This is a genomic window from Streptomyces sp. 4F14 (genome assembly GCF_048159485.1).
In the GTDB taxonomy this organism is placed as follows: domain Bacteria; phylum Actinomycetota; class Actinomycetes; order Streptomycetales; family Streptomycetaceae; genus Streptomyces.
Window position 1 is genome coordinate 57,672 of the sequence record NZ_JBLRVY010000031.1, and the last position, 57,671, is coordinate 115,342.

18 protein-coding genes and 1 pseudogene (1 of these 19 only partly in view) are annotated in these 57,671 nt (G+C 71.9%); 4 read left to right on the top strand and 15 right to left on the bottom strand.

Features of this window, described 5'->3' with window-relative positions:
- From ACLZOT_RS39430 to ACLZOT_RS39490, 13 genes and pseudogenes are all read right to left on the bottom strand, one after another.
- A protein-coding gene (locus ACLZOT_RS39430; RefSeq protein ID WP_416973994.1) for a non-ribosomal peptide synthase/polyketide synthase crosses the window boundary here: on the bottom strand, nucleotides 1-6,427 show its start. 22,340 nt of this gene lie to the left of the window's left edge; 6,427 of the gene's 28,767 nt are visible here — the first part of the coding sequence; its start codon is at nucleotides 6,425-6,427; its stop codon lies beyond the left edge, outside the window.
- A gap of 73 nt (nucleotides 6,428-6,500) precedes the next feature.
- Nucleotides 6,501-17,396, bottom strand: a complete 10,896-nt coding sequence (locus ACLZOT_RS39435) for an amino acid adenylation domain-containing protein (protein ID WP_416973995.1) — start codon at nucleotides 17,394-17,396, stop codon at nucleotides 6,501-6,503.
- A gap of 38 nt (nucleotides 17,397-17,434) precedes the next feature.
- The gene (locus ACLZOT_RS39440) at nucleotides 17,435-21,994 is read right to left on the bottom strand and encodes an amino acid adenylation domain-containing protein (protein ID WP_416974028.1); all 4,560 of its coding nucleotides are present in this window, start codon (nucleotides 21,992-21,994) and stop codon (nucleotides 17,435-17,437) included.
- 5 nt (nucleotides 21,995-21,999) lie between these two features.
- Nucleotides 22,000-41,829 (bottom strand): non-ribosomal peptide synthase/polyketide synthase, encoded by a 19,830-nt coding sequence (locus ACLZOT_RS39445; RefSeq protein ID WP_416973996.1) that lies wholly within the window; start codon nucleotides 41,827-41,829, stop codon nucleotides 22,000-22,002.
- A gap of 36 nt (nucleotides 41,830-41,865) precedes the next feature.
- Nucleotides 41,866-43,935 carry an ABC transporter ATP-binding protein gene (locus ACLZOT_RS39450; RefSeq protein WP_416974029.1) on the bottom strand — a complete coding sequence of 690 codons (2,070 nt, stop codon included), beginning with the start codon at nucleotides 43,933-43,935 and terminating at the stop codon, nucleotides 41,866-41,868.
- A gap of 17 nt (nucleotides 43,936-43,952) precedes the next feature.
- Complete coding sequence (locus ACLZOT_RS39455) at nucleotides 43,953-44,180, bottom strand: MbtH family protein (RefSeq protein WP_416973997.1); 228 nt, start codon at nucleotides 44,178-44,180, stop codon at nucleotides 43,953-43,955.
- A 174-nt stretch (nucleotides 44,181-44,354) separates the two neighbouring features.
- Nucleotides 44,355-45,641, bottom strand: coding sequence for a (3,5-dihydroxyphenyl)acetyl-CoA 1,2-dioxygenase DpgC (dpgC, locus tag ACLZOT_RS39460; protein WP_416973998.1), 1,287 nt, complete (start codon nucleotides 45,639-45,641; stop codon nucleotides 44,355-44,357).
- On the bottom strand, nucleotides 45,638-46,303 hold the full coding sequence (dpgB, locus tag ACLZOT_RS39465) for an enoyl-CoA-hydratase DpgB (RefSeq protein WP_416973999.1): 666 nt from the start codon (nucleotides 46,301-46,303) through the stop codon (nucleotides 45,638-45,640). Before dpgB ends, dpgC begins: the two co-directional genes overlap by 4 nt.
- Before the next feature lie 14 nt (nucleotides 46,304-46,317).
- The gene (dpgA, locus tag ACLZOT_RS39470; RefSeq protein WP_416974000.1) at nucleotides 46,318-47,442 is read right to left on the bottom strand and encodes a 3,5-dihydroxyphenylacetyl-CoA synthase DpgA; all 1,125 of its coding nucleotides are present in this window, start codon (nucleotides 47,440-47,442) and stop codon (nucleotides 46,318-46,320) included.
- Between the two features lie 63 nt (nucleotides 47,443-47,505).
- The gene (locus ACLZOT_RS39475) at nucleotides 47,506-48,849 is read right to left on the bottom strand and encodes a PLP-dependent aminotransferase family protein (protein WP_416974030.1); all 1,344 of its coding nucleotides are present in this window, start codon (nucleotides 48,847-48,849) and stop codon (nucleotides 47,506-47,508) included.
- 57 nt (nucleotides 48,850-48,906) lie between these two features.
- A pseudogene (locus tag ACLZOT_RS39480) lies at nucleotides 48,907-49,650 on the bottom strand (alpha-hydroxy-acid oxidizing protein); the annotation flags it as partial.
- Between the two features lie 207 nt (nucleotides 49,651-49,857).
- Nucleotides 49,858-50,856 (bottom strand): ParB N-terminal domain-containing protein, encoded by a 999-nt coding sequence (locus ACLZOT_RS39485; protein WP_416974001.1) that lies wholly within the window; start codon nucleotides 50,854-50,856, stop codon nucleotides 49,858-49,860.
- Between the two features lie 640 nt (nucleotides 50,857-51,496).
- On the bottom strand, nucleotides 51,497-52,156 hold the full coding sequence (locus ACLZOT_RS39490; protein ID WP_416974002.1) for an LmbU family transcriptional regulator: 660 nt from the start codon (nucleotides 52,154-52,156) through the stop codon (nucleotides 51,497-51,499).
- Between the two features lie 188 nt (nucleotides 52,157-52,344).
- On the opposite strand from ACLZOT_RS39490, the gene ACLZOT_RS39495 reads away from it, so the two are divergent.
- From ACLZOT_RS39495 to ACLZOT_RS39510, 4 genes are all read left to right on the top strand, one after another.
- Complete coding sequence (locus tag ACLZOT_RS39495) at nucleotides 52,345-52,590, top strand: hypothetical protein (RefSeq protein WP_416974003.1); 246 nt, start codon at nucleotides 52,345-52,347, stop codon at nucleotides 52,588-52,590.
- 397 nt (nucleotides 52,591-52,987) lie between these two features.
- Complete coding sequence (locus ACLZOT_RS39500) at nucleotides 52,988-53,686, top strand: EF-hand domain-containing protein (RefSeq protein ID WP_416974004.1); 699 nt, start codon at nucleotides 52,988-52,990, stop codon at nucleotides 53,684-53,686.
- On the top strand, nucleotides 53,584-53,904 hold the full coding sequence (locus tag ACLZOT_RS39505) for a methylglyoxal synthase (RefSeq protein WP_416974031.1): 321 nt from the start codon (nucleotides 53,584-53,586) through the stop codon (nucleotides 53,902-53,904). Before ACLZOT_RS39500 ends, ACLZOT_RS39505 begins: the two co-directional genes overlap by 103 nt.
- Nucleotides 53,905-54,184: 280 nt before the next feature.
- Nucleotides 54,185-55,270: a class I SAM-dependent methyltransferase gene (locus ACLZOT_RS39510; protein ID WP_416974005.1), complete on the top strand. Its 1,086-nt coding sequence runs from the start codon at nucleotides 54,185-54,187 to the stop codon at nucleotides 55,268-55,270.
- Nucleotides 55,271-55,511: 241 nt separating this feature from the next.
- On the opposite strand, the gene ACLZOT_RS39515 is transcribed toward ACLZOT_RS39510, so the two are convergent.
- Complete coding sequence (locus ACLZOT_RS39515) at nucleotides 55,512-56,306, bottom strand: TIGR03084 family metal-binding protein (RefSeq protein ID WP_416974006.1); 795 nt, start codon at nucleotides 56,304-56,306, stop codon at nucleotides 55,512-55,514.
- A gap of 126 nt (nucleotides 56,307-56,432) precedes the next feature.
- Nucleotides 56,433-57,323, bottom strand: coding sequence for an SCO6745 family protein (locus tag ACLZOT_RS39520; RefSeq protein ID WP_416974007.1), 891 nt, complete (start codon nucleotides 57,321-57,323; stop codon nucleotides 56,433-56,435).
- Nucleotides 57,324-57,671: the final 348 nt, after the last annotated feature.

The following is a 57,671-nucleotide window of genomic DNA, read 5'->3' on the forward strand; positions in this document are numbered from 1 at the left end:
TCTCCAGCCGGGGCCGGGCCTGCTCCCCGTCGATGATCCGCTGGTGCGCGACGCCGTCCGGGTCGGGGTACACGGTGCGCAGGGTCTCGTGCCGGTCCGCGACGTCGGCCAGCGCTGCTTCCAGGGCCGTGACGTCCAGTTCGCCGGTCAGGCGCAGGGCGAGCGGCACGTTGTAGGCGGCTCCGGCACCGGCCTCCTCCAGCTGGTTGAGGAACCACATGCGCTGCTGCGCGTACGACAGCGGTACCCGCTCCGGGCGTTCACGCGTGGTGAGCGACGCCCGGGCGCCGCCCCGCAGCCGGGCGACGCCCGCCACCGTGGGCGAGTCGAACAGGTCGCGGATGCCGACCTCGACGCCCAGGACGGACCGGATACGGGCGATGAGCCGCATGGCGAGCAGCGAGTCCCCGCCGAGAGTGAAGAAGGAGTCGTCGGCGCCGACCCGGGCCAGGCCCAGGATCTCGGCGAACAGCCCGCACAGCAGTTCCTCGGTGGGGGTCGCCGGGGCGCGGCCGCCCGTCTGCGCGGCGAAGTCCGGTGCGGGCAGCGCGGTACGGTCCAGCTTGCCGTTGACGTTCAGGGGAAGCCTGTCCAGCGGGACGAACACGGGGACCATGTACTCCGGCAGCCGCTCGGCCGCGAACTCCCGCAGCGCGGACTCCTCCACCTCGCCCACGACGTAGGCGACCAGCCGCTTGACGCCCGGCTGTTCCTCCCGGGCCAGGACCACCACCTGTTCCACGTCCTCGTGGGTCGCGAGCACGGCTTCGATCTCGCCGGGTTCGATCCGGATACCCCTGATCTTGACCTGGGCGTCGACCCGGCCCACGAAGAACATCTCGCCGTCGTGCGTCCAGCGTGCGAGGTCGCCGGTGCGGTACATCCGTTCGCCGGTGAACGGGCACGCCACGAACCGCTCGGCCGTCAGGGCGGGCCGTCCGATGTAGCAGCGGGCGAGCTGCGTGCCGGCGATGTACAGCTCGCCGGTCACGCCGGGCGGGACCGGGCGCAGGAAGTCGTCCAGGACGTAGAGGCGGGTGTTCCAGACCGGTGCTCCGATCGGTACGGGTCCGTCCTGGGCCCGCCCCGGCAGGATCGGGCGGGCGGTGGCCATGACCGTCGTCTCGGTCGGCCCGTACGTGTTGTGCAGCGGGATGTCCAGCGCCCGGTGGTACTCCTCGACCACGTCCTCCGACAGCCACTCGCCGCCGGAGAGCACCGTGCGCAGGGTCCTGGCCTTGTGGCCGACGTCCTCCTGCTGGAGGAACGCGGCCAGCATCGACGGGATGAAGTGGGCCGTGGTGACGCCGGTCCGCTCGATCAGGTCCGCCAGGTACCGGGGATCGCGGTGGCCGTCCCCGCGCACCAGCACCAGGGCCGCTCCGGCGACCAGGGGTACGAAGAGCTCCCACACCGACACGTCGAAGCTGAACGCGGCCCGCTGCAGTACGCGGTCGCTCTCCCCGATGCCGTAGTCGCCCTGCGTCCACAGCAGTTGGTTCACCATGGACGTGTGGGAGATCAGCACGCCCTTGGGCCTGCCGGTCGATCCCGAGGTGAAGATGACGTACGCCGGGTGCGCGGTACGCAGTGCGCTGCGGTCCGGGGCGGTCCGCGGCGCCCCGGGGTCGGGTTCCATGCCGGGCCGCAGGATCAGCAGCAGGCCGGCGTCGGCCGCCATGAACTCCACCCGGTCGGCCGGGAGGTCGGGGTCGATCGGCAGATAGGCCGCTCCCGCCTTCAGGATCCCCAGGAGCATCGCCACCAGCTCGGGCGACCGCTCCGTGACGACCCCCACCGTGCGCTCCGGCTCCGCGCCCAGGCCGATCAGGTGGTGCGCCCACGCGTTCGCCCGGGTGTCGAGGTCCGCGTACGTCCAGGTGACGTCCTCGTACACGACCGCGACTCCGTCGGGGGTGCGCGCCGCCTGGTCCTCGAACAGCTCGGGCAGTGTACGGTCGGGCACCGGCCGGGCCGTCTCGTTCCACTCCGATATCACCAGTCGGCGTTCCTCGTCCGCCAGCACATCGAGGTCGCGCAGGCGCAGGCCGGGGTCGGCCGCGACCTGTTCCAGCACCCGTACCAGTCGTCCGGACAGCGTCAGAACCGACTCGTGGTCGAACAGGTCGGCCGCGTACGCGAACTCACCGACCATCCCGGCCGGGGCTCCGCGCTCGTCGCGGTGTTCGACCAGGGAGAGCGACAGGTCGAAGTGCGCCTCCAGCGCGTTCTCGGACAACAGCATGGGGCGTACGTCGAGGCCCGGCAGCGACAGGGGCTCGCGGGCCTGTGGGCCGTTCTGGAGCTGAAGCATCACCTGGAACAGCGGGTGCCGGGCCAGCGAACGCGCCGGGTTCAGGTCTTCGACCAGTCGCTCGAACGGCATGTCCTGGTGTGCGTACGCCGCGAGGTCGGTCTCACGGACCCGCGCCACCAGTTCGGCGAAGGTGAGGTCGCCGGCCAGGTCCGTCCGAAGGACCAGGGTGTTGAGGAAGAAGCCGACCAGGTCCTCCAGCGCGGCGTCCCCGCGTCCCGCGATCGGGGTGCCGATCGGGATGTCCGTCCCGGCGCCCACCTTCGACAGCAGCGTGGCCAGCGCCGCCTGGGCCACCATGAACACCGTGACGCCGCCGCGCCGCGCGATCTCGGTGAGGCGCGCGTGCACGTGGGCGTCGACGCGCACCGGGGCCAGACCCGCCCGGAACGACGGGTGCGTGGGCCTGGCGCGGTCCACGGGCAGGACCAGTTCCTCAGGCGCTCCGGCGAGAGTCCGGCGCCAGTGGGCGAGTTGGGCCGAGATCAGGCTGTCCTCGTCGTCCAGCGCGCCGAGCACCTCACGCTGCCACAGGGCGTAGTCGGCGTACTGGACGGGAAGCGCGGACCAGCCCGGCGCCCGGCCCTGCCTGCGCGCGGTGTACGCGACGCCGAGGTCACGGGTGATCAGCTCCATCGACCAGCCGTCCACGGCGATGTGGTGCGCCACGACCACCAGGACCGAGTCCGTCGGCGACACCGTCAACAGCCGTGCCCGCCACGGGAGTTCGACGGCCAGGTCGAAGCCGCGGCGCACCTCGTCGCCGATGGCTTCGGAGACCTCGGCCTCTCCGGTCCCGGCGACGGTGAGCCGGGGGCGGCCCGCCGCTCCGGTGAGGATCTCTTGGTGAGGCTCGCCGTTCACGTCGGGGTAGCGGGTGCGCAGGGTCTCGTGCCGGTCGGCGACGTCGCCCAACGCTGCCTCAAGGGCCGCCACGTCCAGATCGCCGGTCAGCCGGAGTGTGAGCGGCACGTTGTAGCCGGCGCCCGCGCCGGCTTCCTCCAGCCGGTTGAGGAACCACATCCGTCGCTGCGCGAACGAGAGCGGCACGATGTCGGGCCGCTCCTGCGGCACCAGGGCGGCGCGCTTGCTCGTCTGCTCGCCCTCGGCGAGCCGGGCCAGCCCTTGGACCGTGGGGGCGGTGAACAGGTCGCGGATGCTGACCTCGGCGTCGAGCACGGATCGGATGCGGGCGATGAGCCGCATGGCGAGGAGTGAGTCGCCGCCGAGGGTGAAGAACGAGTCGTCCGTCCCGACGCGGTCCAGACCGAGGACTTCGGCGAACAGGCCGCACAGCACCTCTTCGGTGGGGGTGGCGGGGGCGCGGCCGGTGGTCAGACCCGCAAGGTCCGGGGCGGGGAGGCCGGCCCGGTCGAGCTTGCCGTTCCTGGTGAGGGGGATCGCGTCGAGCGCCACGAACGCCGACGGGACCATGTACTCGGGGAGGCGCTCGGCCGCGAACTCCCGCAGCGTGGGCTCGTCCACATCGCCGACGACGTAGGCGACCAGGCGCTTCACGCCGGGCTGATCCTCGCGGGCGATCACCGCCGCCTGCCTGATGCTCCCGTGCGCGCTCAACACGGCCTCGACCTCGGCCGGTTCGATCCGGAAACCCCGGATCTTCACCTGCTCATCCGCACGCCCCGCGAACTCCAGCACACCATCCGCATTCCAGCGGGCCAGGTCTCCGGTGCGATACATCCGGCCGGGCTCGCCGAACGGGCACGCCACGAACCGCTCCGCACTCAGCCCCGGACGACCCACATACCCACGCGCCACGCCCTCGCCCGCCACATACAACTCACCCACCACACCCGGCGGTACGAGACGCAACGGACCGTCCAGCACGTAGGCCCGGGTGTTGTCCATCGGGCGACCGATCGGCACCGCCGCAGGCACCTCATCCCCTGCCCTGTACGGCAAGTGCGTCGTGAACGCCGTGTTCTCCGTCGGGCCGTACGTAGTCCGCACCACCAGATCCGGATGCGCCCTGAGCAGGGTCCGGATCGCGGTCGCGGAGACCACGTCGCCGCCCGTGGCCACCTCCCGCACTCCGGCGAAGATCTCCGGCGACTGTTCCGCCAGCACCCGGAACAACCCCGCCGTCGCATGCACATTCGTCACCCCGTGCTCCGCGATCAGCGCACCCCGCTCGGTCGCGTCGACCTCCCCGGCCGGGGCGACCACCAGCCGCGCGCCGCGCAGCAGCGGCGCCCAGATCTCGTACGTCGAGGCGTCGAAGGCATGGTTCGCCTGGAACAGGACGCACTCGACCACATCGTCCGTCCAGGCCCTGTCCAGGCAGAACGCGACCACGTTGCGATGCGTGACCGCCACACCCTTCGGCACCCCGGTCGAGCCGGACGTGTACATCACGTACGCCAGGTTCTCCGGCCCCGGCCTCACCTCCGGGTTCTCAGCCACCGGCTCGAACACATCGGCATCGGTGAGCGTCACCACGACCCCCGCCTCAGCCGCTATCGCCTCCCGCCGCCCCTCCGGAAGCCCCGCATCCAACGGCACATACGCCGCACCCGCCTTCAACACCCCCAACAACACCGGGATCAACTCAGCCGACCGCTCCAACCGCACCCCCACCAAGTCCTCACACCCAACCCCCCGCCCCATCAACACCCGCGCCACACCATTCGCCCGCGCATTCAGCTCCCCATACGTCCACGACGCACCCCGCCCCACCACCGCCAGCGCATCCGGCGAACGCACCACCTGAGCCTCGAACAACTCCACCAACGACCCACCCGACACCGCGCAAGCAGTGTCGTTCCACTCCCCCACCACCAACCGACGCTCCACCTCCGACAACACCTCGACATCCCCGACCCGCACCCCCGGATCCACAGCCACCTGCCTCAACACCCGCACCAGCCGCCCCGCAAGAGCCCGCGCCGACGCCTCGTCGAACAAGTCCGGGCGGTAGTCGAGCCGGAGGGACATGTCGGCGTCCGGGAGGACGGCCAGGATCAGCGGGTAGTGCGCGGTATCCGTGCTCTCGACGCCTACGACGTCCAGGCCGCCGGGGCTGGGCGGTCCGGCGGCTTCGCGCAGGAAGTTCTCGAAGACCAGGAGCGTGTCGAACGTCGCCCCCGGCCCGGCGGCGCGCTGGACCTCGGCCAGTCCGAGATGCTGGTGGTCCATGAGCCCGGTCTGCCGGGCCTGCGTGTCGGCGAGGGTGTCGAGGAAGGAGCGCGCCGGGTCCAGTGTGACGCGGACGGGCAGGGTGTTGATGAAGAGCCCCAGCATGCGTTCCACACCCGGAATGCCCGCGGGGCGCCCGGAGACGGTGGCGCCGAAGACCACATCGCGCCGACCGGTCAGCAGGCCGACCAGCCAGCCCCACGCGCCCTGCACCACGGTGTTCACGGTGAGTCCGTGCACCCGGGCGACCCCGCGTAGCGCCTCGGCCTGTTCCCGGCCGAGGGGTTCGACCACGTGCTGGGGCGGTACGGGTTCCGTGCCCCGGTCCACGGGCGCCACCAGGCTCGGTTCCGTGACCCCGGCCAGGGCGTCGGCCCAGGCCGCTCGCGCGGTGTCCCGGTCCTGCCGCTCCAGCCAGGCCAGGTAGTCGCGGTACGGCGTCACCGGCGGCAGCCCGCCGGCGTCGCCGCCCGCCGCGTACACCTCCGACAGCTCCTGGAACAGGATCGGCAGCGACCACCCGTCCAGCACCAGGTGATGCATCGTGATCACCAACTGGAATCGCGGCCCGCCCATCCGGATGAGCACCAGGCGCAGCAGCGGCGGCACCGCCACGTCGAAGCCTCGGTCCCGTTCGGCCTCGGCCAGCCGTTCGGCCTCGGCCGTGGGGTCGGGGTGGTCGGACAGGTCGACCTCGCTCCACGGCAGGATCACGCCCGCCAGGATGGCCTGGACGAGCCGGCTCGCTCCCGCGGGCTGCCGGAAGCTCGCCCGCAGGCTCGCGTGCCGGTCCAGGAGGGCCTGCCAGGAGGCGCGCAGTACCTCTGTGTCGAGCGGTTCCGCGAGTTCGAGGACACGTTGTTCCACATATACGTCCCGGGCCCGCTCATCGAAGTTGGCGTGGAACAGCAGCCCTTCCTGCAGCGGCGCCAGCGGCCAGATGTCTTCAATGCGCACCCCGGTCATAGCGTCCCCCTCGCCTCGGCTCTCAGACCCGCCTGCAACGGACGGTATATCTACGTGCGGTATTTCATCGAGCCTGTCCAAATGACCAGGGATCCGCCTGGCCCGATTCACCGAGGAATTGCCCTGCGATCTCGTCGATCTGGTCCTGCTCCAGTGAGACGAGCGCGAAGTCGGACGGCGTGTGGCCGGGGCCGGCCGCATCGGTGACGTGCGCGGCGATTCCGGTGAGCATGGCCGCCCAGCCGTCGGCCAGCTCGGCCAGCTCGGGCTCGGTGAACAGCCCGGAAGGGCAGGTCAGGGTGAGATCCAGCGCTGATCCGGCCACTTGGTCGCGGACCAGGGCGCCCGCGTCCAGCTCGTGCATGGCGGCCATGCCGGCCTCGGCGGCACCGCCCAGCGCCGCTTCACCGACAGGCTGCCAGAGAGTTACGGAATCAGGCTTTCCGGATTCGCCAGGGGGCGCGTCGATGACCATTCGGCCCACATAGTTGAAGCCGATGCGGGCCGTCGGTAATTCGGCCAGAACCGGGGCGGTGGCCGGATTCAGATAACGCAGGAGACCAAATCCGAGACCGTCACCAGGAACTGCCCTCAATTGTTCCCTGACACGCTTTATGAGCAGACCTACCGCTGCCTTGCCCGAGCGTACTCCAAAGAAATCCGCGGCGCCCGTGTCCAACCGTGCAGGGTGCGAACCGGTGAACCAGCCCACGGTCCCGGTGACGTCCAGGTCCGCGGTCAGCGGTTCCCGGCCGTGGTCCTCGATGTCGACCAGCAGCCCGCCGCCCGTGCCCGCGCCGCGCCGGCGCCGCCACTCGGCCACGGCCGCTACCAGGCCCGCCAACAGCACCTCGTCGGTCCCCGTCTGGAAGTCCGCGGGTATCCGGTCCAGCAGCGCCGCGGTGACCGACTCGGACAGCGTGCGCGCGGTGCGGCGGGTTCCGGCGGCGACGGTGTCCCGGCGCGGATCCAGCGGACGGCTGCCCAGCACCGGGTCCGGACCGGCGAGCAGCCGCTGCCACTCGGGCAGTTCGTCCACCCTGCGCCGGCCGACAGCCTGCGCGGCCAACTGCCGTGCCCAGCGGCGGAAGGAGGCGCCCGTCCGCGCCAACTCCGTGTCAGGGGCCTCGTACGCGGCGACCAGGTCCCGGAGCAGAATCCGCCAGGAGACGCCGTCCATGACGAGGTGATGTGCCACCAGCAGCAGCCGTCCCGGGGCATCAGGTCCCGCGTCGAACCAGACGGCCCGCAGCATCGAACCCGCCGCCGCGTCGATCTCCGCCACGGCGTCCCAGGACCGTGCGTCCACCAACCGGTCGAACTCTTCCGCGTCCAGCCCGGCAGCGTCGATCCGCGGTACGGAGATCCGTTCGGTCGCGGACGGCACCTCCAGCGTCCACGCACCGTCGTCGGGGGTGACGAGAGTGGCGCGGAGCATGTCGTGCCGGCCCATGACGGTGCGCAGCGCCTCTTCCAGCCGCTCCGGGGTGAGATCCGCCGGGGTACTCACCACCGTCGACTGGCAGAAGGCCCCGCTCAACGCCGCCGCACCCGACCGCTCCTTCACCTCAAGCATCCCCGGGGTCAGCGGAACCGGCCCTGTCGCCACGTCCTCGGACTGCTCCGCCGCCTCGCCTGCCAGTCCCGCGACGCGGGCGAGGGCGGCGGGGGTGCGGTGCTCGAACACCTGCCGCGCCGAGATCACGACACCCGCGCGGCGGGCCCGGGACACGACCAGGATCGACATCACGGAGTCGCCGCCGAGGGTGAAGAAGGAGTCGTCGGCGCCGACCCGGTCCAGACCGAGGATCTCGGCGAACAGGCCGCAGAGGAGTTCCTCGGTGAGGGTGGCGGGGGCGCGGCCGGTCGTCCGTACCGCAAGGTCCGGGGCGGGGAGGGCGGCGCGGTCGAGCTTGCCGTTCCTGGTGAGAGGGATCGTGTCTACGGTCACGAACGCCGACGGCACCATGTAGTCCGGCAGCCTGTCCGCGACGTACCGGCGAAGCTCCGCCTCGTCCACATCGCCGACGACATAGGCGACCAGCCGCTTCACGCCGGGCTGATCCTCACGGGCGATCACCGCCGCCTGACTCACACTCCCGTGCGCACTCAACACGGCCTCGACCTCGGCCGGTTCGATCCGGAAGCCCCGGATCTTCACCTGCTCATCCGCACGCCCCGCGAACTCCAGCACACCATCCGTGCTCCAGCGGGCCAGGTCCCCCGTGCGGTACATCTGGCCCTCGCCGAACGGACAGGCCACGAACCGCTCCGCCGTCAACCCCGGACGACCCGCATACCCACGCGCCACACCCTCACCCGCGAGGTACAACTCACCCACCACACCCGGCGGTACGAGACGCAACGCACCGTCCAGCACGTAGGCGCGGGTGTTGTCCATCGGGCGACCGATCGGCACCGCCGCAGGTATCTCGTCCCCGGCGGTGAACGGGACCTGCGTCGCGAACGCAGTCGTCTCCGTCGGCCCGTACGTGGTGCGCACCACCAGATCCGGATGGCACGCGAGCAGGTTCCGGATCGCGGACGAGGAGACCACATCACCGCCCGTGGACACTTCCCGCACCCCGGCAAAGATCTCCGGCGACTGCTCCGCCAACACCCGGAACAACCCCGCCGTCGCATGCACATTCGTCACCCCATGCGCGGCGATCAACGCACCCCGCTCGGCCGCGTCCAGATCCCCAGCCGGGGCCACCACCAGCCGGCCACCACGCAACAACGGCACCCAGATCTCGTACGTCGAAGCATCGAACGCGTGGTTCGCCTGGAACAGCACGCACTCGACCATGTCGTCCGTCCAGGCGCCGTCCAGGCAGAACGCCACCACGTTGCGGTGCGTGACCGCCACACCCTTCGGCACCCCGGACGAACCCGACGTGTACATCACGTACGCCAACGCCTCCGGCGACACCCTGACACCCGGGTTGTCGTCCACCGGCTCGAACACATCGGCATCGGTGAGAACCACCGACACTCCCGCCTCTGCCACGATCGACGCCAACCGCTCCTGCGGATGCGCGGTATCCAACGGCACATACGCCGCCCCCGCCTTCAACACACCGAGCAACACTGGAACAAGCCCAGCCGACCGCTCCAACCGCACCCCCACCAAGTTCTCGCGCCCAACCCCCCGCCCCATCAACACCCGCGCCACACCATTGGCCCGCGCATTCAACTCCCCATACGTCAACCGCGTCTCCCCAGACACCACCGCCACCGCATCCGGCGACCGCACCACCTGAGCCTCGAACAACTCCACCAACGACCCACCCGACACCACACGCCCCGTGTCGTTCCACTCCCCCACCACCAACCGACGCTCCACCTCCGACAACACCTCGACATCCCCCACCCGCACCCCCGGATCCCCAGCCACCCGCTCCAACACCCGAACAAACCGATCCGCCAACCCCCTAGCCGTCGCCTCGTCGAACAGATCGTCCGCGTACTGGATCACACCGGCAATACCGGCAGCCGCTCCATCCTCATGCCGGTGCTCCAGGTGAACCGACAGATCGAACTTGGCGACCGCCGTCGCACCCCCGGCCATCGGGGCCACGTCCACGCCGGGCAGTGTCCACGGCTCCCCCTGCCCCTCCGCGTCGTCGACCGCAAGCATCACCTGGAAGAGGGGGTGCCGGGACAACGAGCGCGCCGGGTTCAGTTCCTCCACGAGCCGCTCGAACGGCACATCCTGGTGCGCATAGGCAGACAGGTCCGTCTCCCGCACCCGCCCCAGCAACTCCACGAACGACGGATCACCACTCACATCCGTACGCAGCACCAACGTATTGACGAAGAACCCGACCATGCTCTCGACCTCGGCGTCACCACGCCCCGCCACCGCCGTACCGAGCGGGATGTCGGTGCCCGCGCCCACCTTCGACAGCAACACCGCCAGCGCCGCCTGCACCACCATGAACATCGTCACGCCATGCCGCCGCGCCACCTCCGACAGACGCGCATGCACCTCCGCGTCCACCTCGACCGAAACCGCGCTGCCCCGGAACGACGACGTCGACGGCCGGGGGCGGTCGGCCGGCAGGGGCAGTTCCTCGGGGATGCCCGCCAACGCCGTACGCCAGTAGCCGAGTTGCTCGCTGATCACGCTGTCGGCGTCCTGGAGGTCGCCCAGCGCTTCGCGCTGCCACAGCGCGTAGTCCGCGTACTGGACCGGCAGGGGCTCCCACGCGGGGGCCGTGCCGGCGCTCCGCGCGGCGTACGCCTCCCCGAGATCGTGGGCGAGTACGCCCATGGACACGCCGTCGACCGCGATGTGGTGCGCGACGATCACCAGCACCGATTCCACCGGCGACACCGTCAACAGCCGTACCCGCCACGGCAGTTCCACCGTGAGGTCGAACCCGCGCCCGGTCTCGTCCGCGACGAGCTGCGGCACGGCCGTTTTCGCGGCCGACTCGGTGCGCAGCGGCGGACGGTCCCCGGTGATCTCCTGGCGCGGTGCGCCGTCGGACTCGGGGAAGACGGTGCGCAGGCTCTCGTGACGTTCGGCGAGGTCGCCCAGCGCCGCATCGAGGGCCGCCACGTCCAGATCGCCGGACAGCCGGAGTGCGGATGACACGTTGTAGGCGGCGGACTGGTCCGGCTCCTCAAGCTGGTTGAGGAGCCACATCCGCTGCTGCGCGTACGACAGCGGAAGCGCGTCCTGGCGCGGGCGGGCGACCAGGGCGGTCCGCGTGGTGCCGTGACCCTCCTCGGCCAGGTGGGCCAGGGCCTCGACCGTGGGTGCGGCGAAGAGTTCGCGGATGCCGACCTCGGTGTCCAGTGCCGCGCGGACCCGGGCCAGCAGCCGCATGGCGAGGAGTGAGTCGCCGCCGAGGTCGAAGAACGAGTCGCCGGCCCCGACGCGGGCCAGTCCGAGGACGTCGCCGAAGAGCCCGCACAGAACCTCCTCGGTGGGCGTGCGTGGCGCCCGGCCGCGGGCGAGTCCCGCGAAGTCCGGGGCCGGGAGGGCGGCTCGGTCCAGCTTGCCGTTCACGGTGACCGGGAGGGCGTCCAGCTGGACGACGGCCGCCGGGACCATGTGCTCCGGCAGCCGCGCCGCCGCGAACGCCCGCAGGTCCGCGCCCTCCACCGGATCCGCGCCGGAGCGGGGGACCACGTACGCCACGAGTCGCTGTGTCCCGGATTCCTCGCGGGCGATGACCGCGGCCTGGCCCACCTGGTCGTGGGCCGTGAGCGTGGCCTCGATCTCGCCGGGTTCGACGCGGAATCCGCGCAGTTGAATCTGGTGGTCGGCGCGGCCGAGGTGTTCCAGCGTCCCGTCGGCGCGGTACCGGGCCAGGTCGCCCGAGCGGTACATGCGGCCGCCGGTGAAGGGGCAGGCCACGAAGCGCTCGGCGGTCAGTCCCGGCCGGTCCAGGTAGCCCCGCGCCAGGCCGCGGCCGGACACGTATAGTTCGCCGGTCACGCCGGGCGGTACGGGCCGCAGCCAGTCGTCCAGGACGTGGACGCCGAGGTCGGGGATGGGGCCGCCGATGACGCTGCCGGGCCGGGAGGCGCACAGCTCGGCGTCCAGGGGCTGGTGGGTGACGTGCACGGTGGTCTCGGTGATCCCGTACATGTTCACCAGTACGGGCTGGGGGTGGCGGAGGTACCAGTCGCTCAGCGTTCCCGGTTCGAGGGGCTCGCCGCCGAAGATCACGTACCGCAGTGCCAGGTCGTCGCGGGGGTGTCCGGCGTCGGCCGCCATGAGCTGCGCGAAGGCCGAGGGGGTCTGGTTGAGGACCGTGACGCTTTCGGCGGCGAGCAGTTCCAGGAACCGGTCCGGCGTACGGGAGGTCTCGTGGGGTACGACGACGAGGCGACCGCCGTGCAGCAGCGCGCCCCAGATCTCCCACACCGAGAAGTCGAACGCGTAGGAGTGGAACAGGGTCCAGGTGTCGTCGGGCCCGAACGCGAACCACTGCCGGGTCTCGGTCAGCAGCCGGACCACGTTGGCGTGCGGGATCGTCACGCCCTTCGGGCGGCCGGTCGAGCCGGAGGTGTAGATCACGTAGGCGGGGTGGGCGGGGCGCAGCGGCGTGCGGCGGTCCGTGTCGGTCGGGGCGGTGGCGGGCCGGGCGGCCAGGGCGGCGGCGGTCGCCGGGGTGTCCCAGACCAGGGTGGCGATGCCCGCCGGCTCCGCGGGTGTGGTCGTGGTGGTGCACACGACCAGGGACGGCCGCGCGTCGGTCAGCGTGTACGCGATGCGCTCCGCCGGGTAGGCCGGGTCGACGGGAACGTAGGCGGCGCCCGCCTTGACGATCCCGAGCAGCGCCGTGACCAGGTCGAGGGAGCGCTCCATGAGGACTGCGACGCGGCTCTCCGGGCCGATGCCCCGGGCGATCAGCTCGTGGGCGAGGCGGTTCGCGCGGGTGTCCAGTGCGGTGTAGGTGAGGGTGGTGCCGTCGCAGGTCACCGCGGTCGCCGACGGGTCGCGTGCCACCCACTGCTCGAACAGCTCCGGCAGGGTGGTCTCGGGGACGGTCTGTCCAGCGGGCCGGCGTATGACCCGGAGCCGTTCGGCATCGTCCAGGATGTCGATCCGGCCGACCGTCGCGGCCGGGTCCGCCGCGACCTGCTCCAGCACGCGGACCAGCCGCGCCGCCAGCGCGTGGACGGTCGGCTCGTCGAACAGGTCGGCCGCGTACTGGATGTCGCCGACGAGCCCGGCGGGAGCGCCTTGGGCATCCCGGCGTTCCCCGAGCGTGACCGACAAGTCGAAGCGGGCTGCCGTGCCCTCGTCCGGCGGTACGGCGGTGACCCGCACCCCGGGAAGCTGCCAGGGCTCGTCGCCGCGCGGGATGTTCTGGAAGTTCAGCACCACCTGGACCAGCGGGTGCCGGGCCAGGGAGCGCGGCGGGTTCAGCTCGTCCACGAGGAGTTCGAACGGCAGGTCCTGGTGGGCGTACGCGGCCAGGTCGGTGTCCCGGACGCGGGCCAGCAGTTCGGTGAAGGACGGGTCGCCGCTCACATCGGTGCGCAGCACCAGCGTGTTGAGGAAGCAGCCGACCAGGTCTTCCGTCGCCGGGTCGCCGCGCCCCGCCACCACCGTCCCGACCGGGACGTCGCTGCCCGCGCCCAGCCGCGCCAGCAGCAGCGCCAGCGCCGCCTGCGCGACCATGAACACGGTGGCGCCGCCCCGCTGCGCCAGCGCCGCCAGCCGGGCGTGGGTCCTGGCGTCCACGTCGACCGGCACCGCGCCGCCCCGGAACGACGCCACGGCCGGCCGCGGTCGGTCGGCCGGCAGCGGCAGTTCGTCGGGGAGTCCGGTCAGGGTCTGCCGCCAGTGGCCGAGCTGGCCGGACAGCAGGCTGCCGGAGTCGTCGAGGCCGCCGAGAACCTCGCGTTCCCACAGGGCGTAGTCGGCGTACTGGACGGGCAGCGGAGCCCAGTTCGGCGCGCTGCCGTGCACGCGCGCCGCGTAGGCCGTCCTCAGGTCGCTGAGCAGCAGGCCCATGGACCAGCCGTCGACGGCGATGTGGTGCGCCACGACCACCAACACCGACTCCGTCGACGACACCGTCAACAGCCGTACCCGCCACGGCAGTTCCCTGGACAGGTCGAAGCCTCGCCCCAACTCCTCGCCGAGGACCGGGCGCAGCGCCTCCTCACGGATCTCGTCGGTACGCAACCGCGGGCGTCCCTCCGCACCGCCCAGCACCTCCTGGCGCGGCACCCCCTCGTCGTGCGGGTAGCGGGTACGCAGGCTCTCGTGCCGGTCGGCGACGTCGCCCAACGCCGCCTCAAGGGCCGCGATGTCCAGATCACCGGACAGCCGCAGGGCGAGCGGCACGTTGTAGCCGGCGCCTGCACCGGCCTCCTCCAGCCGGTTGAGGAACCACATCCGCTGCTGCGCGTACGACAGCGGCAGGGTCTGTGGACGTTTACCGGGGAGCAAGGCGGCGCGACTGCCGGTCTGCCCGGCCCGCACCAACCTGCCCAGCTCCGCCACGGTCCGTGCGGTGAACAGGTCGCGGATGCCGACCTCGGTGTCGAGCACGGATCGGATGCGGGCGATGAGGCGCATGGCAAGGAGTGAGTCGCCGCCGAGGGTGAAGAAGGAGTCGTCGGCGCCGACGCGGTCCAGGCCGAGGACTTCGGCGAACAGGCCGCACAGCACCTCTTCGGTGGGGGTGGCAGGGGCACGGCCGGTCGTGCGGACTGCCAGGTCCGGGGCGGGGAGCGCGGCACGGTCGAGCTTGCCGTTCCGGGTCAGCGGGATCGCGTCCACGGTCACGAACGCGGCCGGAACCATGTAGTCCGGCAGCCGCTCGGCCGCCCACTCCCGCAGAGCGGACTCGTCGCCACCCACGACATAGGCCACCAGCCGCTTCACGCCGGGCTGATCCTCACGGGCGATCACCGCCGCCTGCCTCACACTCCCGTGCGCACTCAACACGGCCTCGACCTCGGCCGGTTCGATCCGGAAACCCCGGATCTTCACCTGCTCATCCGCACGCCCCGCGAACTCCAGCACACCGTCCGCGCTCCAGCGGGCCAGGTCCCCCGTGCGGTACATCCGGCCATCGGTGAACGGACTCGCCACGAACCGCTCCGCCGTCAACCCCGGACGACCCGCATACCCACGCGCCACACCCTCACCCGCGACATACAACTCACCCACCACACCCGGCGGTACGAGACGCAGCGCGCCGTCCAGGACATAGGTGCGGGTGTTGTCCATCGGGCGGCCGATCGGCACCGCCGCAGGCACCTCATCCCCCGCGCTGAACGGAACCTGCGTGACGAACGCAGTCGTCTCCGTCGGCCCATAGGTACTGCGCACCACCAGACCCGGATGGGCCGCGAGCAAGGTCCGGATCGCCGACGCGGACACCACGTCACCGCCCGTGGACACCTCCCGCACCCCGGCAAAAATCTCCGGCGCCTGCTCCGCCAACACCCGGAACAACCCCGCCGTCGCATGCACATTCGTCACCCCATGCCGAGCAATCAACACACCCCGCTCAGCCGCATCCACCTCCCCCGCCGAAGCAACCACCAGCCGCCCGCCCCGCAACAACGGCACCCAGATCTCGTACGTCGAGGCATCGAAGGCATGGTTCGCCTGGAACAGCACACACTCGACCACATCCTCGGCCCAGGCCCTGTCCAGGCAGAACGCCACCACGTTCCGGTGCGTGACCGCCACACCCTTCGGCACCCCCGACGAACCCGACGTGTACATCACATACGCCAACGCCCCCGGCAACACCCTCACACCCGGATTCCCAACCACCGGCTCGAACACATCGGCATCGGTGAGAACCACCGACACCCCCGCCGCGATCGACACCAACCGCCCCTCCGGAAGCGCGACATCCAACGGCACATACGCCGCACCCGCCTTCAACACCCCCAACAACACCGGGATCAGCCCAGCCGACCGCTCCAACCGCACCCCCACCAAGTCCTCGCACCCAACCCCCCGCCTCATAAGCCCGTACGCAACACCATTCGCCCGCGCATTCAGCTCCCCGTACGTCCACGACACCCCCTGCCCCACCACCGCCACCGCATCCGGCGACCGCACCACCTGCGCCTCGAACAACTCCACCAACGACCCACCCGACACCACACGCCCCGTGTCGTTCCACTCCCCCACCAACCGCCGTTCCACCTCGCTCAGGAGGTCCACCGCCCCCGTCCGCTTCCGCGGGTCGGCAGCGAACTGGTCCAGGACACTCACCAGTCGGTCCAACAGCCCCCGCGCCGCCCCCTCGTCGAACAGACCGGGCCGATAGTCCAACCGCAGCTCCATGTCGTCCCCCGGCGAGACGACCAGGGTGAGCGGATAGTGCGACGCGTCATCGCCGCCCACCTGGGTGATGTCGAGGCCGCCCGGGATGCGTTGCTCCGACGGGTCGCCGGGGAAGTTCTCGTAGACGATCAGCGTGTCGAAGGTGGCGCCCGGTCCGGCGGCGCGTTGGACCTCTGCCAGGCCGAGGTGCTGGTGGGCGAGGAGTCGGGACTGCCGGGACTGCACCTCGGCGAGGGTGTCGGTGAGCGGGCGCGCGGGATCCAGCGTGACCCGGACCGGAAGGGTGTTGATGAACAGCCCGAGCATGCGCTCGACGCCGGGCAGTTCCGCCGGGCGTCCGGCGACGGTGGCGCCGAACACGACGTCGGTGCGGCCGGTGAGGGTGCCGAGCAGTTGTCCCCAGGCGCCCTGTACGAGGGTGTTGAGGGTCAGCCCGAGAGTGCGCGCGGTGTCGCGAAGCCGGCCTGCCAGTGCCGGGCCGGTGCGGGTGCTGAGGTGGTGGGGGAGAACGGGTGCGGGGGTGTCCTGGCCGTCGGGGACGAGCAGCGTCGGTTCCGTGACCCCGGTGAGCGCGTCGGCCCACGCGGTGCGTGCCGTGTCCCGGTCCTGGCGGTTGAGCCACGCCAGGTAGTCGCGGTACGAGGCTGCCGGTGGCAGGCCGGACGGGTCGCCGCCCGCCGCGTACACCTGCGACAGCTCCTGGAAGAGGATCGGTAGGGACCAGCCGTCCAGCACGATGTGGTGCATCGTGACCAGCAGCCGGTACCTGGTGCCGTCCAGGCGGATCAGCAGGAGCCGCAGCAGGGGTGGGGCCGCGAGATTGAAGCCCCGGGCGCGTTCTTCGGTGGCCAGCCGGTCGGCCTCGGCCTCGGCCTCCGGCAGTGGGCGGTCCGACAGGTCCGCTTCCCGCCAGGGCAGGGCCGGGGCGCGGACGATCATCTGGACGGGGGCGCCGGCGCGGCGCCGTGGGAAGGCGGCGCGCAGGTTGGCGTGGCGGCGCAGCAGCGCCTCCCAGGAGGCGCGCAGCACTGCCGGGTCCAGGGGGCCGTCGAGGTGGACGGCGTGCTGGCCGACGTAGACGTCGCGGGCGTGCTCGTCGTACTGGGCGTGGAAGAGCAGGCCCTCCTGGAGCGGCGACAGCGGCCAGACCTCGGCGAGCGCTGATTTGTTCACCGGTGTGTCCTCCGGACGGTGTTCGGGTGGCCAGTCGTTCAGGTGGGCAGTCCTCGGTCCTCGAACGCCTCCGCTATCGCCGCGAACTCGTCCAGTTCGTCCTGGCTGATCTCGGCGAGCGGGAAGTCCGAGGGGGTGTGGCCGCCGCTGCCGGGGGCGGCCATGTGCGCGGCGAGGCCGTTGAGCATGGCGGCCCAGTCGACGATGAGGTTTTCCAGGGCTGGGGTGTCCAGGAAGCCGGCGGGGCTGACCGCCGACACGGTCAGGTGCGGGCCGTCGGGCAGGTCGTGGACGACGGCGGTGGCGTCGAGGGTGTGGGTGACGGCCGTGTCCGCCGTCGCGCCTCCGTCCAGGAGCTGTCCGTCGGGCCGCCACTCGCCAAGGCCGCTCGGGGCGCTGCCGGGGCCGGGTGCGGGGAACCGGCCCAGGTAGGTGAAGCGGATCTGCGGCCTGGGCAGTGCGGCCAGTACCGGGGCGGTGGCCGGGTTGAGGTGGCGCAGCAGGGCGTGGCCGAGGCCGTCGGCGGGGACGGCGCGCAGTTGTTCCTTGACGCGTTTCATCAGTACGTCGACCGCCGGGCCGCCGGAGCGTACGCCGGAGAGGTCGATGGCGCCGGTGTCGAGGCGTACGGGGTACGCGCTGGTGAACCAGCCGGTCGTGCGGGTCAGGTCCATGCCGGGCCGCAGTGGTTCGCGCCCGTGTCCCTCGATCTCGACCAGGAGTCCGCCGGTGGCGGTGCCATGGGCTCGCCGTCGGCCGACCACCGCTGCGGCCAGGGCGGCCAGCAGGACGGCGTCGGGCCCGGTGTGGAAGGCGGTGGCCACGCCGTCGAGCAGTGCGGTGGTGGTGTCGGGGGGCAGGGTCACGGTCATGGCGTGTATTCCGGCCGCCAGGGAGTCCTGGGCCGGGTCGGGGCGCCGGGAGCCCAGCAGTGGGTCGGGGCCGGCGAGGATGTCGCGCCAGGCCGGGAGTTCGTCGACGCGGGCCTGGCTGGTCGCCTGGGCGGCGAGTTCCCGGGCCCAGGTGCGGAAGGAGGTGCCGACGGGGGCGAGTCGGGCGTCCGGGGTCGTGCAGGCGGTGACGAGGTCGGAGAGGAGGATCCGCCAGGAGACGCCGTCGACCGTCAGGTGGTGTGCCACGAGCAGCAGTCGGCCGGGGGTCTGGGGTCCGGCGTCGAGGCGTACGGCGCGCAGCATCACGCCTGCTCGCGGGTCGAGTTCCGCGGCGGCGCGTTCGGCTTCTCGTGCGATCAGGTCGTCCCAGGTCCCGGGGCCGGTGGCGGCGACGCGGTGGATGCGGACCGCGGTGCCGGGTGGTGGTGTCTCCAGGCTCCAGGTGCCGTCGGCGGTGCGGTGCAGGCGGGTTCGCAGTGAGTCGTGGTGGTCGACGACGGTCTGGAGGGCCGTCTCCAGCCGGTCGTGGTCGAGTCCGGGCGGCACGGTCATCACCGTCGCCTGGGAGAAGCGGCCCGCGAGGTCGGTGCGTTCGGCCATGTCCAGCATCGCGGGGGTCAGGGGGACGGTGCCGAGCGGGTCGTCGTCCGGTTCCCGTGCGCCGTCCTGGTCGGTGGGTTCGGCGACGCTCGCCAGGCCAGCGGGGGTGCGGTGCTCGAACAGCTGGCGTGCCGTGATCCGTACGCCCGCGCGCCGGGCTCGCGCGACCACCAGCATCGAGGTGATGGAGTCGCCGCCGAGGGCGAAGAAGGAGTCCTCGGGGCCCACGGTGTCCAGGGTGAGGACGTCGGCGAACAGTCCGCACAGGAGTTCTTCGACCGGGGTGGCGGGGGCGCGTCCGGCGAGCGGGGCGGCGAGGTCCGGGGCGGGCAGTGCCGCCCGGTCCACCTTGCCGTTGGCGGTGACCGGTATCGCGTCCACCGGCACGATCGCCGCGGGGACCATGGAGTCCGGCAGCCGGTCGGCCACGAACGCGCGCAGTGCCGCCACGTCCACGGCCGTGTGCGGGGCGGGCACGACGTAGCCGACGAGGTGTTTGGTGCCGGGCGTGTCCTCGCGGGCGATCACGGTCGCGCGGGCGACGGCCTGGTGGGCGCCGAGGACCGCCTCGACCTCGGCGGGTTCGATGCGGAAGCCGCGGATCTTGACCTGTGCGTCGGCGCGGCCCGCGAACATCAGCAGCCCGCCCGTCCCCCAGCGTGCGAGGTCGCCGGTGCGGTACATGCGGCCGTCGGCCGGGTCGAACGGGCACGCGACGAAGCGTTCCGCCGTCAGCGCCGGGCGTCCGGTGTAGCCGCGTGCCAGGCCGGTGCCGGTGAGGTACAGCTCGCCGACGACGCCGGGTGGGACGGGGCGCAGGAAGCGGTCCAGGACGTACGCGGACGTGTTGTCCATCGGGCGGCCGAGCGGCACCGTCGCCGGGACTCCCTCGCTGGCGGTGAAGGCGAGCTGGGTGGTGAACGCGGTCGTCTCGGTCGGGCCGTACGTGGTGCGGACGACCAGGCCGGGATGGGTTTCGAGGAGGGTGCGGACGGCGGTGGCCGACACCACGTCGCCGCCGGTGGAGACCTCGCGCACGCCGGTGAACAGGTGCGGTGCTCCTTCGGCGAGCGCGCCGAACAGGCCCGCGGTGGCGTGGACGTTGGTGACGCGGTGTTCGGCGATCAGCCGGGCGCGTTCGGCCACGTCGACCGGGCCGGGCGGGGTGACGACGAGGCGGCCGCCGCGCAGCAGGGGTGTCCACAGTTCGTAGGTGGAGGCGTCGAAGGCGTGGTTGGCCTGGAACAGGACGCACGCGGTGACGTCCTCGGTCCAGGCCGCGTCGAGGCAGAACGCCACCACGTTGCCGTGGGTGGCGGCCACGCCCTTCGGGACGCCGGTGGAGCCCGAGGTGTACATCACGTACGCCAGGTTCGCGGGCGAGATCCGGATGCCGGGGTTGTGCTCGGCCGGGGCGAACCGGTCCGCGCCGGTGACGACGACCGACACCCCCGCCTCGGCGACGACGGAGCGGCGGCGCCCCTGGGGGTTGGCGGGGTCCAGCGGCACGTAGGCCGCACCGGTCTTGAGCACGCCCAGGAGGACCGGCACCAGTTCGGCCGACCGCTCCCGCAGGACGCCGACCAGGTCCTCGGGGCCGACTCCCCGGCCGATCAGCTCGTACGCCACCCCGTTGGCGTGCGCGTTCAGCTCCGCGTACGTCCACGACCGGTCCTGTCCGACGACCGCGACGGCGTCCGGGGTCCGCGCGGCCTGTGCCTCGAACCGGTCCACGATCGTGCCGGCGGGGGCGGCACGGCGGGTGTCGTTCCACCCGTACAGGACCGTCCGCCGTTCCTCGGCGGACAGTGTGTCGAGGTCCGCGATGCGGGTGTCCGGGGCGGTGGCCAGGTGTTCCAGGATGCGCACCAGGCGGCCCATGAGCGCCCACGCGGTCTGCTCGTCGAAGACGTCGGGCCCGTAGTCCAGCCGCAGTTCGAGCGCGTCCTCGACGGGGGTGACGACGAGGGTGAGCGGGTAGTGCGAGGCGTCCTCGCCGCCGCCTCCGGCGACGTCGAGACCGGCGAGGCGCAAGGGGCCCTCGGAGTCGCGTGGGTAGTTCTGGTAGACGAGGAGGGTGTCGAACACCGCTCCCTGTCCGGCGGCGCGCTGGATGTCGGCGAGGCCGATGTGGTGGTGGTCCAGCAGTGCGGACTGGGCGTCCTGGAGTCGTGTCAGGGTCGCGGCCAGGGTGTCGGCGGGTGCTGTGGCGACGCGTACGGGGACGGTGTTGATGAACAGCCCGACCATCCGTTCCACGCCCGGCAGGTCCATGGGCCGTCCGGACACGATCGCGCCGAACGCCACGTCGTCGCGCCCTGTCAGCTGCCCGACCAGCAGTCCCCATGCGGCCTGTGCGGCGGTGTTCGTCGTGACGCCGAGGTCGCGGGTCACCCGGCTCAGCCGTGCGGCGGGCTCGCCGTGGAGGCGGGTGGCGACGCGTGCGGGCAGCCGGGGTTCGCGGTCCGGTCCCGCGGGTCCGACCAGCGTCGGTTCGTCCAGGCCCGCGAGTTCCCGCCGCCATGCCTCGCGGGCGGCGTCCCGGTCGCGGCCGCTCAGCCACACCAGGTAGTCGCGGTACGAGGTGACGGGCGGCAGTACGCCCGGGTTCCCGCCGGCCGCGTAGACCTGGGACAGTTCGTCGAACAGCACCGGCAGCGACCAGCCGTCCATGACGAGGTGGTGCACCGTGATCACGAGTTGGTCGTGTCCGGTGCCGAGCCTCACCAGCAGCAGCCGCAGCAGTGGCGGCGTCTCCAGGTCGAAGCGGCGGGAGCGTTCGCCGCGGGCCAGCAGGCCCGCTTCCTCCTCGGCCTCGGCCGGGGCCAGCGCGGACAGGTCGGCCTGTTTCCAGGGCAGTTCGACGCCCCGTGCGATGACTTGGACCGGGTCGCCGGACCCGCGCCGCTGGAACCCGGCGCGCAGGCCGGCGTGCCGGTCCAGCAGGGCCTGCCAGGAGGCTCGCAGCACCTCGGGGTCCAGTGCGCCGGTCAGGTGGACGACGCCCTGGACGACGTACACGTCGCGGGCGTCCTCGTCGTATCCGGCGTGGAACAGCAAGCCTTCCTGTAGTGGCGACAGTGGCCACACGTCCTCGATCCGCATCTCGGTCACCGTGTTCCCCCTCCATCGGCGAGCTTGATCTGAAACTCCTCGATCTCGTTCTGGTCGAGCGTCACCAGCGGGAAGTCGGACGGTGTGTGGCCCGTGTCCGCGTCGGCGCGGTGCGCGGCCAGGCCGGTGAGCGTGTCCGCCCAGAGCGCGGCCAGTTCCCCGAGGTCGGCCTCGTCCAGCAGTCCGGCCGGGGACGCCAGCGTCAGCGTCAGCTCGGGCCCGTCGGGGCGGTCGAGCACCGCACCGCCGGCCTCCAGCGCGTGCGTGGCGGCCATCGCCGGATCGGCGGCGCCGCCGACGGCCGAGTCGCCGGCCGGCGCCCAGTCCTTCGTGCCGTCCCCTGCCGTGAACCGGCCCAGGTAGTTGAATCCGACCTGCGGCTCGGGCAGGTCCCGCAGGGCTGGTGCGCTGTCCGGGTGGAGGTGGCGCAGCAGGCCGTGGCCGACGCCGTCGCCCGGTACGGCGCGCAGCTGCTCCTTGACCCGCTTGACGAGTTCGCCCGCCGCCGGTCCGCCCGCGCGCACCTCTGCCAGGTCGGCGGTGCCCGCGTCGAGCCGCACCGGATGCGAGCCGGTGAACCAGCCGACCGTGCGGCTCAGGTCCATGCCCTCGGTCAGCGGCACCCGGCCGTGGCCCTCCAGGTCGACCAGGACAGCGGTGGCGTCCTGGCCCCGGCGGCGGCGCCAGGTGGCGAGCGCGGCCGTGAGCCCGGCCAGCAGGACGTCGTCGACCCCCGTGTGGAACGCGGCCGGAACCCGGGTCAGCAGCTCCTGCGCGATGTCCGCCGGAATGCGGCGCTCGGCCTCGTGCACGCCCGCGGCGACCGTGTCACGCGCCGGGTCCAGCGGGCGTCCGCCGAGCAGCGGCTCGGCGAGGGACCGGATGCGGATCCACTCGGGGAGTTCACCGGCCCGGCGCGTGGCCTCCGTGGCGAGTTCGCGGGCCCACCGCCTGAACGAGGTCCCGACGGGCTGTAGTTCGGGCTTCAGCCCGTCCGCCGCGGCGGCGCAGGCGGCGGCCAGGTCGGGCAGCAGCACGCGCCAGGAGACGCCGTCCACCGCCAGGTGGTGGACGGCCAGCAGCAGCCGTCCCGCGCGGTGCGGTCCGGCGTCGAACCACACCACCTGCACGAGGGTCGACCGGGCGTCCAGGCGTGCCATGGCCTCGTCCGACCGCCCGGCGATCACCTCGGCCCGCCGGCCGCCGTCGAGGTGCGCGATGTCGACACGGCGTACGCAGTCCTCGGCCGCGACCGTGCCACGCTCGGGCACCAGCAGGTACGGCGGCTCGTGGGCCGGGACGGCCAGCCGGGCCCGCAGTACGTCGTGGTGGTCCAGCAGCGCTTGTACGCCCGCCGTGAGCGCGTCGAGCCGCAGTTCGGCCGGGACGGTGACCAGCGTCGACTGGCAGAACCCGCCGGACAGCGCGGCCGGTCCCGACCGTTCGTACAACTCCCGCATGACGGGGGTCAGCGGGATCGGTCCGGTCGGTACGTCGGGTTGCGCGTCGGCGGCGGGCGCGTCCCCGTCCCGGTCGGCGGCGACCCGGGCGAGGGCGGCGGCGGTGCGGTGCTCGAAGATCTGCCGGGGGGTGAGCAGCAGACCGTGCCGACGGGCTCGCGCCACCACCAGCATCGAGGAGATCGAGTCGCCGCCCAGCGCGAAGAACGAGTCGTCGGCGCCGACCCGTTCAAGGCCCAGCACCTCGCCGAACAGTCCGCACAGCAGCTCTTCGCGCGGGCCGGCCGGGGCGCGGCCGGTGGCCAGGCCGGCGAAGTCCGGGGCGGGCAGCGCGGCCCGGTCCAGCTTGCCGTGCACGGTCAGCGGGATCGCGTCCAGCCGTATGACGGCGGCCGGGGTCATGTGGTCGGGCAGCCGGTCGGCGACGTACGCACGCAGTTCGGCGGTGTCGGCGGCGCCGGGGCCGGCCGGGACGACGTAGCCGACCAGGCGCCTGGTCCCGGAGTCGGTGCGGGCGATGACCGCCGCCTGTGCGACGTCCGGATGCCCGGTCAGCACCGTCTCGATCTCCCCGGGCTCGACGCGGAAACCGCGGATCTTCACCTGCTCGTCGGCGCGGCCCGCGAACACCAGGTCGCCGTCGGTGCTCCAGCACGCCAGGTCGCCGGTCCGGTACATGCGGCCCCCGGTGAACGGGCACGCCACGAACCGCTCGGCGGTCAGACCTGGCCGGCGCACGTACCCGCGCGTCACGCCCGCACCCGCCACGTACAGCTCGCCGATCGCCCCGGGGGGCACCGGGCGCAGGAAGTCGTCCAGGACGTACGCCAGCACGTTCGCGATCGGGCCGCCCAGCGGCACCGCGTCGGGCACCTCGCCGGACGGGCTGGTCCAGCAGGTGACGTCCACGGTGGCCTCGGTCGGCCCGTACTCGTTGTGGAAGGCGCGGCCGGGAGCCCACCGTCGCAGCAGGTCGGGGGTGCACTCCTCGCCCGCGGTGACGATGCAGCGGACACGGCGCAGCGCGGGGCTGTCCGCCTCCTGCGCCAGGGAGTCCAGCACCGACGGGGTGAACGTCGCGGCGGTCACCTCCAGCAGCGCCAGCTCCTCGGCCAGGTCGACGTCCCGGCGTGCCACGCACAGCGTCGCGCCGCAGGTCAGCGTCGGGAAGATGTCCGCCACCGAGGTGTCGAACGCCACCGAGGCGAACTGGAGCACCCGCTCCCCCGGCCCCCAGCCGTAGGCGGCCGAGCGCCAGCTCACGTAGTTCACCGCGCCCGCGTGCGGCACCGCCACGCCTTTGGGTACGCCGGTCGACCCGGAGGTGTAGATGACGTACGCCGGGTGCGCGGGGCGCAGCGGCCTGATCCGGTCCGTGTCCGCGGGGCCGGTGCGCGGGCGTGCCGTCAGTGTGGCCCGCGTCGCCGGGTCGTCCCACACGATGCGCTCGATGCCCGCTTCCCGTACGGCGTCGGCGGTCGTGCTCGTGCACACCACCAGCGCCGGGCGGGCGTCGGTGAGGGTGAACGCGATCCGCTCGGCCGGGTAGCCGGGGTCCACCGGGACGTAGGCCGCGCCCGCCTTCAGCACGCCCAGCAGCACCGCGTACAGCTCGGTCCCGCGTTCCATGACGACGCCGACCAGGTCCTCCGGGCCGACACCCCAGGCGATCAGCTCGTGCGCGACCTGGGCCGCCAGCTCGTCCAACTCGGTGTAGGTGAGCGTCGATTCGACGTCGGTCACGGCGGTCGCGCCGGGCGTCCGGGCGGCCTGCGCCTCGAACAGGCTCACCAGCGTCGCCCCGGGGACGGGGGCGGCGGTGGCGTTCCAGTCGTGGACGACCTGCCGCCGTTCCGTCGCGGTCAGCGGCGTCAGGGCCGCCACGGGGGTGTCGGGCCGGGTCGCGATCTGCCGCAGCAGGTCGGCGAGCCGCGCCGCCACCGCCTGGACGGTCGGGGCGTCGAAGGCGTCCGCCCGGTACTCCAGCCGTACTTCGACCCGCTCCCCGGGGGTCACGACCAAGGTGAGCGGGTAGTGCGCGGCGTCCTCCCCCTCGGCCACGCCGACGGACAGCCCGACCGGCCCCGGCGAGGACGACGGGAAGTTCTGGTAGACGACGAGGGTGTCGAACGTGGCACCCGGCCCGGCCAGCCGCTGGATCTCGGCCGGCCCGATGTGCTGGTGGGCCAGCATCGCCGACCGGCGGGACTGGAGGTCGGCCAGCAGGTCGGCGATCGGCCGGGCGGGGTCGAGGGTGACCCGTACGGGCACCGTGTTGATGAACAGGCCCACCATGCTCTCCACGCCCGGCAGTTCCGCCGGCCGGCCGGCCACCGTCGAGCCGAACACCACGTCGGTGCGGCCGGTGAGCACGCCGAGGAGCACCGCCCAAGCGCCCTGGACGACGGTGTTCATCGTCACGCCCCGGTCGCGGACCATCCGGTCCAGCGCCCGCGCGGTGCCGGCGTCCAGGTGGGTCACGACGTGCCGGGGCAGCGTCCTGACCGCCCCCGGCTCGACCGGACCGGCGAGTGTCGGCTCGTCCAGCCCGGCCAGCTCCTGCCGCCAGGCATGCCGGGCGGCGACGCCGTCCTGGCGGTCCAGCCAGGCCAGGTAGTCGCGGTAGGGGGCGGCGGGTGGCAGGCCGGACGGGTCGCCGTCCGGCGCGTACAGCTGCCACAGCTCGCCGAACAGCGTCGGCAGGGACCAGCCGTCCAGCACGATGTGGTGCATCGTGACGACCAGGCGGTGGCGGGCCTCGGCCAGCCGGATCAGCACCAGGCGCAGGAGCGGCGGGTGTGCCGGGTCGAATCCGCGGGCGCGCTCGGCTAGGGCGATCCGATCGGCCTCGGCGATCCGATCGGCCTCGGCCGCGTTCGCCTCGGGGTCACCGATCGCTTCGGGGTGACCGTCGGTGAGGTCCACCTCCTGCCAGGCGGGCGCGAGGCCGGAGACGATGACCTGGACCGGCCGGTCCTGCCCGGACGGGGTGACGAATGCGGCGCCCAGGTTGGTGTGCCGCGCCAGCAGCGCTTGCCACGACGCCCGCAGCCTGGCCGCGTCCAGCCGGCCGGTGAGTTCCAGCGAACGCTGCCAGACGTAGGCGTCGTTGCCGCCGTCGCCCGCGTATCCGGCGTGGAACAGCAGCCCTTCCTGGAGCGGGGCGAGCGGCCAGACGTCCGTCAAGGCGGGGTACGTGGCCTGGAGTTCGTCGACCTGTTCCTGGGCGAGGGTCACCAGGGGGAAGTCGGACGGGGTGTGCCCTCCCGAGGCCGGGTCGGCGGCGTGCGCGGCCAGGCCGCCGAGCATCGCGGCCCAGCGTCCGGCCAGGTTCTGGAGCACCGCCTCGTCCAGCAGTCCGGCCGGTGCGGTGAGCGACAGGGTCAGCTCGGGGCCCTCCGGCCGGTCGAGCACGACGCCGCCCGCCTCCAGCGCGTGGGCGAGCGCCATGTCCGGGTCCGAGGAGCCGCCCAGTGCCGATTCCCCGGCGGGCTGCCAAGCGCCGTCCGCCGCCGCGCCGAAGCGACCGAGGTAGTTGAACCCGACCTGGGGTACGGGCAGGTGCGCCAGGGCGTCGGCGGTGTCCGGGGCGAGCCGGCGCAGCATGCCGTGGCCGAGGCCGTCCCCCGGCGTCGAACGGAGCTGCTCCTTGACGCGCTTGAGCAGTACGCCCGCGTCCGCGGCCCCGGCCCTGACCCGGCCGGGCTCCGTACCCGAGGTGTCCAGCCGGACCGGACGAGAGCCGGTGAACCAGCCGATCGTCCGGGACAGGTCCATGTCCGGCGCCAGCGACTCCCGCCCGTGCGCCTCGACGTTCACCAGCATCCCGGCCTTCGTGTCGCGCCCGCGCTCGCGCTGCCACTCGGTGATCGCGGCGGCCAGACCGGCCAGCAGCAGTTCGTCGACCCCTGTGTGGAACGCGGCGGGTATGCGGCGCAGCAGGGCCTCGGTCACGTCGCTCGGCACGGTCAGCGACAACCGGTGCGTTCCCGCGCGGACCGTGTCCAACGCCGGGTCGAGCGGCCGGTCGCCCACCAGGGGATCCGGGCCCGAGAGAATCCGGGTCCACTCGGGCAGCTCGGCGGCGCGCGCCGGTTCGGCCGCCTGTGCCCGCAGTTCGGTGGCCCAGCGCCGGAACGAGGTACCGACCGGTTCCAGGGCACCGGGATCGTCGTAGGCCGTCGCCAGGTCGGGCAGCAGCACCCGCCACGACACCCCGTCCACCACCAGGTGATGCGCCACCAGCAACAGCGTCCCGGGCACGTCAGGACCGGCGTCGAACCACGTCACCCGCAGCATCTGTCCGGTGTACGGGTCGGGGTACCGGCCTGCCTCCTGCTCGATGAGGGCGCTGAGGTCGCTGTCCCGGCTGGATACGTCCACACGCCGGACCGGGGTGAATGCCGATCCCGGGGGCGGGACGTCCAGCTGCCATGTCCCCTCCTCTGTGCGGCAGAGGCGGGCGCGAAGCATGTCGTGGTGATTCACGACGGCCCGCACCGCCGTCACCAGGCACTCCTCGTCCAGGCCCGCGGGGACGGTCACCACCATCGACTGGGTGAACGCCTCGCCGAGCGCCGCCGGGCCCGACCGTTCCAGAACCTCACGCATCACCGGCGTCAACGGCACCGCTCCCGTGCCCACATCGCTGACAGCACGCGCGCCTCCCAGCTCCGCGACGCGGGCGAGGGCGGCGGGAGTGCGGTGCTCGAACACCTGCCGCGCCGAGATCACGACACCCGCGCGACGGGCCCGGGAGACGACCAGCATCGACATGATCGAGTCGCCGCCGAGGGTGAAGAAGGAGTCGTCGACGCCGACTTGCTCCAGACCGAGGACTTCTGCGAACAGGCCGCAGAGGAATTCCTCGGTGGGGGTGGCGGGGGCGCGGCCGGTCGTGCGGACTGCCAGGTCCGGGGCGGGGAGGGCCGCACGGTCGAGCTTGCCGTTCCTGGTCAACGGGATCGCGTCCATGGTGACGAAGGCGGACGGGACCATGTACTCGGGGAGGCGCTCGGCCGCGAACTCCCGCAGCGTGGGCTCGTCCACATCGCCGACGAGGTAGGCGACCAGGCGTTTGACGCCGGGCTGGTCCTCGCGGGCGATGACGGCCGCCTGCCTGATACTCCCGTGCGCGCTCAACACGGCCTCGACCTCGGCCGGTTCGATCCGGAAACCCCGGATCTTCACCTGCTCGTCGACCCGCCCGGCGAACTCCAGCACACCGTCCGTGCTCCAGCGGGCCAGGTCTCCGGTGCGGTACATCCGTCCTTCAGTGAACGGGCAGGCCACGAACCGCTCCGCCGTCAACCCGGCACGACCCGCATACCCACGCGCCACACCCTCACCCGCGAGGTACAACTCGCCGGTCACACCCGGCGGTACGAGACGCAGCGCGCCGTCCAGGACGTAGGTACGGGTGTTGTCCATCGGGCGACCGATCGGCACCGCCGCAGGTATCTCGTCCCCTGCGGTGAACGGCAAGTGCGTCGTGAACGCCGTGTTCTCCGTCGGCCCGTAGGTCGTGCGCACCACCAGACCCGGATGCGCCCTGAGCAGAGTCCGGATCGCCGACGCAGACACCACGTCACCGCCCGTGGACACCTCCCGCACCCCAGCGAAGATCTCCGGCGACTGCTCCGCCAACACCCGGAACAACCCCGCCGTCGCATGCACATTCGTCACCCCATGCACGGCGATCAACGCACCCCGCTCAGCCGCGTCCACCTCCCCGGCCGGAGCCACCACCAGCCGCCCGCCCCGCAACAAGGGCGCCCAGATCTCATACGTCGAGGCATCGAACGCATGGTTCGCCTGGAACAGGACGCACTCCAGCACATCCTCTGTCCAGGCGTCGTCCAGGCAGAACGCCACCACGTTCCGGTGTGTGACCGCCACACCCTTCGGCACCCCGGACGAACCAGACGTGTACATCACGTACGCGAGGTTCTCCGGCGACACCACAACACCGGGATCCTCATCCACCGGCTCGAACACATCGGCATCGGTGACCACCACCGACACCCCAGCCATCACCGAAGCCAACCGCTCCTCCGGATGCGCTGCATCCAACGGTACATACGCCGCACCCGCCTTCAAGACCCCCAACAACACCGGGATCAGCCCAACCGACCGCTCCAACCGCACCCCCACCAAGTCCTCGCGCCCGACCCCCCGCCCCATCAACGCCCGCGCCACACCATTGGCCCGCGCATTCAACTCCTCATACGTCAACCGCGTCTCCCCAGACACCACTGCCACCGCCCCCGGCGACCGCACCACCTGCGCCTCGAACAACTCCACCAACGACCCACCCGGCACCACACGCCCCGTGGCATTCCACCCCTCCAGCACCCGGTACCGCTCCTCAGCGGACAGCACGTCGACATCCCCGACCCGCACCCCGGGATCCACAGCCACCTGCTCCAACACCCGCACCAGCCGCCCCAACAGGGCCCGCGCCGACGCTTCGTCGAGCAGGCCGGGCCGGTAGTCCAGCCGGAGTTCGCGGGTCTCCGGGATCATGCCGAGAATCAGTGGGTAGTGGGCCGCGTCCTCACCGCGTATCTCGGTGATGTCCAGGCCGTCGCCGTCGTCGGCGGTGGACGGCTGGTCGGTCTCGGGGAGGTTCTCGTAGACGAGGATCGAGTCGAACACCGCGCCTGGTCCGGCGAGGCGCTGGATCTCGGCGAGGCCGAGGTGCTGGTGGGGCAGCAGTGCCGACTGCCGGGCCTGGAGGTCCGTCAGCAGCTCCACGAACGGCGACGCGGGGTCCGAAGTCACCCGTACCGGGACGGTGTTGATGAACAGGCCGAGCATGCGTTCCACGCCGGGCAGCTCGGCCGGGCGGACGGCCGTCGTCGCGCCGAACACCACGTCGCGGCGGCCTGTCAGCATGCCGACGAGGAGCCCCCATACGCCTTGTACGACGGTGTTCAGCGTCAGACCGTGCAGGCGTGTCACGTCCCGCAGACGGGACGCCAGGTTCTCGTCGAACCAGGTGGTCACATGGGCGGGAGCACTGTCGGCGGCTGCCAGTTGGGTCGGCTCGGTGAGCCCTTCCAGCGCCTCCGCCCAGGCCGCTCGTGCCGCGTCCCGGTCCTGGCGGTCCAGCCAGGCCAGGTAGTCGCGGTAGGGGGCGACCGGTGGCAGCCCGGTCGCGTCCCCGCCCGCCGCGTACACCTGCGACAGCTCCTGGAAGAGGACCGGCAGGGACCAGCCGTCCAGCACGATGTGATGCATCGTCAGCACCATCAGATGCCGGGTCTCCGACAGTTTGAGCAGCAGGATCCGCAGGAGCGGTGCCCGCGTCACATCGAGTGGACGGGCGTGGTCCGCCGCGGCCAGGCGGCGTGCCTCCGCGTCGGCCTCGTCCCCCAGGTGCGACAGGTCCGCCTCCTGCCAGGGCATCGTGACGTTCCGCGCCGTGACCTGGACCGGGCGCTCGCCCCCGAGGTCGCGGAAGCCCGAACGCAGGCCCGGGTGGCGGTCCAGCAGCGCCTGCCAGGAGGCGCGCAGCACCTCCGCGTCCACATGGCCCGCCAGTTCCAGGGAGCGTTGTTCCACGTACACGTCGCGCGCCTGCTCGTCGTAGCCCGCGTGGAACAGCAGTCCTTCTTGCAGCGGCGACAGCGGCCAGACCTCGTCCACGTCAGGGGTGTCGGCGTCGAGTTCGTCGACCTGCTCCTGGGTCAGGGTGACCAGGGGGAAGTCGGAGGGGGTGTGTCCGCCGGCGGCCGGGGTGGCCGCGTGCGCGGCGAGGCCGCCGAGCATCGCCGCCCAGTTCGCGGCCAGTGTGTCGAGCGTGCGGCGGGTGATGCGGTCGGCGGGGCCGCTCAGCAGGAGGGTCAGTTCCGGACCGTCCGGCAGGTCCCGGACGAGCCCTTCGGCGTCGAGCAGGTGCGAGGCGGTCCCGTCGACGTGCCCCACCGGCCTCAGTCCAGCGGCCGTCGGGAGCCAGGAGCCCTCCGCCGCGGTGAATCGGCCCAGGTAGTTGAACCTGATCGCCGGCGTCGGCAGGGCGGCCAGCTCCCGGGCGGTGACCTCGTTGAGGTGGCACAGCATGCCGTACCCCAGGCCGTCCCCGGGAGCCGAACGCGCCTGCTCCTTGACGCGCTTGAGCAGCGTGCCCGCCGCCGCGGCACCGGCCCGTACACCCGCCGGATCGATCCCGGGCAGTTCGAGCCGGACCGGGTGTGTGCTGGTGAACCAGCCCACCGTCCGGGACAGGTCCATGTCCGGCGTCAGGGGTTCCCGGCCGTGTCCCTCGATGTCCACCAGCGTGCCGCCCGCGGCTTCCGGCCGGTGGTCGGTCAGGGCCGCGAACAGCCCGGCCAACAGCACCTCGTCCACACCCACGTGGAAAGCGGCAGGGATGTGGCGCAGCAACGCCGCCGTGGTCCCGCCCGGCACCGTCAGGGAGACCTCGTGCGTCCCGGTGCCGTCGGCCGCCGGCTCCGCCAGCTCCGCGTCGGGGCCGGACAACAGGGCGGCCCAGTGCGGCAGTTCGTCGACTCGGGACCGGTCGGCGGCCTGTGCCCGCAGTTCGGTGGCCCAGCGCCGGAACGACGTGCCGACCGGTTCCAGGGCACCGGGATCGTCGTAGGCCGTCGCCAGGTCGGGCAGCAGCACCCGCCACGACACCCCGTCCACCACCAGGTGATGCGCCACCAGCAACAGCGTCCCGGGCACGTCAGGACCGGCGTCGAACCACGTCACCCGCAGCATGACCCCGGCGCGCGGTGCCAGCCTCTCCGCTTCCTGCTCCGCCAGTTCGTCCAGGTCGTGCGATGCCGTGGCCATGTCCACGCGGCGGACACATGCCTGGGCGATCTCCGTCTCCGCCGCTCGCGGCACGACGAGCCGCCACGGCTCCGCGTCCGTCGGCGCTTCCAGCCGGCAGCGCAGCACGGGGTGGTGGTCGAGGACGGCTCGCACCGCCGCCACCAACCGCTCCTCGTCCAGTCCGGCGGGGACGGTCACCCGCATCGCCTGGCCGAAGCCGCTCGACAGCGCCATGGGCCCCGAGCGCTCGGTCAGTTCCCGCATGACGGGCGTGAGCGGAATCGCCCCGACGGCGGTGTCCACGTCCTGGTCGGTCCGCCGGACCGGAACGGAGACCCGGGCGAGGGCGGCGGGGGTGCGGTGCTCGAACACCTGCCGCGCCGAGATCACGACACCCGCGCGACGGGCCCGGGACACGACCAGCATCGACATGATCGAGTCGCCGCCGAGGGTGAAGAAGGAGTCGTCGGCGCCGACCCGGTCCAGACCGAGGACTTCGGCGAACAGGCCGCACAGCACCTCTTCGGTGGGGGTGGCCGGGGCACGGCCGGTCGTCCGTCCCGCAAGGTCCGGGGCAGGCAGGGCGGCCCGGTCCAGCTTGCCGTTCCTGGTCAGCGGGATCGCGTCCACGGTCACGAAGGCGGCCGGAACCATGTAGTCCGGCAGCCGCTCGGCCGCCCACTCCCGCAGAGCGGACTCGTCGCCACCGACGACATAGGCGACCAGCCGCTTCACGCCGGGCTGGTCCTCACGGGCGATCACCGCCGCCTGACTCACACTCCCGTGCGCACTCAACACGGCCTCGACCTCGCCGGGTTCGATACGGAAACCCCGGATCTTCACCTGCTCGTCGACCCGCCCGGCGAACTCCAGCACACCGTCCGTGCTCCAGCGGGCCAGGTCTCCGGTGCGGTACATCCGTCCTTCAGTGAACGGGCAGGCCACGAACCGCTCCGCCGTCAACCCGGCACGACCCGCATACCCACGCGCCACACCCTCACCCGCGAGGTACAACTCACCGGTCACACCCGGCGGTACGAGACGCAGCGCGCCGTCCAGGACGTAGGTGCGGGTGTTGTCCATCGGGCGACCGATCGGCACCGTCGCAGGCACTTCGTCCCCCGCCGTGTACGGCAAGTGCGTCGTGAACGCCGTGTTCTCCGTCGGCCCGTAGGTCGTGCGCACCACCAGACCCGGATGCGACGCGAGCAGAGTCCGGATCGCCGACGCGGAGACCACGTCACCGCCCGTGGACACCTCCCGCACCCCGGCAAAGATCTCCGGCGACTGCTCCGCCAACACCCGGAACAACCCCGCCGTCGCATGCACATTCGTCACACCATGCCCAGCGATCAGAGCACCCCGCTCAGCCGCATCCACCTCCCCCGCCGGAGCGACCACCAGCCGCCCACCACGCAACAACGGCACCCACAGCTCATACGTCGAGGCATCGAACGCGTGATTCGCCTGGAACAGCACGCACTCGACCACATCCGCACGCCACGCGGCATCCGCACAGAACGCCACCACGTTGCGGTGCGTGACCGCCACACCCTTCGGCACCCCGGACGAACCCGACGTGTACATCACGTACGCCAACGCCTCCGGCGACACCCTGACACCCGGGTTGTCGTCCACCGGCTCGAACACATCGGCATCGGTGAGAACCACCGACACCCCTGCCGCGATCGACGCCAACCGCCCCTCCGGAAGCGCGGCATCCAACGGCACATACGCCGCCCCCGCCTTGAGCACACCCAGCAGCATGGGCAGCAACTCCGCCGACCGCTCCAACCGCACCCCCACCAAGTCCTCACACCCAACCCCCCGCCCCATCAACGCCCACGCCACACCATTCGCCCGCGCATTCAACTCCCCATACGTCCACGACACACCCCGCCCGACCACCGCCACCGCATCAGGCGACCGCACCACCTGCGCCTCGAACAACTCCACCAACGACCCACCCGACACCACACGCCCCGTGTCGTTCCACTCCCCCACCACCAACCGACGCTCCACCTCCGACAACACCTCGACATCCCCCACCCGCACCCCCGGATCCCCAGCCACCCGCTCCAGCACCCGAGTAAACCGATCCGCCAACCCCCTGGCCGTCACCTCGTCGAACAGGTCGGTGGAATACTCCAGCTCGCCGATGAGCCCCGCCGGCGTCCCCGCCTCATCGCGGCGTTCGGCGAGCGTGACGGACAGGTCGAACTTCGCGGGGAGCGGCAGGGAGGGAAGCTGCTCGACCTCCAGGCCTGGCAGGTCCCAGCTCGCGGCGGGAGCGTTCTCCAGGTTCAGCATGACCTGGAAGAGGGGGTGGCGGGACAGTGAGCGGGCCGGGTTCAGGTCCTCCACCAGTCGCTCGAACGGCACATCCTGGTGCGCGTACGCGGCCAAGTCCGCCTCCCGCACCCGCCCCAGCAACTCCACGAACGACGGATCACCACTCACATCCGTACGCAGCACCAACGTGTTCAGGAAGAACCCGACAAGGTCGTCCAACTCCGTGGTGCCGCGCCCCGCGACCGGCGTACCCACAGGGATGTCGGTGCCCGCGCCCATCTTCGACAACAGCACCGCCAGCGCCGCCTGCGCGACCATGAACATGGTCACCCCGTGCCGCCGCGCCACCTCCGACAGGCGTGCGTGCACCTCGGCGCCCACCTCGATCGGCACGAGACCGCCGTGGAACGACGGCGCCACGGAGCGCGGGCGGTCGGTCGGCAGGGGCAGTTCTTCCGGCAGGCCGGCCAGGGTGTCGCGCCAGTGGCGGAGCTGGGTCGCCATGACGTTGTCGGGGTCGTCCGGGTCGCCGAGTGCGTCGCGCTGCCAGAGCGTGTAGTCGGCGTACTGGACGGGCAGCGGCGTCCACTCCGGCGCGGTACCCGCGCGCCGCGCGGTATAGGCGGCGCGCAGATCCCGGGCGAGTACGTCCATGGACCAGCCGTCGACCGCGATGTGGTGCGCGACGATCATCAGCACCGACTCCACCGGTGACACCGTCAACAGCCGTACCCGCCACGGCAGTTCCCGGCGCAGGTCGAAGGCGGCGGCGACTTCGGCGGCCAAGGCGTCGTCCAGGTCTCTGTCGTCGACGCGGGTGACGGCCAGGTCCGGGCGTCCGGCCGCGCCCCGCAGGAGGTGCTGGCTCGGCAGGCCGTCGGCGTCGGGGAAGACCGTACGCAGGCTCTCGTGCCGGTCGGCGACATCCCCCAACGCCGCCTCCAGCGCGGCGACATCCACCTCGCCCGACAGCCGCAGCGCCACCGGAACGATGTAGGCGGCACCCTCTCCCGTCTCCTCCAGCCGGTTCAGGAACCACATCCGCTGCTGTGCGTACGACAGGGGCAGGACTTCCGGGCGCTCACGCGCGCTCAGCGACACCCGGGCCGCGCCCCGCAACCGGGCCACGCCCGCCACCGTGGGCGAAGCGAACAGCTCACGGATGCCGACCTCCACACCCAGGACGGACCGCACCCGGGCGATCAACCGCATCGCCAGCAGGGAGTCACCACCCAGCTCGAAGAACGAGTCCTCCACCCCGACCCGCTCCACACCCAGAACCCCGGCGAACAACCCACACAACAGCTCCTCAGCAGGAGTTGCCGGGGCCCGACCGCCCACCTGCGCGACAAACTCCGGAGCGGGGAGGGCAGCACGATCCAGCTTCCCGTTGACCGTCACCGGAATACCCTCAAGCACCACCACCGCGGCCGGGACCATGTGCCCCGGCAGACGCCCGGCCACGAACGACCGCAACTCCACCGGGTCCACACTCACGCCGCTCTCCGCAACGACGTACCCGACCAGCCGCTTCACGCCCGGCTGGTCCTCCCGCGCGATCACCACGACCTGCCGGACCGACTCGTGCCCGCTCAGCACCGCCTCGACCTCACCCGGCTCCACCCGGAACCCACGGATCTTGATCTGCGCGTCCGCACGCCCCGCGAACACCAACTCGCCGTCGGCCGTCCACCGCGCCAGGTCACCGGTCCGGTACATCCGCTCACCCGAGCCACCGAACGGGCACGCCACGAACCGCCCCGCGCTCAGCCCCGGACGACCGGAATACCCACGCGCCACACCACGGCCCGACACGTACAACTCACCCACCACACCCGGCGCCACCGGACGCAAACCCTCATCCAGCACAAACACCCGCGTGTTCCACACCGGCCTCCCGACCGGCACCACCGCACCCGACGCCGCATCAGCCGGCAGCGGCCGCGTCATCGTCGCGCACACCGTCGTCTCCGTCGGCCCGTACGCATTCACCATCCGCCGACCGGCAGCGAACCGCCCCACCAACTCCGGCCCGCACGCCTCTCCCGCCACCACCAACGTCCGCACCGACCCCGGCAACGACCCCACCACCGACAGCACCGACGGTGGCACCGTCACATGCGTCACCCCGAAATCCGACGCCAACTCCCCCAACTCACCGTCCGCCACCACCAAGGTCGCCCCCGACAGCAACGCCATGCACAACTCCGAAACCACCGCATCGAACCCCAACGCCGCAAACTGCAACACCCTCGACCCCACACCCACCCCGAACCGCTCGATCTGCGCCCCCGCCAGACTCCCCAACCCCCGATGACTGACCACCACACCCTTAGGCCGCCCCGTCGACCCCGACGTATAGATCACATACGCCGCATGCCCCAGCCGCAACGGCACCCTCCTCCCCCCATCCACCAACGCCCGCCCCACCACACCCGGATCGTCGACCACCAGCAACCCGGCGTGCTGCCCCACCACACCCGCGGTCGCCTGTGAGCACACCACCGCCGCGACCTCCGCGTCCGCCAGCACCAGAGCGATCCGCTCCGCCGGATACGCCGGATCCACCGGCACAAAGGCAGCACCCGCCTTCACCACACCCAACACCACCGCCACCCACTCCACCGAACGCTCCAACACCACCCCCACCCGATCCCCCACCCCCACACCACGTCCGGTCAGCTCCCGCGCCCACCGATTCGCCCGTACCTCCAATTCGCCGTACGTCCACACCGTGTCCGCCGACTCCACCGCCACCGCACCCGGCGTCCGCGCCACCTGTGCCTCGAACAACTCCGGCAACGTCCCCTCCGACACCACCCGCCCCGTGTCGTTCCACTCCTCCACCACCAACCGCCGTTCATCGGCCGACAGGATGTCGAGCCGCGCGAGCGGGCGGGCCGGGTCGGTGGTGATTCCGTCCAGGATCCGCAGCAACCGGCCGGTGACGGCCTCGGCCGTCTGCTCGTCGAACAGGTCGGGGCGGTACTCCACGCGCAGTTCCAGTCGGGCGTCGCCGGGGCGTACCGCGAGGCTGAGTGGGTAGTGCGCCACGCTGGTCTCGGCCGGGTCCGCGGCGGCGGGCAGGCCGCCCGGTTCGAGTACTGCCGCGGGGTAGTCCTCCGACACCACGATCGTGTCGAAGGCGGCGCCCGGACCTGCCGCCCGCTGGATCTCGGCGAGCCCCAGGTGCTGGTGGTCGATGAGCGCGGCGCGCTGCGTGTGGATGTCGGCCAGCAGGCCGGCGACGGGACGCGCCGGGTCGAGTCGGGCGCGTACGGGGACGGTGTTCATGAACAGACCGACCATGTCCTCCACGGCGGGCAGTTCCGGCGGGCGCCCCGCGACGGCGGTGCCGAAGACGACGTCCGTACGTCCGGTCAGCGAGCCGAGCAGCACCGCCCAGGCCGCCAGTACGACGGAGTTGAGGGTGAGGCCGTGGCGACGCGCGACCGCGCGTACCGCCGCCGTCAGGGCCTCGTCCGCCGTCACGGTCGCGTGCTGTGGCCGGATGGGGGCCGCGCGCAGGGCGGTGGGGGCGACCAGGGTCGGTTCCGTGGTGCCGGCCAGCGCGCGCTGCCACGCGTCCCGGGCGGCCTCGGTGTCCTGGCGGTCGAGCCAGGCGAGGTAGTCGCGGAAGGGGCGCGCGGGGGGCAGGGCGGTGGCGTCGCCTCCTGCGGCGTAGATCTGGGACAGCTCCCGGAGCAGCACCGGTACGGACCAGCCGTCCACGAGGATGTGGTGCGCGGTGAGGATCATCCGGTACCGGTCGTCGCCGAAGTCGATCAGGAGCAGCCGCGCCAGTGGGGGTGTCGCCGGGGAGAACCGGTGGCCGAGGTCGTCGGCGGTCAGTCGGTCCGCGGCGGCGGCCGCGTCGAGGGGGGCGAGCCCGGCGAGGTTCTGCTCGCGGAACGGCGCTGTCACCTGGCCGACGATCGCCTGGACCGGACGGTCCTCGCCGGGCGGCTGCCGGAACGCGGCACGCAGACCCGGGTGCCGGTCGAGGAGCGCCTGCCACGACGCGCGCAGCAGTTCCCGGTCCAGTGGGCCCGCGAGGTCGAGGGTGGTCTGCACGAGGTAGACGTCGCGGGCCTGTTCGTCGTAGCGGGCGTGGAAGAGCAGTCCTTCTTGCAGCGGGGACAGCGGCCATGCCTCGACCACGTCGGGGCCCAGTTCGGCCAGGCGTTCTGCGGGAAGGGGTGACAGTGGCAGGGCGGCTGTCTCTGCGGGGGCGGGGATGGTGCCGGTCTCGGCGAGCATCGCGGGGGTGCCGTGTTCGAGGATCTGGCCGACGGTGAGCGGCAGGCCTGCCTGCCGGGCGCGGGTCACCAGCAGCATCGCCATGATGGAGTCGCCGCCCAGCTCGGTCAGCGAGTCGTCCGCGCCGACCGCGTCGAGGCCGAGCACGTCGGCGAACAGCCCGCACAGCAGTTCCTCCGTCGCGGTCGTGGGGCGGCGGAGGGCTGTCGGGGCGGTGTGTTCGGGGGCGGGCAGCGCGGCCCGGTCGAGCTTGCCGTTCAGCGTCACGGGCAGGGTGTCCAGCGGCACCACGGTCGGCACCATGTAGTCGGGGAGGCGTGCGGCGGCATAGGTGCGCAGGGCTGTCTCGTCGACGCCCTCGTCGGCGGGGACCACGTAGGCGACGAGCCGCGGACCTCCGGTCCGGTCGGTGCGCGTGACGACGGCGACGTCCCGTACCGCGGGGTGGAGTGCCAGTACGGCCTGGATCTCGCCGGGTTCGATACGGAAGCCGCGGATCTTGACCTGGTCGTCGTTGCGGCCCTCGTGCAGGAGCAGGCCCTCGTGGGACCAGCGGGCGCGGTCGCCCGTGCGGTACATCCGTTCGCCGGGTGCGCCGAACGGGCAGGCCACGAACCGCTCGGCGGTGAGCTCGCCCCGTCCGGCATAGCCGCGCGCCAGTTGCGCGCCGGCCAGGTACAGCTCTCCCGGTACTCCCGGGGGGAGGGGGCGCAGGAACTCGTCGAGGACATGGCAGCGGGTGTTCCAGACCGGCCGGCCGATGGGCACCGGGTCGGAGGGCGACTGCGGCAGGCAGGGCCAGTGCGTGACCTCCACGGCCGCCTCGGTAGGCCCGTACAGGTTCACCAGCGGCAGTGGCAGGCTGCGGTGGAAGTCGGCCACCAGGTCCGGGGGCAGCGCCTCGCCGCTGGCCAGCACGCGCCGCAGGCTGCGGCACCGGCCGCCCTCCCGTACCTCCGGCACGAACGCCCGCAGCATCGACGGGACGAAGTGCGCCGCCGTGACGCCCTGCCGCTCGATCAGCCCGGCGAGATAGCCGGGGTCGCGGTGCCCGCCGGGGCGTGCCACCACCAGACACGCACCCGCGATCAACGTGCCGAAGAACTCCGGGACCGATACGTCGAACCCCACGGAGGTCTTCTGCATCACCCGGTCCGCACCGGTCAGCGGGTAGGTGTCCTGCATCCACAGCAGCCGGTTCGCGATCGACGCGTGCGCGATCGTCACGCCTTTGGGCCGCCCTGTCGATCCCGAGGTGTAGATCACGTACGCGGGGTTGGCCGGGCGCAGGGGCGCCACCCGGTCGGCGTCGGTCGGCGGCACCGGCGGACGCGCCGCGAGCGAGGAGCGGACGGCGGGGTCGTCCAGCACCAGGGACTCCGCGCCGGAGGCGAGCGGCTCGGTGTCGGCCGTGCACACGACGATCTCCGGGGCGGCGTCCTCCAGTACCAGCGCGACGCGCTCGGGCGGTGACCCGGGGTCGATCGGCACATAGGCGGCACCGGACTTGACGATGCCGAGCAGCGCCACGACCAGTTCCGCCGACCGTTGCAGCGCCACCCCGATCCGGCTCTCCGGGGCTGCCCCGCGCGCGATCAGCTCGTGGGCGAGCCGGTTCGCGCGCGCGTCCAGTTGCGCGTACGTCAGGGTCTCGTCCTCGTTCTCGGACACCACCGCCTGTGCGTGCGGTGTGCGGGCGACCTGAGCCTCGATCAGCTCCGGCAGGGTGCGGTCCGGCAGCGGATGGGCGGTGTCGTTCCGTTCCGCGGGAACCTGCGGGCTCTTCCCGTGGGGCGGCAGGTCGATGTCTGCGACCCGGGCGCCTGCGGCCAGGTCGGCGACGACGTGCAGGAACGCCGTCCGGTGCCCGTCGGCACAGACGTCGAGGTGGGTACCCGCCGCGCTTCCGCGGACCACGAAGGAGAGCCCGTCGGCGGGACGGGCCGCCAGGTCGCGGGTGCGGGCGGGTGTCCCCGCGAAGTCCAGTTCCCGGTCGGCGAGGAGCACGTCCACGACGGGGCCGAAGTGCGGTCGGTCGCCTGCGGGCCAGCCCAGGTCGCGGTGCAGGTCCTCGCCGCGGTAGCGCTGGTGGCCGGTGGCCTCGCGCAGCTGTGCCGCGAGCCGCGCCGTGAGGTGCGGGAGTGTCGTGCCGGGGTCCACGGACACGCGGACCGGCAGGGTGTTGGCCGTCGTGCCGGGGGTCCGTTCGGCGAGGGGCCCGGGGTGGCCGGGCAGACGGACGCCGAACACCAGGTCGCGGACGCCGGCCCGCCGGGCGAGGTAGGCCGCGGCGGCGGCCACGATCACGTGGGACAGGTTCGCCCCGGCGCTCTCGGCCAGCTCCCGCAGCCGCCGCTCCAGCGCCTCCCCGACGGGGGCCGGGCCCGGATCGTCGTCCGTGTCCGCGGCGGTCGGGGCGATCGACACGGGTTCGGGGTGGTCGGCGAAGCGGGTGGTCCAGTACTCGCGGTTGCGCGCGAAGTCGGCCGACACCCGGTAGGTCTCCTCCTCGGCCAGTAGTTCCTGGGGGGTGGCGAAGGGCGACGGGCCGCACGTCGATCCGGCGGTGAGGGCCGTGTAGTGCTCGGCGGCCCGCTGTTCGAGCAGCGGGCGGGCCTGGCGGTCCATCAGCAGGCGGTGGTGGCGCAGGTACCAGAGCCAGCGGTCGTCCGCCGTCCTGAGGAGGGCTTGGGCGAGCAGCCCTGTGGGCTGGGCGCGTTCGGCGTCCATCCAGCGTCGGGCGGCGGTCTGCGGGTCCGGTTCGGCGCGCAGGTCGACGACGGGGATCTCCGGGGCGCGTGGCAGGTCCACGAGGTGCGGGCCGTCCGTGGTGTCCTCGACCTCGACGTCGAGGCCCGCGTCCTCGGCCGCCGCGCGCACCGCCCGCACCAGACGCCACGCGTCGACCGTCCCGTGCAGTTCGGCATAGCCCGCGAGGTGGTACGCGGTGTCCGGCGCACCGCCCTGCTGGGCCAGGCGGATGTCGTACTGCGCTGCCGACAGCCGACGGTGGCTGCTGCCTTCACTCATGCGGGTGCCCTCATCTGGATCGACCGGAGACTGTCTCTACTGGACCGGCGGTGGGCCCAGCCGGTGCGGGCCGGGTCCTCGGGGCGGCGGAGGCATGCCGGGGCCGGGGGGCGGGCCCATGCCGGGTCCGGGCGGCGGGCCCAGGCGCGGCCCTCCGGGGGGCGGGCCCAGGTGCGGTCCTCCGGGGAGTGCGCCGGCGGCGGCAGGCTCCGGCATGCGTTCCAGCTCCGGTGCCGGTTCAGGTTCCGGCGCCGGGCGGGCTGCCGCGAACTGCGTGCGGCACAGTTCGGCGTACAGGCCGTCGGCGTACAGCAGTTCCTCGTGGGTCCCCTGTTCGACGATGCGGCCGCCGTCCACGACCAGGATCTGGTCGGCCTCCCTGATCGTGGACAGCCGGTGCGCGATCACCAGCGAGGTGCGGCCCGCCAGCGCGGTGCGCAGCGCCGCCTGCACCTGTGCCTCCGACTCGGAGTCCAGGTGTGCGGTGGCCTCGTCGAGGACGACGATCGGCGGGGCCTTGAGCAGCAGCCGGGCGATGGCCACGCGCTGTTTCTCCCCGCCGGACAGCCGGTAGCCCCGGTCGCCCACGACGGTGTCCAGGCCCTCCGGCAGCGAGGAGACCAGGTCCCAGATCCGTGCCGCCTCGCAGGCCGCCCGCATCTCGTCCTCGGTCGCCTCCGGCCGTGCGTACAGCAGGTTGGCGCGCAGGGTGTCGTGGAACATGTGGGCGTCCTGGGTGACCATGCCCACCGTGTCGCGCAGCGAGTCCAGCGTCACGTCGCGTACATCGACGCCGCCGATGCGCACCGCGCCGGAGTCCGCGTCGTACAGGCGGGGCACCAGGTGGGTGAGGGTGGTCTTGCCCGCGCCCGACGGTCCGACCAGCGCGGTCAGTCTGCCGCCCGGGGCGGTGAAGGAGACATCGCGCAGGACCGGTGGGTTCTCGATCCGGGCCGGTGCGGGCAGGGCGATGGACTCCAGGGAGGCCAGCGACACGTCCGCGGGGGTGGGGTAGCGGAAGCCCACCGCGTCGAAGGTGATGTCCGGGGCCGTGTCACCGCTCGCGGGCAGCGGTTGTGCCCCCGGCCGCTGCGAGATCAGGGGCTTGAGGTCCAGTACCTCGAAGACGCGGTCGAAGCTCACCAGTGCGGTCATGGCTTCGGCCTGCATGCCGGACAGTTGGTTGACGGGGGCGAACATCCGGCCCAGCAGGGCCGCCATCGCCACCAGCGTGCCGATCGGGAAGGCCCCGTCGATGGTGAGCGCACCGCCCAGCCCGTACACCACCGCGGTGGCGAGGGAGGCGATCAGCATCACGGTGATCAGCAGCATCTCGGCGTACACCGAGGTCACGACGCCGATGTCGCGTACTCGGGCCGCGCGCCGCGCGAAGAGGCGGTTCTCCTGGTCGGGGCGGCCGAAGAGCTTGCTGAGCAGCGCGCCGGCGACGTTGAACCGCTCCATCATGAGGGAGCTCATCTCGGCGTCCTGCTGCATGGATTCGCGGGTGAGCCGTTGCAGCCGCCGTCCGACCAGCCTGCCGGGCAGCATGAACAGCGGCAGCATCACCAGCGCCGCCAGGGTGATCGCCCAGGACAGGTAGAACATGGTGCCGAGCACCAGCAGCAGCGTCAGGGTGCTGGAGACGGCGGTGGACAGCAGGGAGGTGACGGCTCGCTGCGCCTGGATGACGTCGGTGTTGAGGCGGCTGACCAGTGCTCCGGTCTGCGCCCGGGTGAAGAACGCCAGGGGCTGGCGCTGGACGTGCGCGAAGACCTGGGTGCGCAGGTCGTAGATGAGGGATTCGCCGACCCGCCCGGACAGCCAGGCCGCGGCCAGTTTGCCCAGCGCCTCGACGAGTGCGAGCACGCCGGCCAGCACCGCCATGGTGACGACCACGCCGGTGTCGCGCGGGACCACGCCGTCGTCGATGATGATCTTGAGCAGCAGGGGGATCGCCACGGTGACGCCCGAGCCCAGGACGGTCACCGTCAGCAGGAGGGCGGCGAGTGCGCGGTACGGCCGGAGGTAGGGCAGGATCCTGCGGACGGTACCGGGGCGGACCCGCTGCTGGGTCACCTCCTCGCCGCCCATCCCGCGGATCATGATGGGCCCTGGGCCGCTCACGAGGTGGTCTTCTCGTACTGCCGCATCTCCTCGATGAGGCTCTTCGGGCGCATGTCGGTCCAGTTCTTCTCGATGTACTCCAGGGTCGCCTGGCGGGTGTCCTCGGCGTGGGCGATCTCCCAGCCCGCCGGGACGTCCGCGAACGCCGGCCACAGCGAGTACTGGCCCTCGTCGTTGATGAGCGCCAGGAATCGGCCGTTCTCGTCGTCGAACGGATTGGCCATGATCTCCTCCTGCGGATTAGGAATACCAGTTCCGGGAAATTCGTCATCACGATAACGAGGCCGATTTGACGCCACAAGGAATGGGTTAATGGACACCGTCCAACCGATTTTTCTGACCGGTTGGACGCCCCGGGTCTCCGGGAATTCAATGGGAGCCAGATGCCGGAGCGAGGGTTACTTCGTGTGGCCCGCGAACCGGCCGACCTTCGAGATGACGTCCGCGCCGTACAGGCGCAGCGCCTGCTGCAGCGCGAATTCCGCGATGTACCGGCGGAATTCCTCCGGCGGTTCCTCGGCGGCGTTCAGCATTCTGCGGTTGGCGACGACGGCCGGGCCCTTCAGCCGCTCCGCGCTCCGGGCCACGGCCGCGTCCAGCTCGTCCGGCTCGACCACCTCGTCGATGAGCAGCCGCGCGTCCGGTTCGGTCGCCCTGATCCGGCGGCCGGTCAGGATGATCTGCCGGGAGATCCGCGGCCCGGTGTGCCGGCCGAGCCGGAAGTTGCCGGCTCCCGGCACGATGCCCTCGCGGGCGGCCGGCAGGGACAGGTAGGCGTCCGACGCGGCCAGCACCTGGTCGCAGGCGAGCAGCAGTTGGGTGCCGCCGCCGATGGCGAAGGTGTCGACGGCCGCGATCCAGGGTTTCTCGACGGTGGGCGAGTGCCAGGCCCCGTCGTGGTCGACGAGCAGGCCCGCGACCATCTTGCGGATGTAGCCCGTCTCGCGGCGGAGCAGGAAGCCGGTGAGCGAGATGCCTCCGGAGTGCAGGCTCTTGAGGTTGATGCCCGCGCTGAACACCCGCTTCCCGCGGTACCGCGGATGGTTCATCTCCCCGCCACGCAGTACGCCGACCTGTACTGCGGGGTCGAGGAGCGCCAGGTCGACGGCGGTCTCCATGTCGTCGACCTGTTCGTTGTCCTCGGCGTTCAGGCAGTCGTCGCGGCACATGGTCAGGTGCGCGACGCCGTCTTGCCGCTCCAGCAGCACGGAGCGGGTGCGGACGACGCCGGTGCGGGTGAACTCCGGGAGCAGTCCGAGGGCGCGGGGCGTCGGCCGGAGCATCGCGTCGAGGAGCCGCGGTCCCGCCGTCGGCGACCGCAGCACGGCCCGCAGGAAGACGCCCTGGTCGATCTCCCAGCCCTCTTTGTCCGCCTGGCGGCGGCCGAGGTCGCGGGCGAGCTGCTCCGGCGAGGGGACGAGGACGGGGAACTCGGCCGCGGCCGCGTCGAGCAGTTCCTCGATCCGCAGCCCAGCGGTGCGGGCGGTGAGCCGCTCGTACACGGCGTCGGCGTGCCCGTCCAGGTACCGCACGCGCAGCGCGCGGGCGGCGTCCTTCGCGGCGGCGATCTCGGCCCGCTGCCCGGCGGTGCGCGCGCCGGGCTCCGGCAGCTGGGCGACGAGTTTCCGTACGAGGGTGTCCGCCGCCCGCACGCTCGGCCACACGTCCGGCCCGGGCACCGTCACGACGTCTCTTCCCGCGCGGCGACCCCCCGCAGCGCCCGGTCGCAGGCGGCCAGGTGCGGGCCGAGCGCGTCCTCGAAGGGCGTGGTCGCGGCGTCGAGGAGCAGTTGCCGGCGGATGGCGAGTTCCTTGCCGGACAGGCCGCCGGCCAGCCCGGCGACGGTGGCGACGGCGGCGGCCGGGTCGTGGACGAGCTCGTCGACCAGTCCGAGCCGCAGCGCCTCGGGGCCCTTGATGGGCTGTCCGAACAGCACGGCCTTGCGGATCCGCGCGGTGCCGGCGAGCTGGACGAGCCGGTAGCCGGCCATGCCCGGCCAGGTGCCCGACTCGTCCGTGCCCACGAGCAGCCGGGTGTCGTGCGTCGCCGCGCGGACGTCGGCGGCCAGGAACGCGTCGAGCGCGGTCCCGCCGCAGTCGCCCGTGGCCACCGCGACGATGGCCGTGGGGAGCCGCTCCAGGCGGCGCAGCGCGCGCTCCCACTTGCTGACCAGCATCACGTCGAGTCCGCCGGTCCAGTCCCCCTCCGGGGCCCCGGTGGCGAACACGGTGAGGATGCCGGTGTCGCCACGGCTCTCCGCGCGGTCGCAGATGTCCTGGACGGCCTTGACGGCCGCCGCCGACAGCGGCTCTCTCCCGTCGACCGTCAGCGTCAGCACCTCGCTCACGGCGCTCCCCGGCCTCACCACTGGACCAGCGCCGTCTCTAGGGTGGAACCGGGTCCCATGGTCATCAGCACGCCGTACTCCCCTGGTTCGGTGACGCCTTCGTCCAGCAGCCGTTCGTAGGAGAAGAGGAACGAGCCGCTGGACACGTTTCCGTAGTCGCGCAGCACGCCAGTGGTGTGCCGTACGTCGTAGCGGGTCAGGCCGAGGTTGACGCCGACGGCGTCGATGACCTTCTTGCCGCCCGAGTGCACCAGCCAGTGGGCGATGTCGCTGCGGCGCAGGCCGGTGCCGGTGAGCAGGCGGTCCACGACGATCTCGGCGTGGGCGCCCACCACGTACGGGATCTGGGGGTCGAGGAAGAAGCTGAACCTCTCCTGGTCCCGGTCCCAGTCGTAGCGCATGGCGTCGACCGCCTCGGGGATGATGCAGCTGGCGAACTTCAGCACGCGCGGTCCCTCGGCGGTGACCGTCCCGCCGGGGTGTTCGCCCGCGAGTACCCCGACGGCGCCGGCACCGTCGCCGAACAGGCTGTTCACGACGGCGGTACGCATCGTCGAGTCCATCGCGTAGGCGGCGGAGCATGCCTCCGTGCACAGCATGACGGCGAGTTCGCCGGGGTGTGCCGCGGCCCAGGCGGTGACGAGGTTGAGGGCGTTCAGCCCGGCGTTGCAGCCCATGCCGACGATGTCGGAGCGGCTGCAGTGCCGGTCGATGCCGAGTTCCTTGATGAGCAGCGCGCTGAGCCCGGGTGTGAGGAAGCCGGTGGAGGTCACGCAGCACAGGTGGCGCAGGTCGGACAGGTCGGCACCGGCTCGCTTCAGGCAGGCGCGCAGCGCCTCCGCGCCCATGTCGATGGCCACCGTCTTGTGCTTGTCGAGCAGGTCACCCTGCGGTTCCGGGTTCCTGGAGCCGGTCTTGTCCGGCGCGGGCAGGGTGAGGTGGCGCCGTTCGATCGCGCTGTTGAGGAAGACCGAGCGGACCCGGGGATCGGTGATCCCGAAGGCGTCGAGCACCTCTTGCTGGGAGTACGAGGTCGGCGTCACCGCCGTGCCCACTCCCACGATCCGCGGGCGGGCGAGTCCGGTCGGCGGCAGGGTGCCCGGGTCCGTGACTCCGGGCCGTTCGACGGTCGTGGTCATCGGTACGTCCACCCCCACCTGCGCGGGCCGCTGCGCACGGTCCTCAATTCGTCGTTCACTTGCTCACCTTTCGCTTTCGGAACTTTCCGCCTCGATGAAGCGGGCGAGTCGCGCGATTCCTTCCTGGATCTCCGAGGACGTCAGATAGCTGATGGACAGCCGGATTCCGTTCCGGCCGCCCCCCAGGGGATGAAAGTTCTCCATCGGCGTCCAGATGACGCCGAATTCCTGCGCGGCACGGTTCAGTGCGGCGGTGTCCGCGCGGAACGGCACCCGTACGCTCAGGAAGAATCCGCCGGTGGGCTTGTTCCACCGCACCCCGAGCGCCTCGCGTCGAGCGGCGGGCAAGCAGGTGTCCAGCCGCCCCAGCACGGCCCGCATCGCCTCGCCGTAGTAGGCGGCGGCCTCGGAGTTCAGCTCCGAGAGGCGCCCCTCGGCGGCCAGCAGCGCGCCCGCCACCGCGGCCTGGCTCAGCGACGGTGTGTTCACCGTGACCATGCTCTTGATCTTGGCGAGTTCGGCGGCGAGCAGGCCGCGCCCGCCGTCCCCGGTCTCGACCGGCTGGTCGGCGACGACGAAGCCCACGCGGGCGCCGGGAAAGACGGTCTTGGAGAACGAGCCCAGGTGGACGACCGAGCGGCCGCGGTCGAGGGACTTCAGCGTCGGCAGCCGCAGGCCCGGGCTCACCATCCGGTACGGGCTGTCCTCCAGGATCAGGACACCGTGGCGTGCGGCGATCCGGAGCAGGTCCTCGCGGGCCCGCAGGTCCAGGGTGTTCCCGGACGGGTTGGCGTGGTCGGGCAGCACATAGAGGGCGCGGGGGCGCTTGCCGCGCGCCCGCTGTTCCTGGATCGCCGCCTCCACGTCGGCGCACGCCAGCCCGTCGTCCCGCTCCTGCACCGGGTGTACGGCGATGTCCAGCAGCCGCGCCGCTCCGACGATCCCCACGTAGCAGGGGCTGGAGACCAGCAGGACGTCGTCGGGGCCGGTGATGAGCGCACGCAGGACCAGCAGCATCGCCTCCTGGGCGCCGACGGTCACCACCAGCGCCTCCGCGGGGACATCGATGCCCTCGTCCGCCCTCAGCGAGTCGGCGATGATCTCGCGGATCGTGCCCGCGGTCGGCCCGTACTGGTAGAGCGCGGTTCTGATCTGCTGCGGCGAACTCCCCTGCGCGGACAGGTGGTCGAGGTAGCGGCGGGTATGGGTGAAGACCTGCTCGGTGTCGAAGAACCCGTCGTAGGGCCGGCCCGGTGCGAAGGAGATCGCGTCGGGGTAGCGGTACGTGATCTCGTTGAGGAAGTTCATCGTGTCCAGCACGGGTTCGGAGAGAGCGCCGTGCAGGTCGGCCCGCCTCAGCACGGGTACGGCGGGCTCGGGGGGCGGCTCGGTGAGGGCCGGCTCCATGGGTACCAGCTCCGTGAAGGGCGGCTCCGTCAGGGTGCGGCCGATGCGGATCGCCTCGTGTCCGAGGTCCGCCACCGAGGCGGCACCGGTGCGCCGCATCGCCTGTCCGAACTCCCGGACGAGTGCGGCCAGGACCTCCGTCACGCCCGCCTGCCCACCGGCCTCCAGGCCGTCCAGCACCGGTTGCCCGAGGACCACCGCGTCGGCGCCGGAGGCGAGCGCCGCCACGATGTCGGCGCCCGTGCGGACACCGCCTCCGAACAGGACCGCGCAGTTACCGGCCCCCGCCTGCGCGATCTCGGGCAGCATCTCCAGGTCGCGCGTCACGATGCCGGCGGCCCCCGCCTCGACCGCCCGCCTCACGCCTGCCGCTGTGTCCACGCCCGCGACCAGCAACGGAAGCGGTGTCCGCGAGGCCAGCCGGGCGACAGTAGGCCAGTCGGCGCAGAGAGAGAGGGCGAGGCCGTCGAAGCCTGCTTCCTCCGCACGCCGGAGCAGTTCCCGCGTCGTACCGCGGTCCCGGACCGCCGCGATGTCCAGCCATACCGGCACCTTGACGGCAGCCGGCTCCGTGAACTCCCGCCCGGTGGCGCCGCTCACCACCACCGGAAGTCCGGCGGCGGCAGCCGCCCGGAGCACGGCCGGTTCGTCCTCGGGCCGCGCCCCGGCGGCGAGCGGGTCGACGAGCAGCGGGGCACTCCACATGCGCCCGAGCACCTTCACCGCGGTCTCGGGAACACGCCGGAATACGTCGAGGAATTCCCGTGGACGACCATTGTTTTCGACGTGCCGCCCCGTCATGGATTCCCCCCGTAAAGCCGCCAGAAATACAGGTTGCTTTCCAGCCTCAGCATCACACGCCCCCGCCGGTTCGACAACACCGTCCAACTGGGCGCATTCAGCGCTTGGACGTTTACCAGAATCCCCCGATCCGGTTTACGTCACGTGAATACGCCGCACCCGGACCCGTTTCGGATGATCGGCATACATGCGGGCCGACCAGTCTCCCTAGTCCTGCTGTACCGCCTGCTGCACTTCGTGATGATCTATTCGCGCGGCGATATCCCTCCAGATTCCCGAGCATTCACGGGCGAGACCGGCGACGGTCGTCCTGCAGTGCGGGGGAACGTTGTCGATGATCTCCTGCCACTCCGCGCCGGTGAGGATGTGGACGTTGAGCATCCGCAGCAGGGTGCGGCCGGTTTCGCTGAACCGCAGCGCGGGATCCGCCTTGAGCCGGTTCACCGCCGAGACCCGCGCCGCGGCAGGGCGTGCCTCACCGGTCGCCGCATCGCCGCCCGGGGCGAGGCCGCCGTCGTCGGACTGCCGCAGTTGCGGACGGGGCTTCGTACGCGGCTGCGGCAGCGGCTCCTCGCCCCGGCGGATGCGATTGCGCACATCCCTGGCGGTCTCGGGGGAGATCCCCGCGGCACGGGCGATCTGCCGCAGCGACAGGCCCGGATTCTCCCTGATGATCTTCCCGGCGAGTTCGCGTCCGACCGCGTTGTTGACGGGGCGCACCCGCCCGTCCTGACCGATCCGGCTGCCGTGCGTCACCGCGCTCCCGGCCGCCCGCCGGCGGATCTCACCGACCGTGCCGGGCGAGAGGCCGGAGACCGAGGCGATCATCCGGTCCGACCACTGCGGGTGCGACACGATGATGCGAGCGGCCGCGCTCTTCCTGTCCGCCATCGACAGAGGCAGGCCGTGGGTGATGTTCGACTCCACCGCCAGCACGAAGGCATCGGAATCGGAGCCGTCGAAATAGGTGATGGCGATCTTTTCATCGCCGCGGAGTTCGGCCGCGCGTAGTCTGTGTACGCCGTCGATCACCCGCATCGTCGACCGTTGAACCACGAGGGGCGGAAGTGGCGCCCTCACTTCCGCGAGGGCCTGTATGTGATCCAGGTCCTCACCCGAACTGCGCGGCGAAGCCGCCACGAAGAGCGAACCGATCTCGACTTCGACAACCATCCCCTGATCGAATTGCGCCTGGCCAGGCTGCATATCCCCTCCTTCGATGTACGCACAAGCACGCAATCCGCGATGAATGAACAATTCGCGGGCGCAGCCACAGAACACAAAGTCTGGACACTGGCAATCCGCCGACGGCGGAGTCAGGCCACCCTGTAAGAGAAGTTGGCCACGCGCGAGATGAGGCGCGTGCATACACCGTGGACGCAGGCATCGCCCGATGCGCACTGCGGCTGGCGTAAATCGTTGATCATGCGGACCTTGCACATGATTGAGTGCATCAAAATCCCCCGTAACGCAACGCGCGGACTGCGGCCCCTAAAGGCAGTCCGTTCGGTGACAGGGACTGTACACCGCCCATCCCGTTCGATACCTGGACAGCAACCGACATACGCCCGCCGCGCGGGTCTGCCGAGGAGCGGGGATTACACCCACTTGTCGGGTATCAGATCCGCGTCAGCGCACGCTGGAGGCGTTCGGAGATGGTGACCGCACCCTCCGGTTCACGCCGCCTCGACCACCGAGGTCGACAATTCGACATAGTCTGTACACCCCGCGTCACACGCTCGCACAGCAGTGCGTGACAGAGAAACCGAACTGTCCCGCCGGCGGGACGCCGACGGGACGCACACGGGCCTCACCAGGGGAAAGCTCCGTGAATGGAAGCGGAGACTCACGCTCCGGGAGACGGTGCGCGGGAAGCTTCCGGAGAACCCGATTCCGCCGGTTCGTCGGCGGCCTCGTCCAGTCTCTGGACCATCCAGTCCAGCAGATCAAGACCCGCCGCTTCCGCCGCCTTCTGCCACCGGACACCGCGTTCGAGCTGGACACTCAACCGTATGGGGGACTCAGGCGCCTCGCGATCGGATTCGCGATGAGCCCGCAACCGATGCCTCAGCTCGTTCCGCGACCAACCGCCACGTTCGGCACGGGAAAGCCATTCGTCCCGCTCCCCCGCAGGAATACTGGCCACCTCGGCATGATGCTGGAAACTCAGCCGCGCGCGCCGCTCGGCAGGCTCGAATTTTCCGGCCACCCACGCATAATTGCGCAGTGTCTGATAGTCGAGGCCGGTCTCCGCCAGGGCACGGCGATAGCGGTCCGGATATTCGTTCCGTCCATAGATCAGCCAGTCACCCATCCACCATGCCGACGAATCCGCCACAACAAATATCTGCCGCCCCAGGTGACGCCATTGCGCCAGCGGCAGGCCCGGGGGGAGCGACATCGCGGTACGCCGGGTGACCAGCTGTCCGTCCAGTGAGACCAGGCCGGTGTGCCGCGCCGGCAATTCCGCCGGCCCTCCGGTTCGACGTGCTTGTTCGCCTGACATCCCGCGCCCCCCCGATCCACCGCTCGTCAGTGCCCTCATCCTCCGCCGCGGCCGGTCACGGCGGGGTAACAGGACCGCCGCCGGAAGCAATTCCCGGGAGCGTGATGGTGTTACTGAGCGGTTACCCGCCTCCGGTTCTACTGGTCCGGCGGAGCAGTCCGCGCCGCCGAGCACACCGAGGAGGACGCATGGTCACCGCGATCCGACGCTGTGCCGAGTGCGACGCGGAGTTCGTCTGGACGAGCCGGACCCCGAACCGCAGATTCTGCGACTCCGGCTGCCGGGCCCGGTGGTGGCGGACACATCGCACACGTACACACGAGCCGGACGACTCCACCAGCGCGTCCGCGTCCCACCTGAACGCCATCCACGAATGCCCCAACTGCGGCCAGCACATCACCGTCATCAACCTCCTCGTCTCCGACGCCCTCTAGCCCCCATGAGCGTTGCGCATCCTCAACGAGCTGCGGACCCGCCGGAAAGCTGTATCCCGACTTGAGCCGAGCGGCCGGCCGAACTGGACCCGGTCATGCATTGGCGTCACCGTCAGCGCGAGGGCCGGCTGCTCCGCACGGTGGCACAGCACCACCACGGCATCGGCCTCGCCCGCCGTCCGAGGTGATCCCCGCTCTCCCCCGTCCAGCGCCGGGCGAACACCCCTTGTCTCCCTGAGCAGCGGCACGAGGTTCTGCGCGATGAGTGCGCGCAGTCCACAAGGCCCGCGCCGGTTTCTTCACCGCGGTGCGAGCCGCGTCGCACCCAGAGTGAGGCACCTCCCGCGGTTTCCCCAGCTCGGGCGGACACGGTCGGTACGAAAAGCGGGGAACGTTCATGACATCCGAGACCTGGCTGCCTCGTGTCACCGCCGCCTTCCACGGCTACGACATGGACGGCGACGGTCAACTGACCCGCGAGGACCTGACCGCCTACGTCCACCGCATGTGCCAGGAACTCGGGCTGGACGCCGACGCCTCACGTCGCCGCGCCCTGCACGACGCGTACGACGAGCTGTGGACCCAGTTGGCGCTCGTGTCCGACGCCGACCGCAACGGCCGTATCGGCGAACAGGAGTTCGTCGCCGCGACCTCCCGCAGGGCCTTCGACGGCAGCCGCGCCTTCCGCGCCTCGACGATGCGCGCCCTCGACGCACTGGCCGACGCTCTGGACCGGAACGGCGACGGTGTCGTCGACGCGGACGAATACGCCCGTTTCTTCGGCTCCACCGGTGCCGCCTCCGACCCGGACCTGGCCTTCGAGGCGCTGGACACCGATGGCGACGGCCGCCTGACCCGCCAGGAGTTCATGGGTGTGGCCGCGTACCTGTTCCCCCTCGCCGACCCGGCCTCCCTGCCGACCCCCTCGCGTCCGCCGCACCGGAGCGGCTGGGGGTCGCCCTCGTCGCCCACGACACCCGCAAGGCCGACCTCCTGTCCTGGGCCGCCCGCCACAGCGCCGCACTCGCCCGGCACCGCCTCTACGGAACCGGCACCACCGGCACCCTCGTCGCCCGCGGGACCGGGCTCGACGTGACCCCGCTGCGCAGCGGCCCCCTCGGCGGCGACCAGCAGATCGGCGCGCTGATCACCAGGGGTGAGATCGATCTGCTCGTCTTCTACGACCCCCTGGCAGCACACCCACACGGAGACGACGTCCGCGCCCTGATCAGGCTCGCCGTCCTCGACAACACGCCCCTGGCACTCAACGAGGCCACCGCCGACGCCGCCCTGGCCGGCCTCTCCCTGAACTGACCTGGCCCACCAGCTCCGCAGCTGCCTCTGCTCACCGGCATGCAACGCCTCCATGCCGTCAAGGCCCCTGCCGGTCATGCCGAATCTGACGCCAGGCCGGAGCGGACATCCCTTCAACGCCCGCCTTCGCCACACCACTCGCCCCCGCCCCGTCGTTGCCGCGAAGAGCCCGGCCTTCGGGCAAAGAGCTTGACCGGTATGCGTATGAGGCCCCGCAACACGGCTCGCCATGCTGAGAAGCCCCCGCGTGCGCAGCGGCCCGGCAGAAGGAGATACGGCCATGTCTCTTCACCCCCGACCGGACGGCGAGGACCCGATGGAGTTCCTCGTCAGAGTCCTGACGGACGCCACCGCATCGGTCACCGGGCTCACCGTCTCCCTCGGAGACCGGCTGGGCCTCTACCGGGCGATGGCCGCGGCGGGCCCCCTGACATCCGCCGACCTGGCCGCGCGGACGGGAACCGAGGAGAGGCACGTACGGGAGTGGCTGCACAGCCAGGTCACGGCGGGCTACGTGCGCCTCGACCGCCCGGAGGCCGGGCCCGAGGTCTACGAGCTGCCCGCCGCGCACGCCGCCGTGCTCGCGGACGACGACTCCCCGTACGCCGGGATCGGCATCTTCGGAGCGCTCCAGGCGCTGTACCGCATGGAGGACCGGCTCCTGGAGAGCTTCCGCGGCGGTACCGGAGTGGGGTGGGGTGACTATCCGCCGGAGATGTTCCAGGCCATCGGACGCTTCTTCCGTCCCGGCTATCAGGCCAACGTGGTCGAGCACTGGCTGCCCGGCCTGCACGACAACGCGAAGAGACTCACCGAGGGGGGAAGCGTGGCCGACATCGGCTGCGGTGTCGGCCACTCCACCCTGCTCATGGCCGAGGCGTACCCGGCCGCCGGGTTCCACGGCCTCGACAGCCACGACGCCTCGATCGACGTCGCCCGCGAGACGGCTCGCGCACGGGGACTCGGCGACCGCGTACGGTTCAGCGTCTCCGGCGCCGGCGATCTCGCCGGCCCGGACTCCCCGTACGACCTGATCACGTTCTTCGACTGCCTGCACGACATGGGAGACCCGCTCACCGCACTGCGTTCCGCCCGCCGGTCACTGTCGGACCGAGGCAGCGTCATGCTCGTCGAACCCCGGACATCAGCAGACCCCGAGGCGAACGCGGACCCCGTCGGGCGCCTGTTCCTCGCGGTGTCACCCGTCCTGTGCCTCCCCGCGGCCATGGCCCAGGACGGCGGACACGCACTCGGCAACCACCCAGGGGAGGAGGCACTCCGCAGCCTCGCCCACGAGGCGGGCTTCCCGAACTGGCGCCGGGTGGCCGAATCACCGGTCAACGCCGTCTACGAACTGCTGCCCTGAACCAACTCCGACGACGACGATCCGCGACAGCGGACCCGAGGAGGCGGCCAAGGCCGCTGCCGTGCGCCTCGACAACACGCTTGAAAACCACCGGCGCGAGATCCAGCGCCGTGTCCTCGGTCGGCAGGGCAGCGGCAAGCAGGGCCCGGTCCCCGATCGGCCCCGGGCCAGGATCGCTTGCCCGTCTGCGTACGCCGGCCCAGGAGCCCGGCACGACTCCGGGCGTCTTGCCCCGGGACGGTCAGTCAGCCGCTTCCCTGGGCGGGCGGCCTGTTCCGGACGGGCCCGCGAAGGCTTGGGCGATGTCGAGCCAGCGGTCGGCGTCGCGGCCCTCGGCGTGTACGGCGAGGTCGGAGCGGTGAGCGCGCCGGGTGACAAGGAGGCAGAAGTCGAGGGCCGGGCCGGTGACGCGCTGCGGGGCGTCTTCGGGGCCGTAGGTCCACGATTCGCCGGCCGGGCCGGTGACTTCCACCCGGAACGCCTCGGTGGGCGCGGCGAGCCCGTGCGTCATGAAGGCGAGGTCCCTGGTGCGGACACCGAGGCCGATGACGTGGTGGAGCCGTTCCGTAGGGGTGCGAACCGCGCCCACGGCATCGGCGATGTCCTGGCCGTGGGCCCAGGTCTCCATCAGGCGGCCGGTGGCCATGTAGCCGACGGACAGGTTCAGGCCGAACCAGGGAAAGCGGCTGCCGGGCGGCGCGTCCCGAAGCGCCCGGTCGAGCGCGGCGCGACCTTCGCGCCACCTGGGCAGCAGCTCATCGGGCGGGAGCCGGGCACTTTCTTCGGTTCCTTCGTCGGCGAAGGAACCGGGAGCCGCGAGAACCTGCTCGGCCAGCGCGCGGCCACCGTCCTCGTCCGTGACGGCGATCAGCGCCGCGTGGTCGCTCCATTGCAGATGGGCGATCTGATGGGCGATCGTCCAGCGGGGTGCGGGCGTGGCGAGGGTCCACTGTTCGGCCGTCAACTCAGCTACCAGCCGGTCGAGTTCCTCGCCCTCGTCACGCAGGTCGTCGATGACGGGCGTCGGATCGAACATGAGGGGGATTGTGGCAGCGGCCTCGGAAGGCATCAAGGATGCCTACGTGGTGCGGCCTCGCGGTGGGCGGCGCCACAGCCGCGAACCCGACCTCACCGACCCGGCGGTGCGGCCGGGCAGTCGTCGTCAGCCGGCGGCCGAGGGCGATTCGTCGACCGGTCCCGGGTCCGTCTCGTCCGGCAGGCCGATGGGGTTCGGGAAGGGAAGCAGCTTCGCCCGCAGCACGCGCCGGGCCGGTTCTTCCAGGGCGGCGAGCAGGGCGTCCGCCCGGGGAGCGGCGAGGGGGCGCAGCAGCCGCGCGGCCAGGCGGTCGGTGGCGTCCTCGATCCGGTCGCGTTCCGCGCGGCCCCGGTCGGTGGCGTTCCCCTCGGCGTCCAGCAGTCCCCGGGAGCGCAGCCGGTCCACGGCTCCCGTCCACTCGGCCTCGCTCCAGCCCCGGTCCGCCCGCATGCTCTCGTGGGTCACCCTGCCCGTGCCGGCGGTCAGGGCGAGCGCTTCCGGTGCGTCCAGGTCATGGTCGGCGAGGGTCGCGGCGTGGGCGTCACCGCGGAACTCGCGCAGGGCCGTGGCGAGTTGCCACAGCCGTTCCACCGGGTCGGCCCGGTCGCACAGTGGACGGTTGGCCGTGAACAACGGCCGGGCGAGGGCCGGGGCGTCTTCCACCATGGCCGTCAGCGGCTCGGTGAGGACGGCCGCGTGCTCCTCGATGCGGGGGACGACCCGCCGCAGTGCCCGCGCGGCGGCGCCGGCGCGCGCTTCGACGGCCTGCTGCGGGGTGACGGTCTCCCACGCCGACGGCAGGGCGCGGCCGACCATGCCCGGGGCGAACACGGCGAGGGCGGCGGTGGCCGCCCCCTGCCCGACCGCCCCCATGGGCGCGGTACGGAACGCGAAGTAGCCCATCCAGAAGCCCTTGAGCCCCAGTGACCGGCCCAGCGCGCGGCACTGCTCGTCGAAGTAGACGACGGCGTGGAGGGGTTCGGTGCGCAACCAGAGAGTGCGGGATCTCGGCTCCATGCAACGCAAGTTACCAGTGCGGGCACGCCGAGGCCCTGGGCCGTCGGCCAGGCCCGCGCATCGGCGGTCAGTTGTTTCGAGACATAGTCGAGTGATCTCGCAGGGTGGTCGCCGGCAATCCTGGTCCGGCAGGGCCGAGCTGCGGATTGGGGCCAGAGGAGCGAGGAGTACGGCCGTGCGGTGCCTCCGCCTGTCCGGGCGTCCGGCACGGTCCGGAGCCGTGCGCCCCTCGTGAGGGCGTTCGGGCAGCGGCATTCCGAGATCGCTTTCACAGCACGCGTACGGCCGGAATTCGCTGACTGCTCGGGACACCTAACTTGACGCACGAGTAATCGTTTCGGCAGTGTC

Bases quoted from the DNA above. Each gene is read 5' to 3' on its own strand.
- ACLZOT_RS39440 (WP_416974028.1), bottom strand. From the start codon at position 21,994: ATGCGGATCGAGGACGTGTGGCCACTGTCGCCACTACAGGAAGGCTTG.
- ACLZOT_RS39510 (WP_416974005.1), top strand. From the start codon at position 54,185: ATGTCTCTTCACCCCCGACCGGACGGCGAGGACCCGATGGAGTTCCTC.
- ACLZOT_RS39475 (WP_416974030.1), bottom strand. From the start codon at position 48,849: ATGGAGCCGGCCCTCACCGAGCCGCCCCCCGAGCCCGCCGTACCCGTG.
- ACLZOT_RS39500 (WP_416974004.1), top strand. From the start codon at position 52,988: ATGACATCCGAGACCTGGCTGCCTCGTGTCACCGCCGCCTTCCACGGC.
- ACLZOT_RS39445 (WP_416973996.1), bottom strand. From the start codon at position 41,829: ATGAGTGAAGGCAGCAGCCACCGTCGGCTGTCGGCAGCGCAGTACGAC.
- ACLZOT_RS39455 (WP_416973997.1), bottom strand. From the start codon at position 44,180: ATGGCCAATCCGTTCGACGACGAGAACGGCCGATTCCTGGCGCTCATC.
- ACLZOT_RS39450 (WP_416974029.1), bottom strand. From the start codon at position 43,935: ATGATCCGCGGGATGGGCGGCGAGGAGGTGACCCAGCAGCGGGTCCGC.
- ACLZOT_RS39485 (WP_416974001.1), bottom strand. From the start codon at position 50,856: ATGCAGCCTGGCCAGGCGCAATTCGATCAGGGGATGGTTGTCGAAGTC.
- dpgA (WP_416974000.1), bottom strand. From the start codon at position 47,442: ATGACCACGACCGTCGAACGGCCCGGAGTCACGGACCCGGGCACCCTG.
- ACLZOT_RS39490 (WP_416974002.1), bottom strand. From the start codon at position 52,156: ATGTCAGGCGAACAAGCACGTCGAACCGGAGGGCCGGCGGAATTGCCG.
- ACLZOT_RS39495 (WP_416974003.1), top strand. From the start codon at position 52,345: ATGGTCACCGCGATCCGACGCTGTGCCGAGTGCGACGCGGAGTTCGTC.
- ACLZOT_RS39520 (WP_416974007.1), bottom strand. From the start codon at position 57,323: ATGGAGCCGAGATCCCGCACTCTCTGGTTGCGCACCGAACCCCTCCAC.
- ACLZOT_RS39515 (WP_416974006.1), bottom strand. From the start codon at position 56,306: ATGTTCGATCCGACGCCCGTCATCGACGACCTGCGTGACGAGGGCGAG.